The following is a 44,628-nucleotide window of genomic DNA, read 5'->3' as shown; positions in this document are numbered from 1 at the left end:
CTTGTGATTTAATTTGTTCAGACATGCTGATAAAAAATTTGTATTCTGTTTTCCTCGAGTTTCATAAAGCAGTAGAAAAAACAGAAGTTGTTTTACATAAATAGTTGATCTCTAATGGAAACTCTTATTTGCCAAAAGGTCTGCAAAATTAATACATTTATTTGTAATGACAAATTAAAACAGACATGATTATCAATGAATTACTCAGAAGCACAACTTTTAAGGGTTTTTAAGGCCAAAAGTCCCGCTTTCACTCTTATCTTTTATGGCAAACACTGCCATAAAAAGGATAACCGCTCTATCGGGGCTAGGTTATAAAATTGTGTTTTTAAGAAATTCAACTAAAGAATAATAGGTTTTAAAACCTATCAGATTTATGATGTGGCAGTTTATTTTTCAAAACTGATAAAAAACAACGTTATAGTACAACGATTTTTAATTTCTTACCAAAAAAAGAATTATCTTCTTTAAATTAAATTTCTTATAAAAATGAGATTGGCAATCTTTAGTAATAACTTCAAATTATACTCCTGCTATCAAATAAATTAAGATTTTCGCCAATCACTTCAAATTCATTATTTTTTACTCTTTTTAATCCAAAATAGTCCTCCAATGACAGAAGCCGGAGCAAACAAAAAAATTGCCAGCAACTGCGTCCAGGAACTCCCACTAGATTTAAAAAGAGAAAAAGTTGCAAATCCAGCCATAATAATAAAAAGCACATAATTAACTTTCAAGTTTTTAGTTTTTGCGATCAACTGAGTCACAAGTCCGCTGATGAAAGAAAAAATAGTTCCGTAAACAAATGTCATAACCATAAATAACTGAGAAGTATCTGCATGTGGATTAATTCCTGAAAACCTAAAAAGAAATATTGAGCTAATAACAAAAATTGCATAACCAATAATAACTCCTAAAACTTGTCTCATCATAGCTAAAAATTTAAAATATTAAGTAGAAACAGCTGAACATTGATTCGTATTCAATAATTATAAACCATTGAAAATCAAATATACAATAAATCATTATTAATTAATAAATCGTAAGCAGCAACGAATAGATTTTGAAAACGTGTCAGGTATGTCAAATTGATAATTGACTCTAAGATCTAAACCACCCCGCCACCAATTCATCTTCAAACGAATTCGCATTTTTATGAATAAACTCATTCGTGTTTTTATCATACAAATAATCCAATTTCCAGTTTTCATGGTTTTTAGCCAAATCTTTGATACTCTCACAAACAAAAGCAATTTCTTCATTCGTTGTCGTTGGGTGAATCGACATTCTGATCCATCCCGGTTTCTTGATCAAATCACCAATACTGATTTCATCTACCAGTTTATTAGAAGTTTCCTGATCGACATGCAATAAAAAATGCCCGTACGTTCCGGCACAGCTACATCCGCCTCTGGTTTGGATTCCGAATTTATCATTCAGTAATTTCACTCCAAGATTAAAATGCAGATCGTCAATAAAAAACGAAATAACACCTAAACGATTTTGATGCTGCCCTGCCAGGATTTTAATATTTGAAATCGGATTCAATTTATTAAAAACAAAATCTACAATTTCATGCTCGCGCTGCAGGATGTTTTCAATACCCATTTCTTCTTTCAGCTCAATCGTCAATGCCGTTTTAATAACCTGCAAAAAACCGGGAGTTCCGCCGTCTTCACGGTCTTCGATATTATCAATATATTTATGCTCGCCCCAGGGATTGGTCCAGCTTACCGTTCCTCCGCCAGGACAATCCGGAATCATATTATTGTAGAGCTTTTTATTAAAAATCAAAACACCGGAAGTTCCGGGGCCTCCCAAAAATTTGTGAGGCGAAAAGAAAATAGCATCCAGATACGCTTCCGGATCTTCAGGATGCATATCGATTTCTACATAAGGACCTGAACAGGCAAAATCCACAAAACAAACGCCATTATGCTGATGCATCAGTTTTGCAGCTTCATGAAAGGGCGTTTTCAAACCCGTTACATTCGAACATGAGGTTATCGAAGCTATTTTTATAGTCCTCTCTTTATATTTTTCAAGTAATTCAGCCAGATTATCCAAACTAAAAAGTCCTTTCTCACAAGACGGAATAATTTCAACATCAGCAATGGTTTCCAGCCAGGAAGTCTGATTCGAATGATGTTCCATATGCGAAATAAAAACAATTGGTCTTTTCTCATCCGGTACATTGGTGAAATTCTTTAGATTTTCAGGGATTTTAAGTCCTAAAATACGTTGAAATTTATTAACAACACCTGTCATTCCTGTACCATCCGTAATCAAAACATCATCGGAACTGGCATTAGCATGACGCTTAATTATATGTCTGGCATGATGATACGCTTTTGTCATGGCAGTACCTGACACTGTCGTTTCTGTATGCGTATTAGCTACAAATGGTCCAAATTCGTTTAAAAGCTTTTCTTCAATAGGGCGATACAAGCGCCCGCTGGCAGTCCAGTCGGTATAGATAATTTGCTTTTTCCCGTAAGGCGAAGTAAACTCCTGATTGATTCCAACAATATTTTGTCGGAAATCATTAAAATAAGCCTCTAAAGTCGTGGTATTATTTTTGCTGTTCATGAGCGTACTTTTGTTTGAACGCAAATATATCGCTTTTTAATAAAATTGCGAATTTATCAATTAGAAACTTTAAATTTTAAGTTACTTTTTATTATCTTTAAACAAATAGTCTTTTTACAAACAATTTACGATAATTCCCTATATAACCAATAGGGCAAATCGGTGACTAAAATAATATTAAATGAAAAATTTATCAGTAGCAACCTTTGGTGGTGGCTGTTTTTGGTGTATTGAAGCTGTAATTCAGCGTTTAAAAGGAATAGAAACCCTAAAATCAGGCTATTCTGATGGTCAGATAAAAAATCCCCCATACAGAGAAGTGTGTACAGGGAGAACCGGACATGCAGAAGTAATTCAGGTTGTTTTTAATCCTGACATAATCTCCTACCATGATTTAATTACCGTTTTCATGACAAGTCACGATCCAACAACATTAAACCGACAAGGCGCAGATAGCGGAACACAATATCGTTCAATCATTTTGTATCATGATGAAAATCAAAAAACTATAGCTGAGCAGGTTTTTAAAGAAATCAAATCGGTTTTTTCAGACCCAATTGTAACACAATTGAAACCTTTTCAGGTATTTTACGATGCTGAGGAAGATCATCAGAATTATTACAACGAGAATCCGGAAGCAGGGTATTGCCGAATGGTGATTGATCCTAAAGTACAGAAATTAAAAAAAATGTACGCTGATAAATTAATTGAATAAGTCAGAATGAAAAACTTAAAAATAAAGAATCGCTTTACAGCTGAATTACCTGCCGATCCTAATGAAACCAATGAAATTCGTCAGGTTTCGAAGGCGGTTTTTTCATATGTAAATCCAACACGACCTTCAGAACCTAAATTAATTCACGCTTCTAAGGAAGTAGCTAAACTGGTTGGGATCACAGCTGATGAGATTGAGTCAGAAGCGTTTTTGAATGCTTTTTCCGGAAAGGAAATTTTAGCAGGCACAAAACCTTATGCCATGTGTTATGCCGGACATCAATTTGGCAACTGGGCTGGACAGTTGGGAGACGGACGCGCCATCAATTTAACTGAAATTGAACACAACAATCAGTTTTTTACTTTGCAATTAAAAGGTGCCGGAAAAACCCCTTACTCCAGAACCGCTGATGGCCTGGCCGTTTTACGCTCATCGGTTAGGGAATATTTATGTGCCGAAGCCATGCATTATTTGGGAGTTCCCACTACCCGATCGCTTTCGCTGATGTTATCAGGAGATGAAGTGTTACGCGATATTTTATACAATGGAAATCCAGCTTACGAAAAAGGAGCTGTTGTATGTCGTGTAGCGCCTTCTTTTATCCGTTTTGGAAGTTTTGAAATGCTTACAGCGAGAAACGAATTGAAGAACCTAAAACAGTTTGTTGAATATAACATCAAACATTATTTTCCGGAAATTAAAGGCGAACCAAAAGAGCAATATTTACAGTTTTTCAAAACCGTAGCTGACAAAACACGTGAAATGATTTTACATTGGCAGCGCGTAGGTTTTGTTCATGGCGTAATGAACACTGATAACATGTCGATTCACGGAATAACTATAGATTATGGACCATACGGATGGTTGGAAAATTATGATGCCAACTGGACGCCTAATACAACCGACAGTCAAAACAGAAGATACCGTTTCGGAAACCAGCCTCAGGTTGCACAATGGAATTTGTATCAATTAGCCAATTCCCTTTTTCCTTTGATTAATGAAGCGGAGCCGTTGCAAAAAATATTAGAATCATTCATAACCGATTTTGATTCGGAGTATAAAAAAATGATATTAAGCAAATTAGGACTTGCTACTTCAACCGAAAAAGACAATGAATTTATAGCCTATTTAGAATCGAATTTGCAATTATCAGAAACCGATATGACGATTTTTTATCGTAATCTGAATCAGATTAAAAAAACAGATTCTCCGGAAAATGCCTTAAAAGCTATCGAAGAGGCTTTCTATATTCGGGAAGAAATCAAAGATTCAATACTTGATAATTGGTTATTATGGTTTATCGATTATTTAGAAAGACTGAATCAGGAAAATACATCAGACGAAGAAAGAATCAAAAACATGAATCTGGTTAATCCAAAATATGTTTTGCGGAATTATATGGCGCAATTAGCGATTGATGAAGCCGACAAAGGTGACTACTCTTTAATCGCAGAATTATACGAATTACTCAAAAAACCTTATGATGAACAGCCGGAATATCAAAAATGGTTTGCCAAACGACCGGATTGGGCCCGTTCAAAAGTAGGCTGCTCCATGCTTTCCTGCAGTTCTTAATTATTTACCACAGATTAAAGAATCAAACTCTTTCGCCTGTGGTATTTTCTTTATTTTGAAGTTATATAATCCACAATAATATTCGCATGAATACGGGAATTTTCAATAAACCATTTATGCGTCTGCATTCCTCCGCAAACTACTCCGGCTAAAAACAATCCTTGTACATTCGTTTCCATAGTTTCCGGGTTGTAAGTTGGGGTTTTTAATTCATCATTCGATAATTCAATTCCCATTTTCTCAAGAAAGGGCAAATCAGGTTTATAACCCGTTAAAGCCAAAACAAAATCATTTTTGATGGTTACTTTACCTTCCGGTGTTTCAATATCAACCTCATTCTCTTTGATTTCAATAATATTTGACTCGAAATAGGCTTTTATGCTTCCTTCTTCAATTCTGTTTTCTATATCCGGTTTTACCCAGTATTTCACCCGATTATTAATTTCATTCTTCCGAATCACCATTGTAACATTTGATCCTTTTCTCCAACATTCCAATGCTGCGTCTACAGATGAATTATTCGCACCTACAACCAAAATTTCCCGAAAAGCATATTCATGAGCTTCTTTGTAATAATGACGAACTTTAGAGAATTCCTCACCTCTTATATTCATTGCTATCGGAATATCATAAAAACCAGTTGCTATGATAACATTTTTAGCTTCGTATGAGTTTTTGTCAGTTTTAATTTTAAATAGTGAATTTTCCAGCTTTTGAACCTGAGTCACCTTTTCAAATAAGTTAATATTAAAATTAAAATAGCGATGAATATTTCGATAATATTCTAATGCTTCTTGTCGACCCGGTTTTGGTGCCAGGCAATTAAACGGAATATCGCCAATCTCAAGTCTTTCTGCTGTTGAAAAAAACGTCATGTACAAAGGATAATTGAAAATGCTATTAACAATTGCCCCTTTTTCGATAATTAAATAATTCAGATTTTTCTTTTTGGCTTCTATTGCACAAGCCAGTCCAATTGGACCACCGCCTACAATAATCAGATCGTATGATTGTGTCATGAATTTTTTATTTTTTCCAGTCTTTAAAAGGATTTTTACTTAAATAAGCATTGTAATAGCGCTCATCATTGGTAACTTCTTGTCCTAACCAATCCGGCTTTTCAAATAAATCAGTTTCTGATTGCAATTCAATTTCTGCCATGACCAAACCTTCATTTTCGCCATAAAATTCATCAACCTCAAAAACGTGATTGCCTGATTTTATTTCGAAACGCGTTTTCTCGATTTTTCCCTTTTCACATAATGTAAGCAACTGCTGAGCCTCATCAAGCGGAATCTCATTCTCCCACTCAAAACGCGACATTCCGCCCTGTTGTCCAATCCCTTTTATGGTAATAAATCCTTTATTGCCTTTAATCCTGATTCGGACAGTTCTCTCTGGAAGTGAACTCAAATAACCTTGTGCAATTTTATTTTGAGCAAAGGCCTGTGATTTGAATTCATCTGATTTTACAAGAAACTTTCTTTCAATCTCAATCATTTCTTCTGATATTAATTTGAATGCAAGTTACTCAATTTAAATCATAGATAAATTCAAAATTCTAATTTCAAGGCTGAAAAACTATACCCCAAATAAAGACTCTATTTATATATTTATCAGGAAAGAAGAATCCCAATCTTTAGAAGTGTTGTACCATAATTGTCCATTTGAAACTTCCAGCGGACAATCAAAATTATTAGTGTAAAGTGCTCCGGTACCCAAACCCTGAGGCATATTGGAATTTTGTAAAAATGTCCATTGTGCAATTGCATTAAGACCAATGTTACTTTCTAATGCAGAAGTAATCCACCAGCCGATATTGTATTTGTCAGCTAAAGTTATCCATTCTTTAGTTCCGCGAAATCCACCAACAAAACTTGGCTTCAAAATAATATATTGTGGTTTGATTTTTTTTAGTAATGCTTCTTTTTCTTCCCCATTAAACACTCCAATCAATTCTTCATCCAAAGCAATCGGAAAAGGAGTCGTTTCACAGAGTTCTGCCATCCTGTCAGTGTTGTTTTTTTGAATAGGCTGTTCAATACTATGTAATTCAAAACCAGATAATTGATTTAATTTATCTAAAGTTTCATTTAATGCAAAAGCACCGTTGGCATCAACCCGTATTTCTATTTGTTCCGCATTAAAATGAGTACGAATAAAACGTAATAATTCGAGTTCTTTCTGAAAATCTATTGCCCCAATCTTCAGTTTTATGCAGCTAAATCCCTGAGTTAATTTCTCTTCTATCTGTTCTTTCATGAAAGCTTCCTCGCCCATCCAAACCAAACCATTTATGACAATTGATTTGGAATTATTAGTGAAATCTGAAGGAAATAACAAATAAGGATTTTCACTTTTAAGGGATAAAAAAGCCATCTCTATTCCGAATTGAATGGAAGGAAATTCGATTAATTCCTGCCACAAAACTTCTTCTCCGAAGTGAATATTTTCACAAGTCCAATTCAGTTTTTCCTCATAATCATCTCTGTCATCAGCGCTCAATCCACGTAAAATCCCACACTCTCCTATTCCTTTTTTACCGTCTTTTTCCAATACGATAAACCAGGTTTCTTTTTTGGTCATGATACCTCTGGACGTTCCGGAAGGACGCTTAAAATGAAGCATGTATTTATGATAGGTAGCTTTCAATATTCTTACTTAAAGAGCTTTAAAACTTTGTCAAAATCTGAAGATGGCAATCCTGCCTTTTGAAAAAGAGTAAAATCCTGTTTGGTTTTATCAATCCAACTCAAACTGTCGGTTACGTTTTGTGTTTGGTATTTTTTATAAATGGATTTTGCCGTACTGTAATCATCACTTACCAAATAAGTATGTGCCAGATAGAGTTTTAGCAGTAATTCGGTATCATCCAATTTTTCTCCTTCTTTTAAAAACTTCAGGGCTTTTGCGTATTGTTTGGTTAAAATATAGCTGTAACCAATCGAAGCGTAATCCAGAGCTGTGGCTTTTCCAGAAGCGATTATCGTATTTAGTTTAGGAATCGCTTCATTGTATTTTTGCAGTTTTATCAGGGTATTGGCCTGTGTTCTTAAATCATTAAAAACATTTTTAGAAATGTTGGCATCATTGTAACACGCATTTCCAAAATCTTTATAAACCTTGGTTTTTTCTATTGAAAGTAATTTTTGAAATTCCGAATAACGGTATTGCTTCATGATTTTATCCATAATACAAACGCAGAAATCATCAGAATTAGCCATTTTTTGTGCCATTGTAGAAGTTTTGCACAAACTGATAATTTCGTTTTTATTATCCAGATTCCATCCACGGTTAAGTTTGACATCCACCCAGGGCACAACCTCCAAAACTATTTTTTGTTTCAATAGCCAATTCTTACTTTCAAAACCAAACCAAATTGTGGTTGTATTTTGTGTTAAACAGGAAGATTTATCAAGAGATAAACGTTTGGCATCCTTGCTTAACGGGTCAGCTTGTGAAAAACAGGCATCATTTATCTTTCCGTTATCAACATATTTTTTTGCATTGGCGTCAGAAGTAAAAAGTGCGTAAGTACATTTATCATCACCTGATATTTTTGACATCAGAAATACAGCTCCGGCAGAACCCTGACCAATTCCATACGGATCTGGAATTGCTTTTAATACAGAAACCAGACTATTTGCCATTTGTTGGTTTTCATCCAAAAGCGTTATACGGTAAACAATTTCGGTAGTCCCTACAGGTAAATCCTCTGTTTTAACAGTTACTCTTTCACCTGCTTTAACGATTATCTCTTTAGTGGTTGCACGATCTTTGTCCCAAAATCCGTCTTTTTGTGCCAAAGCGTTATAAAAAGAACCAACTAAAAGCAATATAACTATTTTATTGAAATTCATCTTTTCTTGTTTAATACGTTTTAGCCCTGATGGAAGCGGCATCCTTTTTTGGCTTTTTCAGCCAAAAAAGATATAGCGGACAGCAGGAAAGAGCTCCTAATATTTCAGAATCTATTTGTTATTATTTCTGACGTTTTTTCAAAACATCAACAACATCATTTAGTTGAAAACCCTTGGCCTGCAACAGAATAAGGTAATGAAAAAGTAAATCGGCACTTTCGCTCAGGAATAGGTCGTCGTTGTCATCTTTGGCTTCAATTACAACTTCTACAGCTTCTTCACCTACTTTCTGTGCGATTTTATTGATTCCTTTTTCGAACAACGAAGCTACATAACTTTTTTCTGAATCTGCATTTTCCCTGCGAATTTTAATCGTGTTTTCTAAACCGGAAAGAAAGCCGAAATTTTCTTTATTTTCTTCCTGCCAACAGGTATCAGCTCCTGTGTGACATGTTGGCCCGACTGGTTTCGCCTGAATCAATAGCGTATCGCCATCACAATCATTTTTAATATCCACTAGATTCAAAAAGTTGCCACTCTCCTCACCTTTTGTCCAAAGCCTTTGTTTCGAGCGGCTGAAAAAAGTTACTTTTTGTGTTTCAATCGTTTTTTGAATTGATTCTTCATTCATATAGCCGAGCATCAGGACATTTTTAGTTTCCGAATCCTGAATAATTGCCGGAATCAATCCGTGTGAGCTTTTGATATCTATGTTCATATATTTTATTTAAAGATTTAAAGATTAAAAAAATTAAAGATTAAAAAAATTATTAATTAGATTTTCTTTCCTCTTTATTCTTTCCTCTATTTTCTAAATTCTGACTTCTATATTATTGTTTTTTAGTTCTTGTTTAAGGGTTTTGATTTCTATCTCCTTGAAGTGAAAAACGCTCGCAGCCAAAGCAGCATCTGCCTTTCCTTCTTTAAATGAATCAACAAAATGCTGTATATTTCCCGCTCCGCCAGAGGCGATTATCGGTATATTGATTAAAGTTGATAATTTTGCCAAAGCTTCATTTGCAAAACCATTTTTGGTTCCGTCATTATCCATTGATGTGAATAATATTTCACCTGCACCGCGTTGTGCCACTTCCACTGCCCAATCGAACAGATTTAATTCTGTCGGAACTTTTCCGCCGACTAAATGCACGATCCATTGTCCGTCTATTTGTTTGGCATCAATAGCAACAACCACACATTGACTTCCGAATTTCTGTGCCAGATCATTGATCAGCTGCGGATTTTTTACTGCAGATGAATTGATAGAAACTTTATCAGCTCCGTTATTTAGCAGAATTTCAACATCTTCCACAGATGAAATTCCGCCACCAACCGTAAACGGAATATTGATTTTCTCTGCCACACTTCTTACTATGTTGACCAACGTTTTTCTGCGTTCTTCCGTTGCCGAAATATCAAGAAAAACCAATTCATCTGCTCCTTCAGCAGAATAAATTTCAGCCAGTTCCACCGGATCTCCGGCATCACGCAAATCTACGAAATTAACACCTTTTACGGTTCTTCCATTTTTTATATCCAAACAGGGGATGATTCTTTTTGCAAGCATATTTTTAATGTGTCAATTTGAGAATTTGAGAATTAGATTATTTTACGAGCGATACACATAATTATCTAATTGACTAATTATCTCATTTTCTAATTATATAGTTTTCCAGTTGTTTCAAAGAAATTCTTCCTTCGTAAATTGCTTTTCCAATAATTGTTCCTTCACAGCCTAATTCGGCTAATTTTGGCAGTTCATCAAATGTTGATATTCCACCGGAAGCGATTAATTTTATACCTTTCGCTTCTGATAAGATTTTAGCATACAAATCAAAACTTGGACCTTCCAGCATTCCGTCTTTCGCAATATCAGTGCAAATAACGTACTGAATTCCTTTTTTTTGATAATCCTGAATAAACGGAACCAAATCCTCATCTGAATCCTCTAACCATCCTGAAACGGCTACCTTTTCATCTTTCGCATCAGCGCCTAAAATGATTTTATCCGAACCATATTCTGAAATCCATTTTTCGAAAATCGTTCTGTTTTTTACTGCGATACTTCCACCCGTAATTTGATTCGCCCCGCTTTCAAAAGCAATTTTCAAATCAGCATCCGATTTTAAACCGCCACCAAAATCAATCTTCAATTTTGTCTGTGTGGCAATTTGCTCCAAAATTTTATAGTTGACAATTTTGCTTGATTTTGCTCCGTCCAAATCTACCAAATGTAAATATTCGATTCCGTGTTCTTCGAATGATTTTGCTACTTCAAGCGGATTTTCGTTGTAAATTATCTTAGTATTGTAATCGCCTTTGGACAAGCGGACACATTTTCCGTCAATAATATCTATGGCTGGTATTATTCTCATTTATTTAAGTCTTAAAATTTGAAAGTCTAAAGTCGTAAGTCTTGTATTTTGATTTAGATTTTCAAAAAGTTTTCTAATATTTTCTCTCCAACAGCACCACTTTTTTCAGGATGAAACTGCGTTCCATAAAAATTATCTTTTTGCAATGCCGATGCATATTCTAATTCATAATTCGTTGTAGCAATAGATTCAGCGCAATTTGGAGCGTAAAAACTATGCACCAGATACATAAATTCATTCTCCGCAATTCCTTTAAACAAATCCGATTTTAAATCATAAATCTGATTCCATCCCATTTGTGGCACTTTTACTTTTGGAGTAAATTTAATCACATCCACATCAAAAATCCCTAAACCTTTGGTATTTCCTTCTTCAGACGAATTACACATTAGTTGCATTCCAAGGCAGATTCCTAACACAGGCTGTTTCAAATTCGGAATCAAACTATCCAAACCGCTTTCTTCAAGTTTCTTCATAGCATAACTCGCTTCTCCCACGCCGGGGAAAATTACTTTGTCAGCCGCCTGAATTTCTTCCGGATTATTACTTAAAATAGCTTTAAAGCCAAGCCTTTCAATCGCAAACATGATGCTCTGAATATTTCCTGCTCCGTAATTTATAATTACTATTTTCATTTTCTTTTGTTTCAGGTTTCAAGTTTCAGGTTTCAGGTTGCTCTGCAGAACTTGAAACTTGAAACTTGAAACAATTTTCAACCTTCTACAACATCCCTTTCGTTGAAGGCAGTATCATTTTCTCCGTATCTCTTTTTACCGCCACTTTTATTGATTTTGCAAAAGCTTTAAAAATAGCCTCAATTTTGTGGTGTTCGTTCTCACCTTCCGCTTTGATGTTGATATTGGCTTTTGCCCCATCAGAGAACGATTTAAAAAAATGAAAAAACATTTCTGTTGGCATTTTGCCCACCATTTCACGTTTAAATTGGGTTTCCCAAACCAGCCAGTTTCTTCCGCCAAAGTCAATGGCTACCTGCGCTAAACAATCGTCCATTGGCAGGCAGAAACCGTAACGTTCGATACCTAATTTATTTCCGAGGGCCTTAGCAAAAACTTCTCCTAAAGCAATTGCAGTATCTTCAATTGTGTGGTGTTCATCAACTTCTAAATCACCTTTTACTAGTATTTCCAAATCCATTTGACCGTGACGCGAAATCTGATCCAGCATGTGGTCAAAGAAAGCGATTCCGGTATCTATTTTACTTTTTCCGGTTCCGTCTAAATTGACATTAATAAAAATATCCGTTTCATGTGTTTTACGGGTTATCGAAGCGGAACGCGCTTCCAGTTTCAAAAACTCATAAATTCTTTTCCAGTCTGTTGTCTGCAAAATAATAGTTCCGTCTAATTCTTCACGTTTCGATGAAATTTCATTGGTTCCAACTCCATCAGTCATATTCATGAAAATAGCTTTGGCTCCCAGGTTTTTCGCCAGTTCAACATCAGTTAAACGATCTCCCAAAACAAAAGAATTTGCTAAATCATAATCCGGATTATTCAAATATTTTGTCAGCATTCCTGTTCTTGGCTTACGTGTTGGTGCATTATCTGCAGGAAATGAGCGGTCAATGAAAATATCATCAAACAAAACTCCTTCGTTTTCAAAAGCTCTTAATACAAAATTCTGCGTCGGCCAAAAGGTATCTTCCGGAAAACTGTCTGTTCCCAAACCATCCTGATTGGTTACCATTGCCAATTCGTAATCTAATTCACTGGCTATTTTGGCCAGATACTGAAACGCTTTTGGATAAAATTCCAGTTTATCCAGACTATCCAATTGTAAATCTGCAGGTTCTAAAACAATCGTTCCGTCACGATCGATAAAAAGTACTTTTTTCATAATTTAATCATATTTTGGGCGTGTCCCTCCGGGTCGGGCTTTCGGCTCTATCTTTTGTTCCGTTACTCTTCACAAAAGGATACCGCCTCTATCCCTCACGCAAAACGGTTTCGAGATATTTACATTAATCACTTATTGATTATTACAAATTTACTATAATGACTTTAATTCCTTAATCAGAACAGCATTTTCCTCCGGAATTCCAATCGTCAGACGCAAAGTGTTTTCGCATAAAGGCTGAGTTGTACGGTTACGAATCACAATACCTTTTAGAATCAATTCATTGTATCTTTTATTGGCATCATCTACTTTTATCAATACAAAATTAGCTTCTGTCGGATAGATTTTTTCTACAAAACTCACATCACGCAATACTTTAAGTAATTGCTCTCTTTGTTCAATAATAGAACTGATTTCAGTTTTTATTTTTTCCGAATCATTTAAACGAACAATAGCTCTTTGCTGAGTCAGTTCATTAACATTGTACGGAGGCTTGATTTTGTTCAAAACTGCAATTACAGCTTCTGATCCATAACAAATCCCCAATCTTATTCCCGCAAGACCGTATGCTTTTGAAAGTGTTTGTGTGATCACCAAATTTGGATATTCATCAATTTCTGTCAGCCAGCTTTCTTTCGCCGAAAAGTCGATATAGGCTTCATCAATCACCACCAAACCCTTAAAGTTTTTCAGCAAAGTCACCACGCTTTCGTCTGAAAAAGAATTTCCGGTCGGATTATTTGGCGAACACAGAAAGATAATTTTGGTATTGTCATCAACAGCATCCAGAATATTTTCAACCTGTGGCTGAAAATCATTTGAAAGTAGAACTTCTCTGTTTTCCACCGCATTTATGTTAGCCAAAACGCTGTACATTCCATACGTTGGCGGCAATGAAATGATATTATCTGTTTTGGGTTCACAGAAAGCCCTGAAAAGCAAATCCAATACTTCGTCGCTTCCGTTTCCTAATAAAATCTGACTAGATTTTACGTTATTATTCTTTGCCAAAATCGCCTTGACCGAATTCTGCTGAGGATCAGGATACCGATTTACGCCATTCTGAAAAGGATTTTCATTTGCATCCAGAAAAATCATTTCGGCAGTATCAAAATCTTCAAACTCATCACGGGCCGAAGAATAAGGTTTTAATATTTTTACGTTTTCACGTGTTATGGTGTTGATATCGAATTCCATTGTTTTATTTTTAAGGAGAAGAAAGAATCAAGAAGAAAGAATATAGACTTTAATCTAATCCCATACTTATTTTTTCTTTCCTCTTGATTCTTTAATCTTTGTTCTTTCGTCTTGTTTCCATTTCTTTATTCTAAACTCTTCAATCTTAATGTCACGGCATTTTTATGTGCCTGTAAACCTTCGGCTTCTGCCATGACTTCAATGGCGCGTCCTATATTCTGAATTCCTTTTTCAGATATTTTCTGAAAGGTCATCGATTTCATAAAACTATCCAGGTTTACACCGCTGTAATTCTTCGCATATCCATTTGTCGGCAACGTATGGTTGGTTCCTGAAGCATAGTCCCCTGCACTTTCAGGTGTATAATTTCCAATAAAAACAGAACCTGCATTCAAAACACCATTACAATAAAAATCATCAAATTCTGAACAGATGATAAAATGTTCCGGTCCGTATTCGTTGATTAAATCCAATGCTATTTTGTCGTTTTCAATAAAAATCAATTTGGAATTGGCTATCGCTTTTTTCGCAATTGCTTTTCTTGGAAGTTCTTCTATTTGAATCTGGATTTCTTTTTCAACGGCATCAATTAATTTTTTTGAAGTCGATACTAAAATAACCTGGCTGTCTGTGCCGTGTTCTGCCTGAGATAATAAGTCTGAAGCAACAAAAGCAGGAACGGCAGTATCATCAGCAACAATTAACAATTCTGAAGGTCCGGCCGGCATATCGATAGCTACTCCAAACTGTGTTGCCAATTGTTTTGCCACCGTTACGAATTGGTTTCCCGGTCCGAAAATTTTATACACTTTTGGAATTGATTGTGTCCCAAATGTCATTCCTGCAATCGCCTGGATTCCCCCTACTTTTACTATTTTGGTTACACCGCATAAATTGGCTGCATACAGGATTGCCGGATTTATTTTACCTGATTTATCGGGAGGCGAACACAGGACAATTTCTTTACACCCAGCAATTTCAGCAGGAACAGCCAACATTAAAACGGTTGAAAACAAAGGAGCTGTTCCCCCTGGAATATACAAACCAATTTTTTGAATTGGTCTTTTTTCCTGCCAGCAGTTTACGCCTTCAATGGTTTCAACAACAATTTTTTCTGTTTTTTGTGCTTTGTGAAATTTATAAATATTTGCTTTTGCCAATTGAATCGCTTCTTTTAATTCAGCTGAAATTGAATTAATTGCTTCCTGAATTTCTTCTTGTGAAACTTCATAATTTTCTAAAGTAATTCCGTCAAAGATTGAAGTGTATTTTGCAATCGCTTCATCTCCTTTTTTCTGTACTTCCTTAAAAATTTCTTTAACCGTTACTTCGATATCATCTATGGTTTGGGTTGGTCTTTTTAATATTTCTGACCAGGTATCTGGTTTTGGATTGTCAATTTTATTCATTTTTATATGCTTTAAAGGACCATTTTTTCAATTGGACAAACCAAAATTCCTTCGGCTCCGGCTTCTTTCAGCTGGTCGATTACATCCCAAAAAGTATCTTTGTCAATTACAGAATGTACACTGCTCCATCCTTCCTGAGCCAATGGCAAAACGGTTAGACTTCGTAAAACCGGGAGTATTTTTCCAATTTCATCAATCTTTTCGTTGGGTACATTCATCAAAATATATTTTGAATTTCGTGCTCTTAAAACCGATTGAATTCTAAACTTTAACGTATCAATATGTTTTTGAATTTCCGGCAATACTTTTGGTGAAACGGCTAAAACGGCTTCACTTTTCAGAATCACTTCTACTTCTTTCAAATTGTTTTTAAACAAAGTACTTCCGCTTGAAACGATATCCACAATAGCATCGGCAAGACCAATATTAGGCGCTATTTCTACCGATCCTGAAATTTGGTGAATATCAACAGTAAGTCCGAATGAACCAAAATATTCATTAACTGTATTTGGATACGAAGTCGCTACTCGCAAACCTGCTAAATCCTGAATAGAATTGTACTCGAAAGTTTTAGGGACAGCAACTGAAACCTTGCATTTTGAAAAACCAAGTTTTTGAATTACTTCGATATGTTTTCCTTTTTCCACCAGTAAATTATCACCGACAATAGCAAGGTCTACAACACCATCAATTAAATACTGAGGTATATCTGAATTTCTTAAATACAGAACTTCTAAAGGAAAATTGGAAGCTTCGGCTTTTAGCTGATCGTTTCCGTTGTTGATTGAAATACCACAATCTTTAAGGATTTGGATGCTGTCTTCGTTTAAGCGACCTGATTTTTGAATTGCAATTTTTAAAGTACTCATTTTTCTTTTTTTGTTTAATTAATAGTTTGAGTACAAAGAATAGGTAATAAAAAACCCGTTTGATGTACTCAAACGGGTTTTAAAATATGATGATTTACATGCATATCATTAACACATCGCCTGAGAGCAATTATGGAAATGATGATGATGTAATTGATTTAAAAACATTATTGGTTGATTTTTATTCTTTGATTCGGGTGCAAATATACAGGTAAATTTCATTAAAAAACAATTTTTATTTTAACTTAACAGTAGTTTATTGTTAAAAAATATTTTTCAAAAGTATTAATCATAACGAACTAAGTCAATTTATTATTTTGATCAAAAATAAAAGTAACTGTTGTGCCAATTCCTATTTCACTTTCTATCTTAAAATCAATATGAAGCAACTCTGCTAATCTTTTTACGATTGAAAGACCTAATCCACTTCCTTTTACCTCGGGATGACTCGAAGAATCAGATCTGAAGAAAGGATTTAAAATCAACTCTAAATCTTCTTTTGCAATTCCGATTCCATTATCAGAAACCTTACATATAGTCTGATTGTTTTCATTCACAATAGAAATTAAAATTTCTCCAGTATCATGAGAATATTTTAAAGCATTAGAAATAATATTGCCAATGATAATAGAGATCAAATAATTATCGGAATTGATTATGAAATCACCGATAAAGTTATGTTTTACAACTATTTTCTTTGAATTGATTTTTTCAGAATACAAAGTCAGTGTATCCAGGATTAATGCATTTAAAAAAACTGTTTCGTCTTTTGGATTTTGATTTTCAAAACGCGCCAGCAAAAGCAATTGGTCTACTAAATTGTTCAAACGGTCAACCTGTCTGATGGAGTAATTAATTTTCTCTTCATATTCTGATTGCGTTCTGGGCTTGCGGATCAAAACTTCTAAGGTCCCTTTTACGACTGCCAAAGGAGTCCGCAATTCATGAGAAGCATCCGACGTAAATTGTTTTTCCCGATCAACCGCATTTTCAATTCTGTCTAATAAATCATTAATGGTCTTTGAGAGAACGTACAGCTCATCTCTATTGTTTGGTAAAATAATCCTGGTTTTTAAATTGTCTTTAGTTATTTTCCCCGAAGTCTCCGTAATTACCTGTACTGGCTTGATACTTCTTCCTGCAATATAACGTGCAGTTAAGAACAATAAAAATAAAACTAATGGAAGAGAAATAAATAAAGTATACTGAACTTTTTGAAGAATTGTAACGGTATTTTCCAATGACATTGCTAGCAAAAGATGCCCCACAATTTTATTATGTTCAACAAGAGGGACCTGAATTTGACGGATTGGGTTTCCATTTAAATTCGTATCGATATATTGATTATCGAATTTAGGAGAATGCAATTTAAGCTCTAAATTTTTAAGATTAGGAGATTTGTCAATCAATTCATTATTTATATCTAAAAACTGAACAAACACTGAATTCACATCCACTACGTTATTCTCTGTTTCACGCCATTGATCTACCTGAATTAAATAAGAATTGTCAAGATCTATTTTTATTTCGTTCAAGTGCTCACTTACTTCTTCTTTCATATGCTCATCGATATGATTGTGAACACTTAAGTAAATTATTTGGTAAATAACAAAAAACACAACAGAAATAAATACTCCCGTAATAACGATATAATTAAATGCAATTCTGTTTTTATAAGAAAATTGAGTCATTTTTTGTTTTTAGTCATTGGCAATATATCCAACTCCACGAATAGTTTTGATTAATTCCTGTTCCTTGCTCAAATTTAGCTTTTTTCGAATAGCATTCATAAAAACATCAATAACTCCTGTGTCATACTCAAAATGGATATCCCAAACATCTTCAATTATTTGCGTTCGGGTACATACATTTCCTTTGTTTTTTATCAAGTAAAACAGTAATTCAAATTCACGATGAGTAAGTACAACTTCTCTGTTGTCAACAGTTATTTGGTGTTGCAGCTTATTAATTGTAATGTTTCCTAAATGCAGTTCCTGATTTAAATTTTCATCCCGAAAATGAATTTTTATTCTTTCCACAAGCTCATCAAAACTAAAAGGCTTTTTGATGTAATCATTTGCTCCAGCCTTCAGGCCTTCAATAGTTTCCTGAACTGTATCTTTGGCGGTTAGAAAAATAATGGGTGTTTTGGTATCAGTCTTTCTGATTAATTTACAAACTTCAATTCCGGTTATCTTTGGCAAGACCCAATCCAAAAGAATAATATTTACTTTTTGTTTTAAAGCTATCTCTATTCCGGATTGCCCATCATAGGCAACAAATACCTCAAAGTTTTCTTCCTCAAGACCTTGCTTAAGAAAATTCGCAATACCTATTTCATCCTCTATAATTAGAATTTTCATTTTATTGAAAAATAAATTTAAAACCTAACGATATAATATCAGACTTTAATCCATCACTTCTGTCATAATGATTGTATCTAAAATCAATATTTTTAAGTCCTAATCTCCAAATATGGCTACTTGTAAAAATATCTGTATAATTTAATCCAAAGCCATATTGATTGGCATTAAAAGCAGATAAATCATAATCAGAAGTATAATATTCTTCTGTTGATAAATGTGTTTCTAAAGGAGCAAAATATTTTGATGCCGTTTGATTATAAAAGCGGTACATTGGAAAAACAGTAAATCTCTGACTTATTTTGAATGGAATTTCAATTGAAATGGTATGCGACTGTATTCCCCAATTGTCCGTATAAAAGCGATAATAAGATCTCCAAACAATTTTTTCACTGATGTAATAATTCAGCCTGGCTCCGATTGGCAATTTAAAGCGTGAATCAGGCAGACGTTCAATATCGTCCGCTAACTGAAACTGATCAATATAAGAATTGGAAATATCCTTAAAATAAACCCTTTGGTACGGAGTAGACAGCAACCCTTGCTGTTGTAAAACATCAAGAAACAATGAAGCCTGTAATTTTTTATTGATAACTTGTGAAAAGCTTAATGAAAGGGCAAAAGAATTTCTTCCCTTACTATCATGAAATTTAAACGAACCCGGGCTATAATTAGGATTTCCAGTAATCGTGTAGTTGTCAAAAATCCCTCCATTTAATGAATTTCCGTTTTCCGCATAATCATTTAATTCTTTAGGATAAATAGGCCTCCATGCATCAAGATAGGCACTGGCTGAAATTCCTACTTCTGTATTTTTATCGTTGAATTGTTTGGTTAATCCCGCACCAAAACCCAGTGAAGAATAATCATATTCATTGGATCCGGACAAATGAACGTTCCATGTTGTATTTCTGTCTTCAGAACTTTTACTGTAACTTATTGCTACATTTACCAAAGCATCCTGTTTTGAAGCACCCGAACTTGCCTGCCAGGGATTTTGATTGGGACTGTCAAAAGGGTTGATATTAGATGATGATGCGGATGAATAAGCAGAAAGTCCGGCATCGACTGTTAATATTTCATCATCACTAAGTGGCATTGCAACTATAATTGAAGAAGCAATATCTGTTAAATTCTCTGTACCGCTTCCTCCGGAAACAGCGGAATGTACACCATCCTGTTTGTAATAGCTCAATAAAAAATCAACCTCAGTATTTTCTAAAACTCTTTTTTTGAAAGTTGCAGTTGAATCTTTTTCTTGGGCAAAGGCGATACTTCCCAATAAAAAAAAAGCCATTAATAATTTTATTTTCATCGTGTGATAAATTAATTTTAGGAATTTAATGGGTCCATTTAATATCAATTACAGCCACAACCACCACCTGTTTTTCCTCCATTTGCTCCGGCAGCTGCTTCTCTGTAAACCTGAAAAGTAGTTTCATAACGTTCCGATGTCCTTGCCGTTAATTTCATATCAGGGTCGTTTATTTTTTCTTTTTCGTAAGCTTTCACTGAATTACAGGAATACAAAACTATACTGGCAACAATAATTAAGAATAAATTTTTCATTTGTTATACTTTTCAATATCAATATTTTTAGAGACATGAACTGCTCCTTTATCATCGACAATTATACACCCAATTCCTTTTAATTGATTTACTAAATCCAAACCTACATCAATACCCAATACAAAAATTCCGGTTGCCAAAGCATCTGCAATTTCAGTCTTTTTAGCAAAAACAGACACACTTACCACGCCGGATGCAGGATAACCTGTCCGTGGATCTATAATGTGTGAATATCTTTTACCATTAAAAACAACATATTTTTCATAACTACCTGACGTTTCTACAGCGCTGTCTTCAAGAGGAAATGTGGCAAAAACTTTATTTTTATTTAACGGGTTCACAATGCCAACTGACCAGAGTTTTCCATCAGGTTGTTTACCCCACGCATTGATATCACCGGAGACATTAACAATTCCGGATTTGCAGCCTTTCAAAAACAAAAGTTCTTCAACCTTATCTGCAATGTATCCCTGACCAATACCTCCTAAACCCAGTTTCATTCCGGATTCTTTTAAAAATATAGTTTTTTCTTTTTTGTCTAAAATGATTTTTTTATAGCCAATTTTAGCCACCGATTTTTTGATTGCCTCTTCTGTTGGCATTTCTTTCATACTCCCGTCAAATTTCCATATTTTATCCATTGAAGCGTATGAAATATCAAAAGCACCAGAAGTAAGTTCAGAAATTTTTAGAGCACGCTCTACCAATTCAAAAACTTCGGGAGTAACTTTTACAGGTTTGATTCCGGCATTTTGATTTACCTGGGATATTAATGTTGTTGGAATCCAGTCAGAAATTTCATTTTCAATTCTCTTAACTTCGCTAACAGACAAATCAATATATTTATTGGCCTCTATAGTGTCGCGCGCAACAACAGTAATCTCAAAAGGACTGCCAAGCATAGAAAGTTTCCGTTTGTGAACCATCTGCCCAAATGAATAGACGCATGATAAAAGCAGAAAAATAGTAGCATTTTTTTTCATTATCTCTCCAGTGCGTGAATTGTTTTAATATAATCGGTAGCCGAAACATTTTTAAAGCCCGTTACTCCTAATACTTTTCCGTATTTATCCAACAAAACCACCAATGGAAAACTTCCCTCCTTATTGTATCTTTCAGCAATTATTTTATTTTCCTGAGCAAGTTCAACAGGCAATTGATTGGCTTTTTTCTTAGGAAAATCAGCCTTGTAAATAATCCAGCTTTTTTCTGACTCTTGCTGGAATTCTGAAGATTTCCACACTACTTTGTCCAGTTTCATACAAGGTGCACACCAATCAGATCCGGAAAAAACAAGAAGAATGTTTTTATTTTCTTTAATCGCTTGTGACTTAGCATTTTCAAAATTAGTTCTCCAACTTTGTGAATAACTTAAAGTCCCAACCATACAGATAATCATCAATGTTAACTTTTTCATTATCCATTTTATATTAATAGCCCGCAAGCCAGTCATTCTTGATATGACTCACTATCTGCTTTGTTAAACAATGACAAATTAACTTAAAATATCCCTAACTACAATTATATCTTAATTTTTCTTAAGCAAACCTTAAGCAAAATTGCTAAAGATGACTAATATATTTGCTGTGACTAATAAAATTATATAGTATGGTACTTTTTAAAAAACTTTCCCCTTTTTACAATCTTGGTGTGTTTTATTTCATTGTAAGTTTTTTACTGCGTATTATATTGTTGCTGCACCCTATAACACAAAGTTCATTCAGTTTTACTGAAACCCTGAAAATCTTTTGCTTCGGCTTAATTTCTGATTTTTTTGTTTTTACGATTTTCGGTTTTTTTTTATGGATGTATCTGATTTTTATTTCGGATTGTAAATACAATAGACCTTGGGGTTATATTATTTTAGGAAGTCTTATCACTCTGTTTCTGTATGTTGCTTCCGGCAAAAGCATTTTGGACGAATACGGAGGCGCTTTTCCGGAAATTGTTTTGATCTTCATCGGTATCAAAACACTCTTATTTGCCTTGCTTTTATTTTTCCCGAAAAAAAGAAAACAGATTAGGTTTTGGTTATTTACTTTCGTGGTCTTTTTATATGTTTTATTGATTCTTCAAAATGCTGTAAGCGAATATTTCTTTTGGAATGAATTTGGTGTCAAATATAATTTCATCGCTGTAAATTACCTTATTTATACCAATGAAGTTATTGGCAACATTATGCAGTCTTATCCTGTTGTACCAATCTTTTCAGCTCTTTTTTTAGTGACCGGGATTGTTACTTATTTTATTCTGAAACAAAGCAGGAATTATATCGATGCTGTTCCAACGTTGAAAGAAAAATTTAAAATTTCAGTTCTTTACATTGGTTTATTTATCATTTCGTTAGTAGCAATTCCGATAGCAGCTAAAACCGAAAATTCTAAAAATGTTTTTGTCAATGAGCTACAGTCTAACGGATTATACCGATTTTACCTGGCTTTTAAAAATAATAAATTAGATTATTTTAAATTTTATAAAACAATTCCAAACGAAAAAGCTTTTGCTCTTTTAAAGCAACAGCTGTCCACTATCTCCGGGGAAAATACAGTTAGGAAAATTGAAAGTGATTCGGTAGAAAATCATAAAAACGTGGTTTTGATTACTATTGAAAGCTATAGTGCCGATTTTATGAAAGCTTATGGAAACAAAGAAAACATAACCCCTTTTTTAGACAGCTTATCTCAAAAAAGTTTGCAGTTTACTAATTTGTATGCAACTGGAAACCGAACCGTCAGAGGACTTGAAGCAGTGACTTTATGCTTACCTCCTACTGCGGGAGAAAGTATCATTAAACGAAAAGATAATAAAAATAAGTTTTCGACAGGATTTATTTTTAAACAAAAAGGTTACAATGTTAAATTTATGTATGGAGGAGATGCCTTTTTTGATAACATGCAGGATTTTTATTCTGGAAATGGATATGAAATTGTAGATAAATCAAGCTTTACTGCCGAAGAAATTACATTTTCAAATGTTTGGGGTGTTTGTGATGAAGACATGTACAATAAGGCAATAAAAGTAATGAATCAAGAAGCTTTACAAAATAAGCCGTTTTTTAATCATATCATGACAGTTAGTAATCACAGGCCTTTTACTTATCCTAACAACAAAATTGATATACCCGGAGATATAAAATCGCGTGATGGCGGTGTAAAATACACTGATTATTCCCTCAGGAAATTTTTTGGAATGGCAAGTAAACAACCCTGGTTTCAAAATACAGTTTTTGTAATTGTAGCAGATCATTGTGCATCTAGTGCCGGAAAAACAGAACTTCCGCTTGACAAATACAGGATTCCTGCTTTTGTTTACAGCCCCAAAATAAAACCGGAAAAATGTACTAAACTGATGTCTCAGATTGATCTTATGCCAACTGTTTTAGGCATGCTTCATTTTGATTATCAGAGCAAGTTTTTTGGCCAGGACGTTTTACAATCAGATTATAAACCCAGAGCTTTTATCGCTACTTATCAGGATTTGGGTCTTATAAAAGACAATGTACTGACTATTTTATCGCCAAAACGAGAAGTAAAACAGTTCCAGTTAAAACTAAATCATAAAAAAAGTGTTGCGCCGGAATTTCAACTTTATTATGATGAAATTCTGCTTAAAAAACCCAGAACTGATTTAATCAATGAAACTGTTTCTTTTTATCAAACTGCTTCAAGTGTATTGAAACAAAAAAAATATCAAAAATTATAAAAATGCACGTGTCTTATGAAACTTAAAACCCCAGCCCTGATGGCAGCGGCATACTTTTTGGGCGGGGTTCGCCATAAAAGATACAGCGGACAGCAGGAACCAGCTCCTGAAAATAATTCATAAATTACTATATTATAAAGGATTAGATTTAATAATTCTTTATCTGATACAAATTCTATATATTTGAGAATTAACTTTTTAGAAATTAAATGACAAACAGCTTAAATAAATATAGTAACAAGACAAAGGCGGCGTTTATTTTACTCATTATTATGCTGAGTATTCTGCTGAGTAATTTTAATACACTGCGAAATTCTAAAAATGTAAATGAAAACATTAATACGATTTACAACGACAGGCTGGTTGTGGCTTACTATATCTTTCAATATGCTAACGAACTTCATTTTATAAAAGCTGAAGCCCAGAAAGGAAATTTAAATGACAGTCATGAAGATGACAAAATTAAAAATGCTTTACGAACCATACATACTATTGACAATCTGTATGTTAACACAGTTCTGACACCCAAGGAGAAAACTTATTTTGAAGCTTTTTTAGTTTCGTGTACTACAATTGATCAACAACTGAAAGAGAAAAATTGGCATTTGATCCTTCAATCAAGTGATGAGGCACTGCAAACCTTAAATCATCTTTCTGAAATTCAGGTTAAAGAAGGAAAGTCAAAATTGGCCAGTGCGAATGCCATGCACAGCGGTAATAACAGCCTTGGACAACTGCAGATTGCTTTGCTTGTTGTTTTGGGAGGTATTACTTTTTATTTACTGATCATAAAAAAGGCTAAAAAAAGTATCAGAATTCCGGAATCTCCGAGTCTTAATTAAAAAATATTTTTATTTTATTGATAACTTTTTTTAGTCTTAGTATCTTCTATTTACTTTATTGATTAATACTTCTGCTTTGTGGAATTTAATTTTATTTTCTTGCTATTATTCTACATTCTTAATTGGTATTTTTCATCAAATACAAATCAATTTTAATTACAGCTAATTGTTTAGGTAATTTTCGCTTACACATTAATACAGTTAAAATATTGAACTAATTCAACTTTTTAATCAATAAAATTGATTAATGCATATTTTTTTATGCATTTTTTTAAATAATATTTAATTTTTATGGTTTTTTTTATTTAAGTTTGTCAAAATTAAAAATAACTGATAATCAGATTTTTAATTTTTTAAATAAAAATCCCAACAAATTTTATTAACAAAATAACCAAACCAAATTATTATGAAAAAGAAATTTAAATTGCTTGCACTGTGTTCAATTATTTGCCTAACTGCCTGCGAAACGGGCGATAACGAAGCAAATATTCCCGAAACTGCAATTGATCATCAGGAAACTGTAACGGAAAGTAAGTCTCTTACTGCTAAAAACAGTACCGTTACGAATGAAAGTGCATTAAGATCTGCTGTAGCTGCTGCTGTAGCAGGCGATGTTATAAAAATTAGCGGCACAATAAATCTTACCAAAACTCTTGAGCTTGCAAAAAGCGGTACTTCAAGTTCTAAAATTAGCATAACAGGAGGTGTTTTAAATTGTTCCGGTTTACCATCAGGAAGCTGGGGAGTAAAAGTAAACGGAAGCTACTGGAATATTACTAGTATGACCATTAAAAACTCACCTGATTGTGGTCTGGTATTTCAAACAGGAGGATATAATTATGTTTATGATGTAACTACATCATCCAACGGAGATTCAGGTTTGCAAATTTATAACGGAGGACATGACAACTACATTCTTTCCTGCAAGTCTAACGATAATTATGATGCTGCAAATGCTGGTGAAAATGCAGATGGCTATGCTTGTAAATTGTCTGCCGGTAAAAACAATGTATTCGAAAAATGTTCTGCCAATCACAATTCTGATGATGGTTGGGATCTTTATGGACAACCCTATACCGTAACAATTAAAAACTGTACAGCCAGTAATAATGGCTTTGGCTCTAATGGAGACGGTAACGGTTTCAAATTGGGAAGCGCAGGACAAAAAGTGGCTCATACAGTTACAAATAATACAGCTACAAATAACTTAGCATGGGGATATGATGGTAACGGAAATACGGGCCATATCACGATTACAGGCAGTGGCGGTTCCGGAAATAAAAAAGGGCTGTTTACCAGATTATACTAATTTTGTTTATTTTTAAAAAATTGAGAGGCAGTTCAAAACGAACTGTCTCTCTTTATTGTATTAATTTTATAACTAAACTTTCCTTCATTTAAGATTAATCATCCTGATTTTGCATTCCGAAAAGGTATCCTTTTTTAAACAATTTCAAATCCTGTTTTAAGGCTTTACTGTTACGTTTCGTAATTTCTTTAGAATCGAGATCGCTTAAATCCGGTTTACCGGCATTTACCCAGGCAGTGTACCAAAAACTCGCAGTTGCCGTAATAGCTTTTTTCATTTGGTTTTCTACCATTCCGTTTAATTCTGTGTGCAATTTGGCGGCATATTCATCAGAAAATTTAGCCGAATTGTATTTGCTTTTTACAATTTTGCCTTCAGCATCAACCACGAAAACCTGATTTTCAGGGGTCGTTGTTCTTAGCTTTTTATCTACTGCCAATAATGGCTGAACCAGACTATGGGTATCTTTGATCATGTCCCATGTTGCTTTGTGAACATCTTCGTAATATTGTGCTTCTGGTACATTTAATTTGTAATTTTTTACGAATAATTCCGGCAATCTGCTTTCCCAAAGGGAATGGATTCCTTTTTGGTCGGTTAATTGACCATCGTGATTGGCAGAAGTATGCAATGGCATGTGTGCATCTCCAATATAATGTCCTAAATCGGCAGCAAGGAACAAAATTTCTGCTCTGTTTTTATCTTTGAAAGCTTTGGTTAATTTTACCATCATATCTTCGATGTACCATGGTAAGATTCCGTTATCATTCAGAAATTTAGTTTCGTATTTTTTATTTACTTCTTCCAGAGTTACAGGCAAACTGTCAATTGGTGATTTGAAATTTTCCAAATCAATATAATGTCTCGGATTCTCCTCTTTATATTTTAAAGCATATTTACGAATATCAGGTACTGAAGCTTCTTGTGTTATAAAATCAATGTGATTATAAAAAAATACCTGAAGAGAATGAGGCAACGCCATTACTGCAGCTTTATTGATGCGTTCGTGTCCCACGATTCCCCATGATAATGTCAAAAATCCAATTGCTAATCCAAAGAATGTGATTAGTTTTGGTTTGATTTTAAAGTTTTTCATTTATAGTTTTTATTTGAACTGCAAATTTATTTTATTTAAAGATAATTCAAAAGAATACTAATTAATATTGTGTTAATTTAACTTTTCGTAACATTCATACTCTTTCAGTAATTTAATTTCAAATTAAACTGAAGTAAAAAAGTTTCGTAGTAAATTTGATTAAAAATACCTTTAATTTTATTCCATGCGTTTATTACAATCTTTAATTCTCTGTTTGATTTTTACTTCTGTTTGTTCCGCACAAGACGATATTATACAACTGAAAAACGTTAGCGACACTATTTTAAAACCAAAACGAACATTGAAAATACCTGATCCGCTGGATGGAGTAAAAACAATGCAGAAATTATTTCCCGGAAAGTTATACAAACTATCAGATCATAATACTTTTATGAGCTGGAAATGCAAAACATGCAAAACTGCTGCCTATAATGATGTTAATGGTGTTGAAGGCGATCAATTATTTCCTTATGCAGAAGGTGTGGCAACAAGACTTGATACCACAATCAATTATACAGATTCTAAAGGCAATCCATTTAAAATGTTAGTTTTCAATCAATCTGTTTATGATGCGGATGGCTTACAGACCGGACGTTTTAGCGGAGGACTATTGGGATTGGCAAAATTTGCAAAAAACGGAAGTGTTTGGGAAATGAAATCTTTTCAACCTGGAATTGCTGCCTTTGGAGCTTTCGCCAATATACCTGCACTAAATCTTGTGGCAATTGGAGAAGATCAGTATGCTTTTACATTAACCCATGCCAATGGAGGTGCTGGTGCTCCTTATTCTGGTTATTTGTACCTGATTGCAGGTTTTGATGGCAAATACCAACCTTTAATGGAAGTCGCCAATTACAGACTTTCAAACAATGGTGAAGGCAGTACACAATGGTCAAGTTCTTATAAAGTTGCTAATGATAATCAAAAGAAGCATTTTAGGGATTTTATTATAACAACAACTGGATTTTATAAAAAGGCAAAAGGTAAAGAGGATGATTATGAAGTAGATGTACCCGAAGAAATTGCAACATTGGCAAAAAATAAAAAGCAATTTAATTTCATAATTGAAAAACGATATTCATTTAAAGGAAAATGGTATAATGCGACAGGAAAACCTGTTGTGAAGTTTTCAAATATTAAATAAAGTCTTCTAAAATAAATTAACCCAGATAAAGTATTGACACCAATCCCAAACCTGCAATAAAAATCCAGAGAAAAACACCCTGTAATAAAGGCTTCACTCCTACTGATTTTAAAGTATTTAAATTTAAAGTTGCTCCAATAAGAAACAAAGTTATTGTTAAACCAATTTTGGCAATGCCAACTATATGTGGAGCAACAATGGCAGTTGCAGGAATATACGTATTTAGAAGCATTGCCAAAATAAACAAACCAATAAAGTAAGGAATCCTGATTTTACTGTTTTTATTTTTGAATACAACAGCTGTAAAAATTGAGATCGGAATTATCCATAAAGCCATGGCCAGCTTTACTGTTGTTGCAATCTGCAAAGCTTCTGCTCCATATTTGTTAGCTGCACCAACTACAGAACTTGTATCGTGAATGGATATTGCACACCATAATCCAAATTCCTTTTGAGATAAATCAAGCTGATGACCAATTAATGGAAAAGCAAATAATGCGATTGCATTTAAAATAAAAATAACACCCAATGCAACAGAAGTCTGATTTTCGTTTGATTTGATTACCGGAGCAATAGCAGCAATGGCACTTCCTCCACAAATTGCAGTGCCACAGGAAATTAAATGGGAAGTCTTTTTCTCTGTTTTCAGCCATTTTCCTAAAAGTGTTCCGAAAACAAGCGTACTGAAAATTGAAAAGACAGTAAGTAAAAAACCTTCTTTTCCTGCAGAAATTGCCGATGAAGCATTCATTCCGAAACCTAATCCTACTACAGAAAACTGTAATAAAAATGTAATCGCTTTATGATTGAATGCCAAAAATGGATTTCCAAAAACATTCACTAAAACTACTCCTGATAATAAAGCAATTGGTGGAGAAATAATCGAAAACAGGCACAAGACAATAACCCCAACAAAAACTATCTGCTGAAAATAAAGACTGACTTCGAATAGGTGTGATACCGGATGTTGTTTCGTTCTCAAAATAAGGAATTTTATATTTCCTTACAAAGGTCTGCTCTTTACATGGCATTCACCAATCGTAAAATACAATTGGCTATAATTTCAGGTTATAATAAGAGGAAATATTCTGAATAAACAATTCAGACAAGGAATCTGATTTTCCGAGTAATATAATGATATAAAAAAATCTTTCTATAGATAAATCTTTCACATCTAAAACAATTAATTCATTATTTTTAAGCTCTTTATCTACTGCATGGATTGACATGAAAGCAAAACAATCTGAATTTAATAAATAGGACTTTATGCTTTCTGTACTGCCCAACTGCATTTCGATTTGAAGGTCGGTTAATTTTACATTTACTTGTTTTAGGGCATACTCTATAACTTCAAGTGTTCCTGAACCGCGTTCCCGGGTTATAAATTTCATTGATTTTAAGTCTTCCAATGAAATTTCAGTTTGTTTTACCAATAAATTTTTGGTATTGCAAACCAAAACCAATTCATCTTTTAAAAACGGAATGTATTTTATGGATTGGTTTTTAGATTGCCCTTCCACAATTCCGATTTCGATTTCCTTATTGATTAAAGCATTTTCGATTTGTTCGGTATTTCCGTTCAGCAAATTGACTTTAATATCCTGCTGTTTTTGATGGAATCGTGCCAAAACCGGCGAAATGATATATTGCGAAATGGTTGTACTTGCTCCTAACCTTAATAAACCCTGACGTTCATTAATAAAAGAACTCATATCAAAGTCTATTTCGCGATAAATTTCGAAAATGTTTTTGGTGTGTTTGAGCAGAATTTCACCTGCTGGCGTTAAGGCAATTTTAGAACCATTGCGTTCAAAAAGCTTGGTTTTATACGTTTCCTCGAGCTCCTGGATATGTTTGGAAACGGCGGGCTGTGAGATATATAGTTCCGACGCAGCTTTCGTGAAATTGAGTCTTGTGGCGACGGTGTAGAAAACTTTTAGCCTGAAATCCATTATTACATATTTTTAATTCCTTGCGAATCTCTATTAAACCTTGTGAAACTTTGTGTTATAATTATTTCACAGTGATTCACGAAGCTTTCGCAAAGTTCACTGAGATAAAATAAGTATAACTACAACATCCCATTATACTTCCTAACAAACCATTCCGTCGTCAATAAAGCAGCAATTAAAATTAATAACCAAACCCAGTCAATTAATGGCGTTTTGGTTGAGATATTCTTCTCTATCGATTTGTATTCCTTATTCTCTAAAAGCTGCTGAATCAGGTCATCAGCCTGATTTTCAAAAAAGGCTTTTCCATTGGTTTGTAATGCCAGTTGCTTTAATTTCTGAACATCCGGATTTACGAATTGCTTTTCGATATCAAAATCCAAAATCTCAAAACGGCTTGAATAAACTGTATTAGAGTTCAGTTCCTTTACTGTAAAACTATATTTACCAGCGGCCAAACCATCTAAATTTGCTGAAAAGGAATTATTTCCCTTTAATAAATCGTAGTTTTTAGTTTGTTTCGTTTCACCATCTGTAACTGTAATTGTTAATCGGGCTTTTTCATCAAACTCGTAGTTTTTATTGAAGTATTGTGCATTGATTAAAATTGCTTCTCCGGAATTATAAAAACTTTCATGTTCTACAACCAATGATTTTTTTGAAGTTGTTGAGGCCAGATATTGAATTATATTATCAATAAAAACATCATATTTTTCAAAAGACTGATTGTCAATATGACTTTGCAAACGCCATTTCCAGCTGTTTTCTCCTAAAAGAAAAGCGGTTCTCTTATTTTGATTTTCGGCGAAAGCCAATAAAGGAGCATTGGTAGCAACGTTTCTGATTTTGGATGAAAGTAAAACTGATACATTTCCGCTAGTGGTAATAGTTCCAAATGAATTCTGTAGTGGCGGAAAGTTTTCAAAACCAATATTTTCAATGGCAAATAAATTAAACTGTGACTGAAATTCGGATAAATAATCTTCTTTTTGATTACTCATTTGAAATACCAGGCTTTTTTGCTGTTGGTTTAGAAAATTGAAATCGGTATTATTTCCTGTAATGATAAAAGTATTCGTTGACGCTAATTTGGTATTATCAAAAACAGGTTTGAAAGCACTATTAGGCTGGTATAAAACCAAAACTGTAACATCCTGCAACTGGCTGATATCATTTGGCTTTACCAATATCACTTTTCGCTGTGCATTCGTTTCAATCGAACGTTTCAATGCCCCAATATCCGGATGATTGACTGCCGAAACTATTGCAATTTTTGACTTTTGATCAATTACTTCTACTGCAAAATTTTTGATGTTATTGTAGCTGTTTTTTTCTTTTACATTTGAAGAAAGAGCCGCTTTAAAAATTTGCAGACCTATTTTGTCAGCTGGTAAAAGCAAATTTAAGGTGGCACTTTTTTTAGATGTGGTAAATGAAACCTTTTGTCTGGCTACAACTGTGTTTCCCTGTGAAATTGTAAAATCTGCATTTGCGGATTTATCGCCGGCATATTGCAGAAAAACTTCTACCGGAAATTTATTTTTATGAAAAGCATATTTATTTACGTTTAACTGATTGATTTTTAAATCAAAAAAAGTAGTTGTATCTCCCACAATCAAAGGATATACTTTATTAGCAGGATCAAAACGATATACATAATCGTTTCCTGTAGTCTGATTTCCATCTGTAATAATAACCGTCGGAAAAATCAGGTTTTTATTAATGCTTTTTAAATTCTTGGCTACTTCATCAAGATTGGTTTGTGTTCCTTTGAAATCAAATTTATCAGAAGGCTTGAATTCGGAATCAAATTGGTAAGACTGAATTTCAAATTTGTCCTGAAGAGCCGGATTCGAAATAAGTTCCTGATATAATTCGGAAACCTTCTTATCTGATTTTAAAGCCGTGATCGAACTCGAATTATCAACTGCAATTGCCAAAGGTGTTTTCGTGACTTCAAGCGAATTTTTAGTCATTATTGGATTAATCAATAAAACCAATAACCCTAAAATCGTCAGAAAACGTAAAAAAGCCAAAAACATATTCACTTTCGAATAGTTTTTGGCTTTGAAAAAATATTGAAAATACGACAAACCGCCCGCTATTACTAAAGAAAGTAATAATAATAGAATTGTGTTTGTAGTCATATAATTATTTGTTTATAGTTGTTAGTTTATAGTTTTTGATTGTGAACAATAAACAACAAACCACAAAATATTAATTTATTAAGTAAGCATTCCTCCACAAACATTTAAAACCTGCCCAGTAACGTAAGCACTCAAATCCGAAGCTAGGAAAAGACATGCATTGGCAACATCTTCAGTAGTTCCGCCACGTTTCAACGGAATTCCGTCTCTCCAGCCTTTCACTACATCTTCAGGTAATTTTGCAGTCATTTCTGTTTCAATAAATCCTGGAGCAATTGCGTTACAGCGAATATTACGGGAACCTAACTCTAATGCTACCGATTTTGTAAAACCAATCGCACCTGCTTTTGAAGCTGCATAATTCGTCTGTCCTGCATTTCCTGAAACTCCTACTACAGAACTAATATTGATGATGGAACCGGCACGTTTTTTCAAAAAAGTTTTCTGAATCGCTTTGGTCATATTAAAAACCGACTTTAAATTCACATCAATAACCTGATCAAAATCGGCTTCAGACATACGCATTAATAGGTTGTCTTTTGTGATTCCGGCATTGTTAATCAAAATATCTACTGTTCCAAAATCAGCCAGAACTGCATCAACAAAAGTTTGCGCTTCATTAAAATCGGCTGCATTCGACTGGTATCCTTTTGCCTTGATTCCTAAACCGTTCAATTCGGTTTCCAGAGCCTGAGCCGATTCTACCGATGAACTATATGTAAAAGCTACATTGGCACCATGTTTAGCAAAAACTTCGGCAATTCCTCTTCCAATTCCACGACTAGCGCCTGTAATAATGACCACTTTTCCTTCTAGTAATTTCATATTCAAAATTAATATTAATAATTATTTGTAGCTAATCCTGCTATCCGTTGCAATCTTTTATGTTTTAAAGAAAAACACAAAAGGATTTCCACTTCAAACGAAGTTCACTGAACTCCAATCAAAATAAAAATCAAGTGAAGTAATCAGGGCTATGAATGACTTGTCAAATATAGAACAATTACTTTTTTAAAAAAATAACAATTGCAATAACCTTTTAAGATTGGCAAAGATAAAAAACCTAAAAGTATTAAAACAAAAAAAGCGGCTCAATTGAGCCGCTATACATTCAAAACTAAAAGAACCAAACTATTAAAATCTGTAATTCGTCAATCTAAAGGGACTCGATGCACTTGCGTAAGTGTAAATAACATTCGTATAGAAGATAGTAAAACTTTCTTTTTTAAGATATAATCCTTTAGGATTCATTATTTCATCATCTAAAATTTTCAAAAATGCTCTTGCTGCCGGAGTTCCTATCCAACCATCGTCAGTTAAAATAATGGTTTTATTTACAGGATCCTCAGTAGTTGTGAAAAAATGATATATAGTTGCTTTTCCTCCATTAAATGTATAAGCGATATAATTACCATTTAACGGATCGTTAAAAGCTATCTGAACTCTCGCAAGTTTTTGATTTGCAGCCAAAGTAGCATTTACCTTATCTAAAATCGATTTAGCATATGGTGAGTTGCTAGCAGCCGTAGCTAAGTTCGCAGCTATATACCCTATTGTGATTTGAGGACCTCCCTCCAAAAACAATTTATAATCATCCGTTAATCTAGGTGGTGCATTTGAAAATTTTATTGCTGCAGTAACTCCATTTGTTCCTGTTGCAACAAAACTTTTATCAGCTTCATTATAAACAAAATTTGTTAAACTTTGAGTGCCAACAACAACTGCAGGTTTTACAGTTATTCCTGTAGGAGTATAGGCAACAGCCAATTTAAGGGATTCAAAATTCCCTTCCTGCAACGGAATTGCTGTTCCAAAACGTGTTACAGAATTATAATTCAGTTCAAAATTCTTAACTGTTCCTCCTTCGGTAGTTTGAAGTATACGAAATAATGGACTGGAAATATTTCCAGTAATATTCTCGTTCATTACAGTATTTTTCTTTAAATCAGTCCAGTCTTGCGCAGTTGCTTTTACAAAACGAACTTCTTTTACAGTTCTGTTTGTTCTAAAAACAATATCATCATTTTCCTGACCGTAGTATAAAAACTGAAAATCTCCTAAAAAACCTTTTCCAGCTGCAAGAGGTGAATTATTAGCATCTGATAATAAATGGATTTTATTTTGCGTAGTAAAAACTAAACTAACAGTGCTCCCTAATTGCACTTCATACTGACTATTATGTTTTTCCGTATCGCTATCAAAATCAGAAGCCATATCTACTTTTCCATCTGGCAAAAATTTAAACAAATGTGTAAATCCTCCTAACTGATTATCATCTGTGTAGTAAACAGCTTTCCATCCATTTTCAGAAGAAAGTAACAAGTCGTTCAATTCCTTTTTTTGTTTATTTAAACGTTCTGTAGGCGATTCATCAAATTTTTGTTCAGCATCTGTGCTAACGCAACTGTTTAATTGCACCGCCAAAAAGATAAGTATTAAATACTTAAATATATTTTTAGTTTTCATAATTTTATTTTTTAAATTTTTAATTATTCAGAACATTTGTAGTATTCTTTTGTGCTTCATCTCTCAGCGCATAAAAATCTATATTAAAAGCATCTCTGTAATACTGAACTACAAGAGCTTCTTTCTTTTTAAGAGCGGCAAGAGCAGTTGGACTAGTAACACTTGCAAGCAATGCCGCATATTCTGCTTTTGATTTAAGTAAAATTATTGCTGCCGTTTCTGCAAAATCCTCCGTATAATTTGATCTTGCATAAGCAGTTATAAATCCAAGCTGATTCGCCTGACCATCGCTAATACTAAACGGATCTGAGCTGTAATCGTTAGGTGTTATTTTTGACCAGGATTCTACATCAAAAATTTTAGTCTGATTTAAAATATGCACATATTCATGCTGAATTGTATGAACAAACTGGGTAACACTTGCTCGGTTTTTGTTATCAACATAATCGACCTGAAAAAGAGATATTCTCTTTCCTCCTTCAGCTAATCCTAAAGTATTAGAAACATTATCAGGATTTACATTTACACCTCCAACCAAAACAAAATCTCTTGGGGCAATAATTTTAACAAAATCCGCTCCTGCAATAGTACTATAGCTGTCTATCCATATTTTTTTAATCATTTCAAGTGCAGGCTGTACATTCTCGATAGCTGGCGGGTATAAAAACCTATTATTCTCAACTACGTTTTGATTCCATTCATATTGCACACTAATATTATAGGGATCTATATAATTTTGATCAATCCATTTATCTAAATCGGTTTTTACTTGTGGAGTATAATTCAATAAACTCTCAGTTGGCTGATCTTCATGAGAACATGATACAAGTGTCAAGATTCCAAGTGCCAGTACTATATTTTTATATTGTTTAATTAATTTCATAATAACTTAAATTAAATTTATCTCGGATTTTTTTCAATTCCATTATTAGATGCATTTAGAGGAATTTGTACAGCACGACGCTTGTCATCTTTCACCAGAATGTTATTTTTGGTTATTTGTCCTTGCTGATTGTAGGTATCATGAGCTACTACCAAATTAAATCTTTTGATATCAAACCATCTTAATCCTTCATGCAGGAACTCTCTTCTTCTGGCTTCTGTTATTGCTTTAATATAAGATGTTTGCTCTGGAGTAAGCGTATAAAATGGAGTATACTCATCTGCGATTACAGGATACTTTGCATAGACTTTTTCTTTTGTTAGTACGTCAGTAGCAGGGTTATATCCATCTGTTCTGGTAGCTAAAAAGTATTCCAGTTCAGTATTCGCTATGTCTAATTGATTTGTCATTACATGTGCCTCAATTCTATTTAAAAACATTTCATCATTAGAGAAAAGAACAACCCCGGTAAACGGAAGCCCAATCTGCGCCGTTACGTTTGTATATTTAAAATATTCGTCAAATTTATATACGGCTACATTGGCACCGCTTGCACCTACTATTACAATATCAATTAACCAGTCTTTATTAAATATATTAGTCTGACTTCCGAGTATTTCATCTCTTTCTTTTGCTCTGGTAAAGAAAAATCTGTTTGATGATATTCCTCTACCCCAGATTGAACTTGGAAACCCAACCAATAAGTTTGTATTCTGTGTATTTTTTGCATATTCAATTGGCTTACTAGGAAAATCGTATGCATTATAAGCCGCCCAGTCCCTAAGTTTTCCAACAGGTGCATTCCCTAATCCTTCGGTAAGCTCTAATACTCTGTTCCAATCTCCTTTTACAGTATAAAAACGAGCTGCGAATGCTTTTGCTGCCTCTTTATTAAAATGATATTTCAAATAATCTGTTCTGTAATCATTGGTAACATATTTTAATCCCTCTTCAATATCAGATTGTAGCAAGTCAAAAACTTCTTTTATTGAATTACGTTTGTAACTTCCGACCAAAACTGTTTCTGGTTCTGTTACATATGGAATACCTAAATCAGTCGCTGCTGTAGCAGGGTTATAACGATTAGACCATAAAGAAAACAACATAAAGTGAGCATAAGCACGTGCTAACAATGCTTCTCCTTTTTGAGGATTAAGATTAGGAGTGTCTCCAAGTTCTTTTATAGATAATAATGCCTGGTTAGCAGTGGCAATTGCTTTATAACATGCATTCCAATAAAAACCCTGAGTATCCCTTCCTGTTTGATCATCTTGCAAATCCCAATTATAGTTTTGTACATTATTTAAATTTACAAGTGCCGTTTTATTATCAGATACATTGTCTGACATCGTTTCAGCAATTTCCATATAGGTTCCATCCGGATATGCATCTGCCAATAATTCTGAAATTTTTTCCGGTGTATCAATTTGTAATCTATTATCCGGTGTTTCCGAGAGGAAATCATCGCAGCTGCTAAAAGCAACAAGCAGCAATAGAGATAAAATTATTTTTATATTTCTCATAATCAATTAAATTAAAATGAAAGGTTTATGGTAAAAGTATATTGTGATGTGATTGGAAAAGCAACACCACCGGTATTACGAAATTCCGGATCCTGACCGTTAAGTTTTTTATCAGAATAAATCAACCACGGATTTACTGCAGATCCTTTTAACGTGAAGGCACCTACTCCCAGTTTCTTCTTGAAATCACTAGGAAATTCCCAGCTTAAGGATACATTTTTCAATCTTACAAAATCACCATCAGCAATTCTAACATCAGAATAGTTGTAGGTATTATACGCTTTTGCTAATGTGCGTTCACCTCCATTATTTTCTATTAGCCTTTTATCTGCTATAACGGGAATATTGGTAATGTTTTCATCTCCTGGATTTATCCATCGATTTGTAAAGTCTTTTGTAAATACGGTCAAGTCATCATAAACACTATCATATACAGGATTTAAGCGAACTTTATTTCCTCCCGAACCAACAATAAATACATACAATGACCAACTTTTATATGTAAAAGTATTTGCTAAGCCTATAGATTTATTTGGCTCAATAGATCCTTCATATTTAAGATATTGTGTTACATTATCTGTATCTTGAAAATCAGCATCTGTCATATTATTTTCAGCACCGTCCTGCAAGTTAAAAGTAGGTAGTCCCTGATTGTTTAATCCTGTAAATTCATAGGAATAAATTGAATTTCTAGGAGTACCTAATGCATTTCCGCCGTTTCCATTTACGAGGCTAAAAGCGGATGGCTTATTCTGCAGTTTTGTGATTTTTTGATCATAAACAGAAAAATTAAGCGTCGTTGACCATTTAAAATTATCAGCAGCAATATTCTGAGTTGTAAATCCAACCTCCAGACCTTTAGTTTCCATATCAGCATTGTTCCCCTGCTTAATGCTTTGTCCACCCACACCTGAGGTAGTCACATAATCTACCAAATCAAAAGCATTACGGCTGTAAATGTCTGTTACAAACTGTACTCTGTTATTAAACATTCCAAGATCAAAACCTATATTAGTTTCAAACTGTTTTTCCCATGTTAAATCGCCATTTTGCAGTTCATCAATTGATATTGCAGACTCTCTGTTAGCCAAAAATAAACGATTTGTAATAAAGCTTTGATAAATTGCCAGTGAATTTGTAGCGGGTCCTGCAGTTGCCGTAAGTCCGTATGAAGCACGTAATGCCAAGTTATTTACAGTTTTACTATCTTTCATGAAACTTTCTTCCATAACATTCCATTTTCCACTTATAGTATAAGTTGGAAGCCATCTGTTAGAACCACTATTTCCTTGTCTGTTAGAACCGTCATAACGTCCTGTAAGAGATGCGGTATAGCGACGATCATAAGTATAGCCAACTTTGCCAAAAAAACCAACTGTTCTCTCTCTTTCAGCATCAAATCCGTAATATGAATCACCGTCATTAACAATTTTAGCAATAAATCTTGGGTCAATAAAAGGCGTAAGACCTCTATCAAATTGAAGTCCGGCTGCAATAAAATTATCACTGCTTCTGTCTACAGATCTAAGTTCTGTACCAAAGAATCCTTCTAATTCATGTTTGTCGTTTAATGTATTTCTATAAGTAACACTATTTCTAATATTATAAGAAGTCATGTCATTAGTAAATTTTCTTAAGAATCCACCATTGGGAAGAACTGATACTTTTGGTGCTGTTAAATTATTCGGATCGCTGTATAAAAAGATGTTTGCTTGCTGAACAATTGAATTTTCTCCTTCTGAACTTAAAGAAGTACCTGCTTTATAAGCCGCAGCCACATTCGAATCTTCATAAATTTTATGTTCTCTTGAGGTATTGGCATATCTTGCTGAACCTGTTAGATTATATGTCAAATGCTTATTTATTTTATAATCTAAATCCAATTGAAAACGAATATCTTTTACTTTTATGTCTAACGTGTTATTCTCTAACTCGTTAATAATATTCATAGGAGCCCAGTTGTTTCTGTAATACTCTAAATTGCCGTTTTCATCATAAGGTCTTAAAGTTCTGCTCGTATTTAGAACATACTTAAATGGATTGATATCAAACTCTCTGTTTACACTTCCGTATACAGGATCTGATTTACTCTCGTAACTTCCAGGAGCAGTTTGGTTACGTATCGAGCCCAGAGTAGATAAAGTTATATTTAGCCTGTCGTTTACGAAAAAAGTTCCCTTTAAATTAGATGTCAGCTGCTTCACATTATCGGCAATAGTCCATCCCGGATCCGTATAATATCCCAGAGATGCATAAAAAGTATTATTTTTTCCACCTCCTGAAAAACTTAGGGAATGATTTTGAGTAATGGATGGTCGAAATAAAACACTGAACCAATCTGTATTGCCTAATTCATATTTCTTCAAAAATTGATTACGGCTAACTTCATCATTTCTAACTCCAAATTGTCCATTTGTTTTGTTGTAAGTATCAATTTGTTTAGACATAATATTGTATACTCCTCCAAATCTTCCATTAAGTGAAGATGCAATTTCCAGGAATCCTTTACCATCTCCGTTAAATCCTTCTAATTCTTTTAGGATACTCATGGATTCCTGAGAATTTAAAATATCATATTGATTATAGTTAGGGACAGTTCTAACAGTGTTTTCAACTGAATAAGTTACTTTTAACGGGGAATCCCTACGGCCTTGTTTTGTAGTTACAACAACAACTCCATTTAATGATCTTGAACCATAAATTGAAGTAGCAGAAGCATCTTTAAGTATTTCTATACTCTGAATATCATTTGAATTTAATCCTGCTACAGATGAACTTAATAAAGTTTCTGAATTTCCTGAAGCTAGATCAGCAAAAGATATATTAATAATATCTTCCTGTACAACTCCGTCAATTACCCATAACGGTTTTGTATCTCCAAAAATAGAAGATGATCCACGTACTGTAATTTTAGGAGCAGTACCAAATGTACCCGTAACGTTTTGAACTGTAACGCCGGCAGCTTTACCTTCAATCATTCGGCTAACATCTACTACTCCATCGACTTTTAGTTCGGCTGCTGAAATTTTGCTTATAGCACCTGTAAAAGTTCTTTTTGAAGTTTTTTCATATCCTGTAGTTACAATAACTTCTTTTAAGCTTTGTCCTTCTTCAGTTAAAACAATAGTAGGGTTACTATTTGTAATGCCAATTTCTTTAGACTCCATACCAACATATGAAATTACGAGTCTATCATTATTAGTTGGTACTTCAATTGTAAATCTACCATCAAAATCAGTAAGTACAGCGACTTTTGTTCCTTTGATTAACACAGTAGCTCCAGGTAAAGGGCTTCCATTTGAGTCAGTAACAATACCTTTAATAATTGGTCCCGCAGTTAACATTCCAAATAAAGAATTATTAATTTCCGAGCCTGCAAAAGGATCACTACCAGTACTTTTTTGAAGTACAATCTGGTTACTTACTTCGGTATAAGTTATATTGAATGGCTTCAAAATTCGACTTAGTATACTGGCCAAAGTTTCTTCATTGGCATCAATACTAACTTTTTGATTTAACTGGGTAAGTCTTGAATTGTAAGAAAATTTTACGCGTGCAGATTTTTCTAGTTTAGACAACGCATTATCCAAACTTAAATTTTCAATATCAATAGTAACTTTTGTATCCAATTTTCTTTGTCCATTTAAACTGTTTGCCATAGTAACACTCGAAAAGACAAGTGCTAAGACAAACTGAAATAGCGTTATTTTCATGATTCGATGGAGTAATCGTTGTTTAACAACTGGTTTTTTCATAATTTTGGTTTGTTTTGATTAATACTGTTGAAGGGTATTTTTTTAAGACATAATAAATAACTCTTTACAGAGAGTCGTTTAACTTTATTAAGTGTCGAAAATGTTACAGCATTTCGGCACTTTTTGTATTTCACATAGGCAGGTAATTGATTTAGTTTTATAAATTTGATTTTAAAGGTTTAATATATTTAATTGCAGCCTTGTGAAAATATAATAATCTGGTTTCCATTCATTTCAAAGGTGGTTTCATTTCCTATACTTTTGCAAATAATTTTTAGTTTTTCTGACAATGGCTGATCACTCAAAGAGGTGGTTAAATGACAATCTTTTAGCTTATTTTCAGGAAAATCAATATTAACCAGATAAGCCTGTTCTATTGTTTTAAAAATCTGCTCTACAGGAATATCAGTAAATTCAAAACTTAACTGCTCAATATTTCCCACGCTGCCGGCAAAAGTTTTATCTTCTGTTATATTGGTAATTTTATTAAAAGTTAAATCGCTTCGTAAAAAACGCAATGCCTGATTAGGCAACAGAACGACTTCTTCTTTTTCTGAATTTGAAATCAATTTGTTTGAGATTATCCTCACTTTACCGGTGCGAACAAGTACTTCAATATTTGGCTGGTCCGAGTAAGCTCTTACTCGAAAACTCGTACCAACAACTTTAGTAATGATTTCGTTTGCGTAAACAAAAAAAGGTTTATTGGGATTTTTACTAATTTCAAAGAAACCTTCTCCGGATAAGTAAACCTTCCTTTCGTTTCCGGTAAAGATTTTAGGATAACTTAATTTACTGTCAGGCTGCAATAAAACAGAACTTCCATCTGATAAAGTAATTATTTGTGGCTTGTCAGAATTATTGGTTTGTTCCACCAGCCCTTCATAAGAACTATCTATGAGTTCATTGTAAGTTACTTTATTGCTTTTTACATTATTACTATTATAAATCCAAAATGAAAACAAACAAAATAACAACGAAGCGGCAACACCAGTTAACCAATACTTTCGAATAAATATTATTTTGGATTTTGTATAATTCTTTTTCAGATCTTCCTTTTCCTTAATCTTAAGCCAGGTGGATTCCAGGGCTAAATGAATTTCATTTTGGGACAGATTAGCTTCATCAACTTTCATTGCCAGCAATAAAAGTCTTGCGCTTTCAACAAGCTTGGCACGATGCAGGTTTTCTAAAGTCCACTCTTCCCAACCCTGCTCATCAACTTTGGATAAAATCCATAACTGAAATGATTCATCGGTCAAAAAATCTTCAATTTCGGTATAAGTATTGCGTTTTTGCATTTAATAATGAGGTTACAAAAACATAGAGGACAGTTCTCTTATTATATACTCACCTGATTATGATTTTTTTTAAGTTTTTTTTAATAAAATTGCAAAAGTCCCGCAGATACTGCTATAATAGTGGGTAGATTACCTTTCCATTCTTTACGGAGTTTTAATAATCCGCGGTATAATAAGTTGTTTGCTGATTGATAATTAACATTAAGCAGCTCTGCAATTTGTTCTACAGACAAACCCTGATGGTATCTAAGATATAATGCCTCTTTTTGACGGGGAGGTAAGTCATTCAACAGCGTATTTAAATGCAAGACATGTTCAGCGGTTACTTCATCATGGATAAGTTCATGATCTATTGAAAAATCAAAAAGAAATTCTATAGCATCTGTTGAAGTTGTTTTACGAAAAATATGATCTCTCTCAAACAATCTGGCAATTCTTTTTCTGACACTCGATAACAAATATGCTTTTACAATAACATCTTCCTGCAATGATTTTCTGTAAACCCATACATCTGCAAAAACATCCTGAACACAATCCTGTACTTTTTCTTCGTAAGGAGAAAGAGAATTTCCATAACTGATTAAATCCTTGTAATATTTTTCAAAAAGTAATGAAAACGATTTTTCATCACCAGCCTTAAGTTTGCTCCAAAGTTTATGATCGTCGTAGATTTTTAAAGGTAAGATTTGGCTTTTCATGCTGGTTGGTTTTGATATAAATGATTTCAGAGATTAAACTCTCTATAACAAAAAGCAAAGGGTTTTAGTCAAATGAAACTAACACTAAACGGCTTTCAAAAATTACTATTTTTTTAAAATTCAATATTTATAATGTTTTAAAATTATTAGAAATTGATTTAAAATATTGAAAACATTGAAATAATTAAATAAGTAAATATAAACCTACAATTAAAGACGAGTAATTTAACTTTATTATTCACTTTTGTGAGTTAAATATATGAAATGAAAAAGTTAAAACCAATTTATTTACAAAAAAGAGAAGTTTATTAAAATTTAAATTATTTGTTTTTCAATAATTACGAATTAATGAATATTTTAAAATACTCGCAATAGTTAAACAAAAAAAGCCTCACTAAACAGCAAGGCCTTTAATCAAAATTATTTATAATTTGCTTTTTAAAAAGCTACATTCCATCTTGGTAAAGTACTATTTTCATCTAAGAAATTCTGCAAAATTTTCCCTTCAATAGCTGTTGGGATTAATTTTACATCATCATTAAATGTTTCATACCATGAAACTTCTAATCTGTCAATGTTTTCTAACTTCATTTGTGCCGGCCAGGAATATTTTCTGCCTGTTTTGGCAAATTGGTGACCGTTTACAATTTTATCATACAAGCCGCCATTCTTGATTTTTAAAGTTCCGTCGTTTTGTATAGTTCCTGTTGATGCCACCATCACCAATTCTTTTTTTTCACCAGCAACAGCATATACCACAAAAACACCGCTTCCGCTTTCAGGTGCATTGCAAACTTCTTCTAAACTATCGTTTTGTGTAAAAGTAAAATTCCCTTTTACTGTAAACTTTTCTAATTCTTTATACATACATTTTTATTTAAACAAAATGCCCCACTAAATCGTGAGGCAATTTGACTATTATATTTTTAAAGTATTGGTTATTAACCTAAAACTTCTTTTACTTTTTTACCAATTTCAGCTGGTGAATCAACAACGTGAATTCCGTTGTCTCTCATAATTTGTTTTTTAGCAGCAGCTGTATCGTCAGAACCTCCAACAATAGCACCAGCGTGACCCATTGTTCTACCAGCAGGAGCAGTTTCTCCGGCAATAAAACCAACAACCGGTTTACGGTTACCATCAGCTCTTACCCATTTAGCAGCATCAGCTTCTAATTGACCTCCAATTTCACCAATCATGATGATAATTTCAGTTTCAGGATCGTTCATTAATAATTCAACAGCTTCTTTAGTGGTAGTTCCAATAATTGGATCTCCACCAATACCAATAGCTGTAGTAATTCCAAGACCTTGTTTTACAACCTGGTCAGCAGCCTCGTAAGTTAAAGTTCCTGATTTAGAAACGATACCAACAGTTCCTTTTTTGAAAACGAAACCTGGCATAATACCAACTTTAGCTTCTCCCGGAGTAA

At 33.7% G+C, this 44,628-nt stretch carries 38 protein-coding genes and 1 pseudogene; 6 read left to right on the top strand and 33 right to left on the bottom strand.

Annotation, left to right across the window (positions count from 1 at the left end; genetic code table 11):
* Positions 1-575 precede the first annotated feature (575 nt).
* The gene (locus tag ABI657_RS09160; RefSeq protein WP_348096950.1) at positions 576-932 is read right to left on the bottom strand and encodes a hypothetical protein; all 357 of its coding nucleotides are present in this window, start codon (positions 930-932) and stop codon (positions 576-578) included.
* A gap of 169 nt (positions 933-1,101) precedes the next feature.
* Entirely contained in the window at positions 1,102-2,589 is a 1,488-nt protein-coding gene (locus ABI657_RS09155) for an aminotransferase class V-fold PLP-dependent enzyme (RefSeq protein WP_348096949.1), read from the bottom strand.
* A 181-nt stretch (positions 2,590-2,770) separates the two neighbouring features.
* On the opposite strand from ABI657_RS09155, the gene msrA reads away from it, so the two are divergent.
* Entirely contained in the window at positions 2,771-3,304 is a 534-nt protein-coding gene (gene msrA / locus ABI657_RS09150) for a peptide-methionine (S)-S-oxide reductase MsrA (protein ID WP_348096948.1), read from the top strand.
* A 6-nt stretch (positions 3,305-3,310) separates the two neighbouring features.
* Positions 3,311-4,879, top strand: a complete 1,569-nt coding sequence (locus ABI657_RS09145) for a protein adenylyltransferase SelO (RefSeq protein ID WP_348096947.1) — start codon at positions 3,311-3,313, stop codon at positions 4,877-4,879.
* A gap of 50 nt (positions 4,880-4,929) precedes the next feature.
* Here the strand turns inward: ABI657_RS09145 and ABI657_RS09140 are convergent, their stop codons facing one another.
* The 18 genes from ABI657_RS09140 to ABI657_RS09055 form a co-directional block, all read right to left on the bottom strand.
* The gene (locus ABI657_RS09140; protein WP_348096946.1) at positions 4,930-5,898 is read right to left on the bottom strand and encodes a YpdA family putative bacillithiol disulfide reductase; all 969 of its coding nucleotides are present in this window, start codon (positions 5,896-5,898) and stop codon (positions 4,930-4,932) included.
* A 7-nt stretch (positions 5,899-5,905) separates the two neighbouring features.
* Positions 5,906-6,379 carry a CYTH domain-containing protein gene (locus tag ABI657_RS09135; RefSeq protein ID WP_348096945.1) on the bottom strand — a complete coding sequence of 158 codons (474 nt, stop codon included), beginning with the start codon at positions 6,377-6,379 and terminating at the stop codon, positions 5,906-5,908.
* 105 nt (positions 6,380-6,484) lie between these two features.
* Positions 6,485-7,531, bottom strand: coding sequence for an o-succinylbenzoate synthase (locus ABI657_RS09130; RefSeq protein WP_348096944.1), 1,047 nt, complete (start codon positions 7,529-7,531; stop codon positions 6,485-6,487).
* A gap of 5 nt (positions 7,532-7,536) precedes the next feature.
* Positions 7,537-8,739, bottom strand: a complete 1,203-nt coding sequence (locus ABI657_RS09125) for a hypothetical protein (protein WP_348096943.1) — start codon at positions 8,737-8,739, stop codon at positions 7,537-7,539.
* 121 nt (positions 8,740-8,860) lie between these two features.
* Entirely contained in the window at positions 8,861-9,457 is a 597-nt protein-coding gene (gene hisIE, locus ABI657_RS09120; RefSeq protein ID WP_348096942.1) for a bifunctional phosphoribosyl-AMP cyclohydrolase/phosphoribosyl-ATP diphosphatase HisIE, read from the bottom strand.
* 93 nt (positions 9,458-9,550) lie between these two features.
* A complete protein-coding gene (hisF, locus tag ABI657_RS09115) occupies positions 9,551-10,306 on the bottom strand; it encodes an imidazole glycerol phosphate synthase subunit HisF (protein ID WP_348096941.1) in 756 nt (251 codons plus the stop codon).
* Positions 10,307-10,388: 82 nt separating this feature from the next.
* A complete protein-coding gene (gene hisA, locus ABI657_RS09110) occupies positions 10,389-11,114 on the bottom strand; it encodes a 1-(5-phosphoribosyl)-5-[(5-phosphoribosylamino)methylideneamino]imidazole-4-carboxamide isomerase (protein ID WP_348096940.1) in 726 nt (241 codons plus the stop codon).
* Positions 11,115-11,167: 53 nt separating this feature from the next.
* Positions 11,168-11,749 carry an imidazole glycerol phosphate synthase subunit HisH gene (gene hisH, locus ABI657_RS09105; RefSeq protein WP_348096939.1) on the bottom strand — a complete coding sequence of 194 codons (582 nt, stop codon included), beginning with the start codon at positions 11,747-11,749 and terminating at the stop codon, positions 11,168-11,170.
* Positions 11,750-11,834: 85 nt separating this feature from the next.
* Complete coding sequence (gene hisB / locus ABI657_RS09100) at positions 11,835-12,971, bottom strand: bifunctional histidinol-phosphatase/imidazoleglycerol-phosphate dehydratase HisB (RefSeq protein ID WP_348096938.1); 1,137 nt, start codon at positions 12,969-12,971, stop codon at positions 11,835-11,837.
* Between the two features lie 153 nt (positions 12,972-13,124).
* Positions 13,125-14,168, bottom strand: coding sequence for a histidinol-phosphate transaminase (gene hisC, locus ABI657_RS09095; protein ID WP_348096937.1), 1,044 nt, complete (start codon positions 14,166-14,168; stop codon positions 13,125-13,127).
* A gap of 125 nt (positions 14,169-14,293) precedes the next feature.
* Positions 14,294-15,577, bottom strand: a complete 1,284-nt coding sequence (gene hisD / locus ABI657_RS09090) for a histidinol dehydrogenase (RefSeq protein WP_348096936.1) — start codon at positions 15,575-15,577, stop codon at positions 14,294-14,296.
* A gap of 11 nt (positions 15,578-15,588) precedes the next feature.
* A complete protein-coding gene (gene hisG / locus ABI657_RS09085; RefSeq protein ID WP_348096935.1) occupies positions 15,589-16,446 on the bottom strand; it encodes an ATP phosphoribosyltransferase in 858 nt (285 codons plus the stop codon).
* 299 nt (positions 16,447-16,745) lie between these two features.
* A complete protein-coding gene (locus tag ABI657_RS09080; RefSeq protein ID WP_348096934.1) occupies positions 16,746-18,137 on the bottom strand; it encodes a HAMP domain-containing sensor histidine kinase in 1,392 nt (463 codons plus the stop codon).
* Positions 18,138-18,146: 9 nt separating this feature from the next.
* A complete protein-coding gene (locus ABI657_RS09075) occupies positions 18,147-18,809 on the bottom strand; it encodes a response regulator transcription factor (RefSeq protein WP_348096933.1) in 663 nt (220 codons plus the stop codon).
* Position 18,810: 1 nt separating this feature from the next.
* On the bottom strand, positions 18,811-20,124 hold the full coding sequence (locus ABI657_RS09070) for a DUF3570 domain-containing protein (protein ID WP_348096932.1): 1,314 nt from the start codon (positions 20,122-20,124) through the stop codon (positions 18,811-18,813).
* Positions 20,125-20,168: 44 nt separating this feature from the next.
* The gene (locus tag ABI657_RS09065; RefSeq protein ID WP_348096931.1) at positions 20,169-20,378 is read right to left on the bottom strand and encodes a DUF4266 domain-containing protein; all 210 of its coding nucleotides are present in this window, start codon (positions 20,376-20,378) and stop codon (positions 20,169-20,171) included.
* The gene (locus ABI657_RS09060) at positions 20,375-21,361 is read right to left on the bottom strand and encodes an FAD:protein FMN transferase (RefSeq protein WP_348096930.1); all 987 of its coding nucleotides are present in this window, start codon (positions 21,359-21,361) and stop codon (positions 20,375-20,377) included. Before ABI657_RS09060 ends, ABI657_RS09065 begins: the two co-directional genes overlap by 4 nt.
* On the bottom strand, positions 21,361-21,795 hold the full coding sequence (locus ABI657_RS09055; RefSeq protein ID WP_348096929.1) for a thioredoxin family protein: 435 nt from the start codon (positions 21,793-21,795) through the stop codon (positions 21,361-21,363). Before ABI657_RS09055 ends, ABI657_RS09060 begins: the two co-directional genes overlap by 1 nt.
* Positions 21,796-21,986: 191 nt before the next feature.
* On the opposite strand from ABI657_RS09055, the gene ABI657_RS09050 reads away from it, so the two are divergent.
* From ABI657_RS09050 to ABI657_RS09040, 3 genes are all read left to right on the top strand, one after another.
* The gene (locus ABI657_RS09050) at positions 21,987-24,080 is read left to right on the top strand and encodes an LTA synthase family protein (protein ID WP_348096928.1); all 2,094 of its coding nucleotides are present in this window, start codon (positions 21,987-21,989) and stop codon (positions 24,078-24,080) included.
* A 209-nt stretch (positions 24,081-24,289) separates the two neighbouring features.
* The gene (locus ABI657_RS09045; protein WP_348096927.1) at positions 24,290-24,922 is read left to right on the top strand and encodes an MCP four helix bundle domain-containing protein; all 633 of its coding nucleotides are present in this window, start codon (positions 24,290-24,292) and stop codon (positions 24,920-24,922) included.
* 406 nt (positions 24,923-25,328) lie between these two features.
* The gene (locus tag ABI657_RS09040) at positions 25,329-26,231 is read left to right on the top strand and encodes a right-handed parallel beta-helix repeat-containing protein (protein ID WP_348096926.1); all 903 of its coding nucleotides are present in this window, start codon (positions 25,329-25,331) and stop codon (positions 26,229-26,231) included.
* 94 nt (positions 26,232-26,325) lie between these two features.
* Here ABI657_RS09040 and ABI657_RS09035 read toward each other — a convergent pair whose 3' ends face one another.
* On the bottom strand, positions 26,326-27,327 hold the full coding sequence (locus ABI657_RS09035; RefSeq protein WP_348096925.1) for a zinc dependent phospholipase C family protein: 1,002 nt from the start codon (positions 27,325-27,327) through the stop codon (positions 26,326-26,328).
* Between the two features lie 184 nt (positions 27,328-27,511).
* On the opposite strand from ABI657_RS09035, the gene ABI657_RS09030 reads away from it, so the two are divergent.
* A complete protein-coding gene (locus ABI657_RS09030; protein ID WP_348096924.1) occupies positions 27,512-28,471 on the top strand; it encodes a hypothetical protein in 960 nt (319 codons plus the stop codon).
* Positions 28,472-28,487: 16 nt separating this feature from the next.
* Here the strand turns inward: ABI657_RS09030 and ABI657_RS09025 are convergent, their stop codons facing one another.
* From ABI657_RS09025 to ABI657_RS08970, 12 genes and pseudogenes are all read right to left on the bottom strand, one after another.
* The gene (locus tag ABI657_RS09025) at positions 28,488-29,453 is read right to left on the bottom strand and encodes a putative sulfate exporter family transporter (RefSeq protein ID WP_348096923.1); all 966 of its coding nucleotides are present in this window, start codon (positions 29,451-29,453) and stop codon (positions 28,488-28,490) included.
* Between the two features lie 73 nt (positions 29,454-29,526).
* On the bottom strand, positions 29,527-30,423 hold the full coding sequence (locus ABI657_RS09020; protein ID WP_348096922.1) for a LysR family transcriptional regulator: 897 nt from the start codon (positions 30,421-30,423) through the stop codon (positions 29,527-29,529).
* Positions 30,424-30,542: 119 nt separating this feature from the next.
* Positions 30,543-32,570 (bottom strand): hypothetical protein, encoded by a 2,028-nt coding sequence (locus tag ABI657_RS09015; protein ID WP_348096921.1) that lies wholly within the window; start codon positions 32,568-32,570, stop codon positions 30,543-30,545.
* 78 nt (positions 32,571-32,648) lie between these two features.
* The gene (fabG, locus tag ABI657_RS09010) at positions 32,649-33,395 is read right to left on the bottom strand and encodes a 3-oxoacyl-[acyl-carrier-protein] reductase (RefSeq protein ID WP_348096920.1); all 747 of its coding nucleotides are present in this window, start codon (positions 33,393-33,395) and stop codon (positions 32,649-32,651) included.
* A gap of 309 nt (positions 33,396-33,704) precedes the next feature.
* The gene (locus ABI657_RS09005) at positions 33,705-35,036 is read right to left on the bottom strand and encodes a DUF4302 domain-containing protein (RefSeq protein ID WP_348096919.1); all 1,332 of its coding nucleotides are present in this window, start codon (positions 35,034-35,036) and stop codon (positions 33,705-33,707) included.
* Positions 35,037-35,055: 19 nt separating this feature from the next.
* Entirely contained in the window at positions 35,056-35,919 is an 864-nt protein-coding gene (locus ABI657_RS09000) for a substrate import-associated zinc metallohydrolase lipoprotein (protein ID WP_348096918.1), read from the bottom strand.
* 17 nt (positions 35,920-35,936) lie between these two features.
* Complete coding sequence (locus ABI657_RS08995) at positions 35,937-37,442, bottom strand: RagB/SusD family nutrient uptake outer membrane protein (RefSeq protein WP_348096917.1); 1,506 nt, start codon at positions 37,440-37,442, stop codon at positions 35,937-35,939.
* Between the two features lie 11 nt (positions 37,443-37,453).
* The gene (locus ABI657_RS08990; RefSeq protein ID WP_348096916.1) at positions 37,454-41,197 is read right to left on the bottom strand and encodes a SusC/RagA family TonB-linked outer membrane protein; all 3,744 of its coding nucleotides are present in this window, start codon (positions 41,195-41,197) and stop codon (positions 37,454-37,456) included.
* 188 nt (positions 41,198-41,385) lie between these two features.
* Positions 41,386-42,498: a FecR family protein gene (locus ABI657_RS08985; protein WP_348096915.1), complete on the bottom strand. Its 1,113-nt coding sequence runs from the start codon at positions 42,496-42,498 to the stop codon at positions 41,386-41,388.
* A gap of 80 nt (positions 42,499-42,578) precedes the next feature.
* A complete protein-coding gene (locus tag ABI657_RS08980) occupies positions 42,579-43,196 on the bottom strand; it encodes a sigma-70 family RNA polymerase sigma factor (protein WP_348096914.1) in 618 nt (205 codons plus the stop codon).
* Positions 43,197-43,634: 438 nt separating this feature from the next.
* Positions 43,635-44,063, bottom strand: coding sequence for a hypothetical protein (locus tag ABI657_RS08975; protein WP_348096913.1), 429 nt, complete (start codon positions 44,061-44,063; stop codon positions 43,635-43,637).
* A 74-nt stretch (positions 44,064-44,137) separates the two neighbouring features.
* Positions 44,138-44,628: pseudogene (locus tag ABI657_RS08970) on the bottom strand (succinate--CoA ligase subunit alpha); the annotation flags it as partial.

Source organism: Flavobacterium sp. (assembly GCF_039930565.1).
Taxonomy (GTDB): domain Bacteria; phylum Bacteroidota; class Bacteroidia; order Flavobacteriales; family Flavobacteriaceae; genus Flavobacterium.
This window is presented reverse-complemented; position numbering and strand designations above follow the sequence as displayed.

Coding starts and splice junctions, on each gene's coding strand:
- ABI657_RS09160 (WP_348096950.1), bottom strand. CDS start 932: ATGATGAGACAAGTTTTAGGAGTTATTATTGGTTATGCAATTTTTGTT.
- ABI657_RS09155 (WP_348096949.1), bottom strand. CDS start 2,589: ATGAACAGCAAAAATAATACCACGACTTTAGAGGCTTATTTTAATGAT.
- msrA (WP_348096948.1), top strand. CDS start 2,771: ATGAAAAATTTATCAGTAGCAACCTTTGGTGGTGGCTGTTTTTGGTGT.
- ABI657_RS09145 (WP_348096947.1), top strand. CDS start 3,311: ATGAAAAACTTAAAAATAAAGAATCGCTTTACAGCTGAATTACCTGCC.
- ABI657_RS09140 (WP_348096946.1), bottom strand. CDS start 5,898: ATGACACAATCATACGATCTGATTATTGTAGGCGGTGGTCCAATTGGA.
- ABI657_RS09135 (WP_348096945.1), bottom strand. CDS start 6,379: ATGATTGAGATTGAAAGAAAGTTTCTTGTAAAATCAGATGAATTCAAA.
- ABI657_RS09125 (WP_348096943.1), bottom strand. CDS start 8,739: ATGAATTTCAATAAAATAGTTATATTGCTTTTAGTTGGTTCTTTTTAT.
- hisIE (WP_348096942.1), bottom strand. CDS start 9,457: ATGAACATAGATATCAAAAGCTCACACGGATTGATTCCGGCAATTATT.
- hisF (WP_348096941.1), bottom strand. CDS start 10,306: ATGCTTGCAAAAAGAATCATCCCCTGTTTGGATATAAAAAATGGAAGA.
- hisA (WP_348096940.1), bottom strand. CDS start 11,114: ATGAGAATAATACCAGCCATAGATATTATTGACGGAAAATGTGTCCGC.
- hisH (WP_348096939.1), bottom strand. CDS start 11,749: ATGAAAATAGTAATTATAAATTACGGAGCAGGAAATATTCAGAGCATC.
- hisB (WP_348096938.1), bottom strand. CDS start 12,971: ATGAAAAAAGTACTTTTTATCGATCGTGACGGAACGATTGTTTTAGAA.
- hisC (WP_348096937.1), bottom strand. CDS start 14,168: ATGGAATTCGATATCAACACCATAACACGTGAAAACGTAAAAATATTA.
- hisD (WP_348096936.1), bottom strand. CDS start 15,577: ATGAATAAAATTGACAATCCAAAACCAGATACCTGGTCAGAAATATTA.
- hisG (WP_348096935.1), bottom strand. CDS start 16,446: ATGAGTACTTTAAAAATTGCAATTCAAAAATCAGGTCGCTTAAACGAA.
- ABI657_RS09080 (WP_348096934.1), bottom strand. CDS start 18,137: ATGACTCAATTTTCTTATAAAAACAGAATTGCATTTAATTATATCGTT.
- ABI657_RS09075 (WP_348096933.1), bottom strand. CDS start 18,809: ATGAAAATTCTAATTATAGAGGATGAAATAGGTATTGCGAATTTTCTT.
- ABI657_RS09070 (WP_348096932.1), bottom strand. CDS start 20,124: ATGAAAATAAAATTATTAATGGCTTTTTTTTTATTGGGAAGTATCGCC.
- ABI657_RS09065 (WP_348096931.1), bottom strand. CDS start 20,378: ATGAAAAATTTATTCTTAATTATTGTTGCCAGTATAGTTTTGTATTCC.
- ABI657_RS09060 (WP_348096930.1), bottom strand. CDS start 21,361: ATGAAAAAAAATGCTACTATTTTTCTGCTTTTATCATGCGTCTATTCA.
- ABI657_RS09055 (WP_348096929.1), bottom strand. CDS start 21,795: ATGAAAAAGTTAACATTGATGATTATCTGTATGGTTGGGACTTTAAGT.
- ABI657_RS09050 (WP_348096928.1), top strand. CDS start 21,987: ATGGTACTTTTTAAAAAACTTTCCCCTTTTTACAATCTTGGTGTGTTT.
- ABI657_RS09045 (WP_348096927.1), top strand. CDS start 24,290: ATGACAAACAGCTTAAATAAATATAGTAACAAGACAAAGGCGGCGTTT.
- ABI657_RS09040 (WP_348096926.1), top strand. CDS start 25,329: ATGAAAAAGAAATTTAAATTGCTTGCACTGTGTTCAATTATTTGCCTA.
- ABI657_RS09035 (WP_348096925.1), bottom strand. CDS start 27,327: ATGAAAAACTTTAAAATCAAACCAAAACTAATCACATTCTTTGGATTA.
- ABI657_RS09030 (WP_348096924.1), top strand. CDS start 27,512: ATGCGTTTATTACAATCTTTAATTCTCTGTTTGATTTTTACTTCTGTT.
- ABI657_RS09020 (WP_348096922.1), bottom strand. CDS start 30,423: ATGGATTTCAGGCTAAAAGTTTTCTACACCGTCGCCACAAGACTCAAT.
- ABI657_RS09015 (WP_348096921.1), bottom strand. CDS start 32,570: ATGACTACAAACACAATTCTATTATTATTACTTTCTTTAGTAATAGCG.
- fabG (WP_348096920.1), bottom strand. CDS start 33,395: ATGAAATTACTAGAAGGAAAAGTGGTCATTATTACAGGCGCTAGTCGT.
- ABI657_RS09005 (WP_348096919.1), bottom strand. CDS start 35,036: ATGAAAACTAAAAATATATTTAAGTATTTAATACTTATCTTTTTGGCG.
- ABI657_RS09000 (WP_348096918.1), bottom strand. CDS start 35,919: ATGAAATTAATTAAACAATATAAAAATATAGTACTGGCACTTGGAATC.
- ABI657_RS08995 (WP_348096917.1), bottom strand. CDS start 37,442: ATGAGAAATATAAAAATAATTTTATCTCTATTGCTGCTTGTTGCTTTT.
- ABI657_RS08990 (WP_348096916.1), bottom strand. CDS start 41,197: ATGAAAAAACCAGTTGTTAAACAACGATTACTCCATCGAATCATGAAA.
- ABI657_RS08985 (WP_348096915.1), bottom strand. CDS start 42,498: ATGCAAAAACGCAATACTTATACCGAAATTGAAGATTTTTTGACCGAT.
- ABI657_RS08980 (WP_348096914.1), bottom strand. CDS start 43,196: ATGAAAAGCCAAATCTTACCTTTAAAAATCTACGACGATCATAAACTT.
- ABI657_RS08975 (WP_348096913.1), bottom strand. CDS start 44,063: ATGTATAAAGAATTAGAAAAGTTTACAGTAAAAGGGAATTTTACTTTT.